This is a genomic window from Kocuria dechangensis (assembly GCF_014636775.1).
Taxonomy (GTDB): Bacteria; Actinomycetota; Actinomycetes; order Actinomycetales; family Micrococcaceae; genus Kocuria; species Kocuria dechangensis.
This window is the reverse complement of the sequence record NZ_BMEQ01000011.1, coordinates 1-49,511: the sequence shown is the minus strand read 5'-3', so window position 1 is coordinate 49,511 and position 49,511 is coordinate 1. Positions and strand designations below refer to the sequence as shown.

Genomic DNA, 49,511 nt, shown 5'->3' with positions numbered 1-49,511 from the left:
GGGGGGGGGCTCGTCCGGTGCCGGCCCGGTCCCTGCCGTCCCTGCGACCTGGCAGACTCGGGCCCATGGACCAAGCAGACCTGCCCGGGTGGCTGGAGATCATGCGGGCCGTCGGGCTGGCCTTCGGCCCCTTCCTGGTGTTCGGCTCCGCGGTCATCGCCGCGGTCATCGCCTGGCGGGCGTACCGCCAGCGCAAGGAGGCCGACGAGCGGGCGGAGTGGTGGCGCCGGACCCAGTGGGCGATCGACTACGCCGTGGACGAGGAGGAGGAGAAGGCGGAGATCGGGGTGGAGGCCCTGGACCTGCTCGGTGTCTCACCGCTGGCGTCGGCGGAGGACAGGGAACTGCTGGAGACCTTGTTCGCCCAGGTCGCTGCGACCAGAGCGGCGCGCTCGTACAATGGGGCCAGCACGTCCGACGCGGAAGGACCGCGCCCCCGGTGGAGATTCCCCTGGGCCCGGAGAGGGGAGTGACCCCATGACGCAGATCGCGCCCAGGCGCCGCGAGAGCCTCACCGACGCCGCCCGCCGGCTGCTGACGGAGAAGCCCGACGGCACCTACGACGTCCGCATCCCGTACGAGAACCGCACCGTCACGGTGACCAGCGGGAGCAACGCCTGGATCATCGCCAAGGCCGCCGCCGCCAAGATGCGCATCGCCGCCGAGTAGCTCCTCGGTGCGCCGCCCTCCGGGCTCGATCCGCCGGCGCGGCACCGCACGGAGGACCCGGCGACGCACTACCGGGACCCCGTGGCCGGCCCACCACCCCCGCCAGGCCCCGGCGGGCCCTCCTGCGGACCGGCGTCCGCGTCGGGACCGTCGTCCAGGCGGCGGAGCCGCTCGGTGAGCTCGGCCACCCGGAGCCGCAGCGCCGCCACCTCCGCAGGGTCCACGGGAGAGCCGGGCTCCGGGTTCCCCTGCGGCGACGGTCCCGGAGCGTCCGTCCCGGCCACGGCCGCACCCACCGGGCGCTCGCCGGTGACCGTCGTCCGCCGCGCCGTCACGGCCTCGACCAGCCACGACGCCAGCAGCGCGGTGACCAGCCCGAAGACCGCGACCCCGCCCAGCATGAGCACCCCGCCGACCACACGCCCCGGCGGCGTGACGGGGTAGAGGTCGCCGTAGCCCACGGTGCTCATCGTGCTCACCGCCCACCACGCCGCGTCGCCGAGGGTCCCGATGTTCGCGCCGGGGGCGCCGCGCTCGGCGTCGAGCACGGCCACGGAGCCCACCGCGCCCAGGAGGCCCGCACCGCCGACCAGGTACACAGCCACCCGCCCCCGCAGGTCCGCCGCCGCGCGCCGGTTGACCACGACCACCAGCGCCGCCAGCCGCACCAGCTCCAGCTGCCGGAACACCGGGAACGCGAGCGCCACCAGGTCCACCAGGTGTCCGGCCACGAACGCCCGCCGGTCCCGCGCCCGCACCAGCCGCGCCAGGTAGTCCACGACGAACAGCACCCACACCGCCACCAGCACCGCCCGGCACGCCAGCACCACCGCCGGCGCCAGACCCGGGTCCAGGACCGGCCACGCCCACGCACCCAGGAACAGGACCGCCGCGGCCGTCCGCGCCCGCCCCGACACCCGGTCCCAGTCCGTCCCGCCCCGCGCCCGCCGCCCCGGCCCGTGCCGCTCCATGCCCCCGATCATCGCCCCGTCCCGGCACCCGCGCCACCACGTGTCGGCCCACCATGAGAAACTGGGACCCGACCCACCCGCGCGGCCGTACGGCCGCTCCGACCCCAGGAGACGGCCATGACCCCCGCCCGGCGCCCCGCCCCCGCCGCCGGACCCAGCTGGCGCGACGTCGAGCCTGCCCCGCTGATCCTGCTCACCGGCCCGGAGGACTACCTCGCCGCCCGCGCCCGCGACCGGGTGCGCGCCGTCCTCAAGGAGCAGCGCGGACCCGTCGAGCTCAGCACCCTCGACGCCGCCTCATACGCCCCCGGCCAGCTCGCCGCGCTCGCGAGCCCCTCCCTGTTCGACGACGCCAAGCTCATCCACGTCCTCAACCTCGCCGCCATGAACGACGACTGCCTCGCCGACGCCCTGGCCTACGTGAAGTCCCCGGACCCGGACGTCGTCGTCCTCTGGGAGCACAGCGGCGGCAACCGCGGCAAGAAGCTGCTGGACGCCCTCAAGGCCGCCGGCGCCGCCGTGGTCGAGTGCAAGCCCCTCAAGAGCGACCGCGACAAGAGCGACTTCATCCAGACCGAGTTCCGCTCCCACCGCCGCCGCATCGACCCGGACGCCGCCCGCGCGCTGGCCGCGGCCGTGGGCAGCAGCACCGCCGAGCTCGCCGCCGCCTGCGCGCAGCTGCTCTCCGACGGGCCCGAGTCCATCACCTTCGACGACGTCGAGAAGTACTACGGCGGCCGCGTGGAGGCCACGGCCTTCAAGGTGGCGGACGCCGCCCTGGCCGGCCGCGTCGAGACCGCGCTCAAGCTCTGGCGCCAGGCCCTGGACACCGGTGTGGACCCCGTGCCCATGGTGGCGGCCCTGGCCGCGAAGATGCGCACGATCGCCCAGGTGCACGGCACCCGCGGCGGGGCGAACCAGCTCGCGCAGCGGATCGGGGCCGCCCCGTGGCAGGTGGAGCGCGCCCAGGAGGAGTCACGGCGGTTCTCCGAGGCGGACCTCGTGCGGGGGCTGCGCGCGCTGGCGGAGGCCGACGCCCAGGTGAAGGGCGAGGGCCGGGACCCGGCGTACGCCGTCGAGCGGGCCATCACCACGATCGCGCTCTCCGGCCGTCGCTGACCCGCTGCGGTTGTGCGTGTTCGACGTCGCCTGCGCGGTTGCACCTGCTGGTTCGCCGCCGGGTGGTCAGGAGCGTGGTCGTCCGGCGTGCCCGCATCCGTGGCACGACCCGCACCGTGGGACTCGCTCTCAGCGCGGGCAACGGTCGCTCGCGCTCCTGCTTCCGTCATGCGTCGCCGCCCTGGCACGGCAGCCGGACCATCGTCTGCTGGTGGATGCGGCGGCCGTGCTCTCGCAGGCCTGGGATGAGCGCAGGATCCCCGTGACGGACGAACCCGACGCTCTCGAAGAACGAGACCGCGCGCGTGTGCAGGAAGACCTCGCGGAGTTCGTTCAGGTCCTCCGGCTGGAAGGCGCGGACGGACACCGGGGAAGACGTCGGCGCCGCCCTCTCACACGGTCCTGAGCGAGGCGAAGAACGCCCGCAGCTCGGCGGTGAAAAGGTCGGGGACCTCGAGGGCCGCGAAGTGCCCGCCTTCGGGAAGATCGCTGAAGCGGTGGACGGTGACGAACCGCTCGGCCCACTCCCGGGGGAACCGGGCCTCCCTGGGGAACCGGGCGACCCCCGCCGGGATCGTGCTGCGACCAGCGGTGGGCGAGTCGCCGGCGAACGCTGCCCGGACGTCCTCCTGGTACATCTGCATCGAGGTCTTCGCCGTCTCTGTGACCCAGTACAGCGTGAGGTTGGTGAGCAGCGACTCCCGGCCGCCGAAGGCCTCCTCGACCCGGTGGGAGTCCGCGCCGGTGTTGATGAAGCTCAGCATCCAGGCGGCCAGGCCGGCGGGGGAGTCGTGGAGCGCCGGCGCCAGCGCGTTCGGCTTGGTCATGTGCAGCCCGGCGTAGGCGCCCTCGGTGAACCACCAGCCCTGGATGAACTCGGCGAAATCCTGCTCGGCCGGCGACAGGTCGGTCTCCTGGCCGGTCGGGTAACCGACGTCGGTCAGGTGGATTCCGGTCATCCGCTCGGGGTGGCGCAGCGCCAGAGCCATGGTCACGCCCTGGCCCACGTCGCCGCCGGCCGCGGCGAAGCGGTCGTAGCCGAGCTGTGTCATGAGCCGGGCCCACAGCCCGGCGACGGCGGTGCTCCCCATGGCCACGCGGTCGGAGAAGCCGAAGCCGGGGATGGAGGGAACGACGACGTCGAAGGCGTCTGCGGCGCTGCCGCCGAACCGCTCGGGGTCCGTCAGCATCGGGACGACTTTGTGGAAACGGTGGAAGGAGTCCGGCCAGCCGTGGGTGAGCAGGAGGGGCGTCGGGCGGGGACCCACGCCTCGCGCGTGCACGAAGTGGACGCGGACGCCGCCGACGTCGGCCCGGAACTGGGGCAGCTCGTTGAGTGCGGCCTGCTGGGCTCGCCAGTCGTAGTCGCGCTCCCAGTAGTCGCACAGCTCACGCAGACGGGGGAGGTCCACCCCCCGGCCCCAGTCGTCCCCCTCCGACGGGTGCGGCCATCGCGTACGGGCCAGACGGTGGCGCAGGTCCTCGATGACGTCGTCGGGAACGGCAATGGAAAACGGCTCGACGGTGGACATGACATTCTCCCCGCGATGTGGAACGGAATGCGCTGCTGCGGTCAGGCTAGCCGAACGGAATGCTGCGTTCCGCAGGCCACGCTGGACGCCGCCGGGCACATGAGCGCCGCCCAGCAGCGCGGGCGGCCCCGGACATGACGGAGGCCCCGTCCCTTCCAGGGACGGGGCCTCCGCGCGGTCCGCCGGTGCGGCGGTCAGACGCGTTCCGGGGAACGGGAAGTCAGATCTTGGCGACGCGCTTGGCCAGACCGGACTTCTTGTTCGCCGCGTTGTTCTTGTGCAGGACGCCCTTGCTGACGGCCTTGTCGAGCTTGCGGGAGACGATGCGCAGGGCGTCGGCAGCGGTCTCCTTGTCGGAGGAGGCGACGGCCTCGTCGACCTTGCGGACGAGGGTCTTCAGCTCGGACTTGTAAGCGTTGTTGCGAAGACGCGCCTTCTCGTTGGTGAGGATGCGCTTCTTCTGGGACTTGATGTTGGCCACGTAAAACTCCTTGGCGATGGGTGCGGAATTCGGTCAGTGAGGGCAAACAGGACGGACATGAGACGGAGCGGGAGTGGGGACACCCGAGTGGCGACCGCCCTGCAGTGCCCGACGACCAGCGCGGACACACAGCAGGACAGTCTAGCAGAAGATCGCCGCTGACCGCCGTGGTGCGACGCGCCGGACGGGCGGGCAGGAGGGGGTTCAGCCGCGGCGGCGGCGCAGCTCCTCCGCCACCGACCGGAACCGGTCCTCGGGCAGGACGGCGCCCTCCCTGCGGACGTCGGCGGGCAGCACCTGCAGCACCCGGTCGAGCTTCACCTCGGAGGGGCGGCCGCGGGAGTCCCACGGCCCGGCGCCCACGTCGACGTAGTCGGGGTCCCGGGCCACGTGGTTGGAGCGGTCCCGGGAGGTGAGCATGAGGCACAGCAGCCGGTCGCCGGCACGGTCGACGACCAGGACGGGGCGGTCCTTGCCGCGGCGGTGGTCCTCCTCGAACGGCACCCACGTCCACACGACCTCGCCGGGGTCCGGCTCCCCGTCGGACAGAGGCCGGTAGGACGGGTGCAGGGGACCGGTCCAGTCGCCGGGATAGGGCTCGCTGAGCCCCTCGCCGAGCCCCTCGGGGCGGGGCGCGGTCCGCGGCCCGGCGGGAGCCGGGGCGGGGGAGCGGCGCCTGCCGGTGCCCGCGCGGGTCCCCGGGCGGGCGGCCTCCGAGCGCTGGTAGACGTCCAGGGCGCGGGCGGCGAGCCGTCCCAGGGAGCGCAGGGTGAGCTTCATGCGCCCCACTCTAGCCACGGGTCCGGCCACGGGTTCCCCGCCCGCGGCCGGCCAAATGGCCCCCCACCGGCAAACGTGGGAAACTGGACAGCTGAATCCCCGGCACGGTCCCCGTTGCCGCCAGTCCCCAGGACATCCCCGGAAGCGGCACGCTCCCGGAGAAAGGACCGCCCGTGTCACCGCTGGCCGTCAACGCCCCGGTTCCCGCTTCGACGGACCCGTCCATCCTCCGCAACTTCTGCATCATCGCCCACATCGACCACGGCAAGTCCACGCTGGCGGACCGGATGCTGCAGGCCACCGGCGTGGTCACCACGCGGGAGATGAAGGAGCAGTACCTGGACCGGATGGACATCGAGCGCGAGCGCGGGATCACCATCAAGTCCCAGGCCGTGCGGATGCCGTGGAACCTCGCGGGCACCGACTACGCCCTGAACATGATCGACACCCCCGGCCACGTGGACTTCACCTACGAGGTCTCCCGGTCGCTGGCGGCGTGCGAGGGCGCGCTGCTGCTGGTGGACGCCGCGCAGGGGATCGAGGCGCAGACCCTGGCCAACCTGTACCTGGCCATGGAGAACGACCTCACGATCATCCCGGTTCTCAACAAGATCGACCTGCCGGCCGCCCAGCCGGAGAAGTACGCCGAGGAGCTCGGCAACCTCATCGGCGCGGATTCCGAGGACGTGCTGCGGGTCTCCGGCAAGACCGGCGAGGGCGTCGAGGCCCTGCTCGACCGGATCGTGGAGCTGGTCCCCGCCCCGCAGGGCGACGCGGACGCCCCGTCCCGGGCGATGATCTTCGACTCCGTCTACGACACGTACCGCGGGGTGGTCACCTACGTCCGCGTGATCGACGGGAAGCTGACCCCGCGCGAGCGGATCAAGATGATGTCCACGGGCGCCCAGCACGAGCTGCTCGAGATCGGCGTGATCTCGCCCGAGCCGAAGCCGACGGCGGGCCTGGGCGTGGGCGAGGTGGGCTACCTCATCACCGGCGTGAAGGACGTGCGCCAGTCCCGGGTGGGCGACACCGTCACCAACTACCAGAAGCCCGCCACCGAGTCCCTGGGCGGCTACGAGGACCCGAAGCCCATGGTCTTCTCGGGGCTGTTCCCGATCGACGGCTCGGACTACCCGGTGCTGCGCGACGCCCTCGACAAGCTCCAGCTCAACGACGCCGCGCTGGTCTACGAGCCCGAGTCCTCCGCGGCGCTGGGCTTCGGCTTCCGCTGCGGATTCCTGGGCCTGCTGCACCTGGAGATCGTCCGCGAGCGCCTCGAGCGCGAGTTCAACCTGGACCTGATCTCCACCGCGCCCTCCGTGAGCTACAACGTCACCCTCGAGGACGGCTCGGAGCGGGTGGTCACCAACCCGTCCGAGTTCCCCTCGGGCAAGATCGCCGAGATCCGCGAGCCCATGGTCGCAGCCACCGTGCTCGCCCCGTCCGAGTTCATCGGCGCGATCATGGAGCTGTGCCAGACCAAGCGCGGCCAGCTCAAGGGCATGGACTACCTCTCCGAGGACCGGGTGGAGCTGCGCTACCGCCTGCCGCTGGCCGAGATCGTCTTCGACTTCTTCGACCAGCTGAAGTCCCGCACCAAGGGCTACGCCTCCCTGGACTGGAAGGCCGAGGGCGAGGAGGCCGCCGACCTCGTGAAGGTCGACATCCTCCTGCAGGGCGAGCCGGTGGACGCGTTCAGCGCCATCACGCACCGGGACAAGGCGTACTCCTACGGCGTGATGATGACCGGGAAGCTCCGCGAGCTCATCCCGCGCCAGCAGTTCGAGGTCCCCATCCAGGCCGCCATCGGTTCCCGCGTCATCGCCCGCGAGAACATCCGGGCGATCCGCAAGGACGTGCTCTCCAAGTGCTACGGCGGCGACATCTCCCGCAAGCGCAAGCTGCTGGAGAAGCAGAAGGAGGGCAAGAAGCGCATGAAGATGGTCGGCCGCGTGGAGGTCCCCCAGGAGGCGTTCGTGGCGGCCCTGTCCTCCGACGAGGCCGGGGACAAGAAGGACAAGAAGAAGTAGTGGCCCCCGCCCAGCCCGAGGGCCTGCCCGCCCCGCTGGACGGGCGCCTGCCCCCCTCCGCGGCGGAGGGCTCCGCGGGGCGCGCGCTCAGCCTGTACGTGCACGTGCCGTTCTGCGCGGTGCGCTGCGGCTACTGCGACTTCAACACCTACACGGCCACGGAGCTCGGCCCGGACGTGTCCCAGGACGTGTACGCCGCCGACGCCGCCGCGGAGGTCCGCTGGGCCCGCCGGGTGCTGGAGGACTCCGGGGTGGCGGTGCGGCCCCTGCACAGCGTGTTCTTCGGCGGCGGCACCCCCACGCTGCTGCCCGCCGCCGACCTCGCCGGGATCCTCGCCGTCGCCCGGGAGACCTTCGGGCTCGACGACGGGGCGGAGGTCACCGTCGAGGCCAACCCCGACTCCGTGACCCCCGGGTCGCTGCGGGTCCTCGCCGAGGCCGGGGTCACCCGGGTGTCCTTCGGGATGCAGTCGGCGGTCCCGCACGTGCTCGCCGTCCTGGACCGCACGCACGACCCCGAGAACGTGCCCCGGGCCGTGGAGTGGGCGCGGGAGGCCGGACTGGGCGTGAGCGTGGACCTGATCTACGGGGCGCCGGGGGAGTCGCTCGCCGACTGGGAGCGCTCGGTGCGCACCGCGGTGGGGTACGCGCCCGACCACGTCTCGGCCTACTCCCTCATCGTGGAGGAGGGCACGAAGCTCGCGGCCCGGATGCGGCGCGGGGAGATCGCCCCCATCGACGAGGACGACCAGGCGGACAAGTACGAGCTCGCCGACCGGATCCTGGCCGGGGCCGGGTTCGAGTGGTACGAGGTGAGCAACTGGTCCCGCGGCACGGACACGGCCGAGGCGCGGGCCCGCCGCAGCCGGCACAACCTCGCGTACTGGCACAACCAGGACTGGTGGGGGATCGGCCCCGGCGCGCACTCGCACGTGGGCGGGACGCGCTGGTGGAACCTCAAGCACCCCGTGCCCTACACCCACCGGGTGCGGGCGGGGGAGTCACCGGCCGCGGGCCGGGAGATCCTGGACGCGCAGACCCGCCACCTGGAGCGCGTGATGCTCGAGGCGCGGATCCGAGACGGGCTGCCCGTGGCGGCGCTCGACGACGCCGGGCGCACCGCGGTGGCCGGCCTGATCGCCGACGAGCTGGTGGACCCGGCGGCGGCCCTGCGCGGGACGCTCGTCCTGACCCTCCGGGGCCGGCTGCTGGGGGACGCGGTGGTGCGGCGGCTGCTCGGCTGAGCGGGGCCGCCCGCCGCGCCCGGGCGGGTCAGCCGCGGCGCTGCTGCCACCGCTCGGCCAGCCGGTCGTAGAGCCGGGTGTTGAGGCGGTAGACGTGCGGCTCGCCGCGGTTGACGTGGATCCCGCCGTTGAGCGAGCCGATCGCCAGCAGCAGCCACGCGGCCGCGGCGGCGAGCGCGAAGACCCAGCCGACGAACGGCACGGGCGCGAGCAGCACGCCGATCAGCACCACGAGCGACGGCAGCAGCGTGAAGTTCATCGCCTCGTGCGACTCCTGCTCCGTGAACCGGCCGCGGCCGCGGAAGACCCGGTGGATGAGGAACGAGGGGAGGAAGCCCACCACGCCCCCGAAGTGCGCGAGCGTGGCCCACTGGTGGTCCTCGGCGACGGTCAGCGGCTGGGCGACCGGCGAGAGACCCTCGAACGGGGTCTCGGCGTGGTCATGGCTGGAGCGGGGGTCGGTCTGGACGGGCAACGGGTGTCCTCCGGGCTCTGACCGCGCGGGGGCGGGGTCGGTGGAATGGTGTGCGCCCATTCTACGGGTGCGGGCCCCGCGCGACCGGTGCCGGGGGCGGGGGCGGGCGGCAGTGTGACGTCATGCGCGGCAGCCGGTGCCCCTGCCGGCCCCCGGGGCGCTCAGGCGCCGGGGGCGGTGAGGAAGTCGATGAGCTCCTCGACGCGGCCCAGGAGGGCGGGCTCGAGGTCGGCGTAGCTGTCCACCCGGGAGAGGATGTGCTGCCAGGCGCGGCCGAGGTCGCCCGGGCTGCGGTGGGGCCAGCCGAGGGCGGACGCGATCCCCGTCTTCCAGTCGGTGCCGCGCGGGACCACGGGCCACGCGTCGATCCCCAGGGCGCGCGGCCTGACGGCCTGCCAGATGTCTACGTACGGGTGGCCCAGCACCAGGACGTTGCCCGCGGCGCCCGGCAGGCGCATGGTCTGCTCGGCGATCCGGGACTCCTTGGAGCCCGGCACCAGGTGGTCCACGAGGATCCCCAGCCGGCGCCCCGGGCCGGGACCGAACTCCTTCACCGCGCCCGGCAGGTCGTCCACGCCGTGCAGCGGCTCCACGACGATGCCCTCGACCGCGAGGTCGTGGCCCCACACCTTCGCCACGAGCTCGGCGTCGTGGTAGCCCTCCACCCAGACGCGGGAGGCCTTGGCGGTGGCGGCGCGCAGCCCCTCCACCGCCACGGACCCGGAGCGGGTGCGCGCGGCCTTCCGGGCCACCGGGGCCCGCCGCGGCTCGACGACGGTCACGGGCGCGCCCTCGAGGAGGAAGCCGGGGCCCAGCGGGAACGCCTTGACCCGTCCCCGGCGGTCCTCCAGGCCCATGACCCGCATCCCGCCGATGGTCTCCAGGGACACGACGGCGCCCACCCACCCGGTCGTGACGTCCTCCAGGAGCAGCCCCGGCGCGACCGGCACCTCCGCGGACGCCGGCCGGCGGCGGGCCAGGGCGTCGTCGTCGAGGCTGCGCGGCCCCCAGCCGTAGTCGCTCATGCTCGTGTCCTCCCGTGCGCGGTCCCGCACGGGCGGCGCGGACCAGCCGGAAGCGTACCAAACGCCCCCGGACGCACGACCGGCGGCACGGGGCTACACTGGACCGGTGCTAGCACTGTCCGTCCCCGAGTGCCAGACGCCCGGGGCAGCCACGACCCGAGGGGGAGGAGCGACGTGAACCATCCGAGACGACTGCAGATCCTGCAGGCCATCGTGGAGGACTACGTGCACTTCCAGGAGCCCGTGGGCTCCAAGGCCCTCGTGGAGCGGCACAGCCTCGGCGTCTCCCCGGCCACCGTCCGCAACGACATGGCCGTGCTCGAGGAGGAGGGGCTGATCACCGCCCCCCACACCAGCTCCGGGCGGATCCCCACCGACAAGGGCTACCGCACCTTCGTGGACCAGATCGCCGCCGTGAAGCCCCTGTCCGGGCCCGAGCGGCGCGCCATCCAGAGCCTGCTCGACGAGGCCGCCGACCTCGACGACGTCATGGAGCGCACCGTCCGGCTGCTGGCCCAGCTCACGCACCAGGTCGCGGTCGTGCAGTACCCCCAGGCCTCCGGGGTCACCGTCCGGCACGTGGAGGTCGTGGACCTCGGCGAGGGCCGCGTCCTCGTCGTGCTCATCCCCACCAACGGGCGGGTCGCCCAGCGGGTCGCCGTCCTGCGCGGACCCCTCGACGAGGCCGGGCTCATGGAGCTGCGCGCCCGCGTGCTCGCCGCCGTCGTGGGCCGCTCCCTGACCGACGTGCCCGACGCCCTGACCGTCATGGTCGCCGGCATGGCGCCGCCGTCGCGGCCCGCCGCCGCCGCCGTCGCCGAGACGGTCGCGGCCCTGGCCGCCGGCGGCACGGAGCACCGGATGGTCATGGCCGGCACCGCCAACCTCGCCCGGGCCACCGGGGACTTCCACCTCAGCATCGGACCCGTGCTCGAGGCCCTCGAGGAGCAGGTGGTCATGCTCCGGCTGCTCTCCGAGATGGAGCAGGACGCCCGCGGCGTCGCCGTCCGGATCGGCGCGGAGAACTCCGCCGGGCCCCTGTCCGAGGCGGCGGTCGTGGCCACCGGCTACGGCCCGGAGTCCCAGTCCAAGGTGGGCGTGGTGGGCCCCATGCGCATGGACTACCCCTCCACGATGGCCGCCGTGCGCGCGGTCGCCCGCTACCTCTCCCGTATCCTCGGGGGCTGACCCCCGGGGAGCCACGGTTCCCCCGCAACACCTCCCGCAGAACTCTCGACAGAACGGACCACGGTGAGCGATCACTACGAGACCCTGGGCGTGTCCCGGGACGCCAGCCAGGAAGAGATCAAGAAGGCCTACCGCAAGAAGGCCCGCAGGCTCCACCCGGACGTCAACCCCGACCCGGGCGCCGACGAGGAGTTCAAGCGCGTCTCCCACGCCCACGACGTCCTCTCCGACCCGGACAAGCGCCGCGTCTACGACGCCACCGGCAACGAGAACGGCACGGACACCGGCTTCGGCGGCGGCTTCCCCGGCACCGGCTTCGGCTTCGCCGACATCTTCGACACCTTCTTCCAGGGCGCCGGGGGCGCCGGCTCCGGCCGCCGCGGTCCCGCCTCGCGCACCCGCCAGGGCCAGGACGCGCTGATCAACGTGCGCGTCTCCCTGCAGGACGCCGTCTTCGGCACCGAGAAGAAGATCACCGTGGACACCGCCGTGGTCTGCCCCACCTGCAACGGGTCCTGCTGCCAGGAGGGCACCCAGCCCGAGACGTGCGACGTCTGCCACGGCTCCGGCCAGGTCCAGCGCCAGGTCCAGTCCATCCTCGGGACCGTCGTCACCGCGGCCCCGTGCGCCACCTGCCAGGGCTTCGGCACCGTCATCAAGCACCCGTGCCACGAGTGCTACGGCGAGGGCCGCGTCCGCGACCGCCGCCCCCTCACGGTGAAGATCCCCGCCGGCGTCTCCACGGGCAACCGCATCCGCCTCTCCGGGCAGGGCGAGGCCGGCACCGCGGGCGGCCCCAACGGCGACCTCTACGTCGAGCTCAAGGTCGACCCTGACCCCACGTTCGAGCGCCAGGGCGATGACCTGCACGCCCGCGTGCGCGTGCCCATGACCTCCGCCGCGCTGGGCACCACCGTGACCCTCGAGACCTTCGACGGCGAGCGCGAGGTCCCCGTGCCGCCCGGCACGCAGACCGGCCACACCGTGACCCTGCACGAGCTGGGCGCGACCCGCCTGCGGGGCGGCGGCCGCGGCGAGCTCTTCGTCCACCTCGAGGTGGAGACCCCCTCCGGGCTCGACGACGAGCAGCGCGAGCTGCTCGAGCAGCTGGCCCGGCTGCGCGGCGAGGAGCAGTCCACCGGCACCACCCTGAACTCCCCGGCCGGCTCCGGCGGGTTCTTCTCCCGGCTCCGGGACCGGTTCTCCGACCTGTGAGCCTCCCGGTCTTCAAGGTCGCCCCCGACCTCCTCGCCGGTCTCGCCCCGGGGGCCGAGACGACCGTGACCGGCCCCGAGGCCCGCCACGCCGTGACCGTGCGGCGGCTGGCCCCCGGCGAGCCGCTCGAGCTCGTCGACGGCGCCGGCACCCGCGCGACCGGCGAGCTGGTCGCGGGGGAGAAGGACACCATGACCGTGCGGGTGGGCGCCGTCCGCACCGAGCCGGAGCGCCGCCCGCTGCTCGTGCTCGTCCAGGCCCTCGCCAAGGGCGACCGGGACCTCCTGGCCGTCGAGACCGCGACCGAGCTGGGCGTCGACGAGGTCGTGCCCTGGCAGGCCGACCGCTCCATCGTGCGCTGGAAGAAGGAGCGCGCGGCCAAGAGCCACGAGAAGTGGGTGCACACCGTCGCGGCGGCCGCCAAGCAGTCCCGCCGGGCGGCCTGGCCCAGCGTCCGGGCCCTGTGCACCACCGACGGGCTGGCGGAGCTGCTGCGCGAGCCGGGCACCGCCGGCCTCGTCCTGCACGAGGACGCCGTCGAGCCCCTCGCCGGCCCGGCCGACCGGACCGCCCCCGTCCTCGACGCCCGGTGGGCGGACGCGGAGCGGATCGTCCTGGTCGTGGGGCCGGAGGGCGGCATCGCCCCGTCCGAGCTCGACCGGCTCGCCGCCGCCGGCGCGCGGGCCGTGCGGCTGGGGCCGGAGGTGCTGCGCAGCTCCACCGCCGGGCCCGCGGCCCTGGCGGTGCTCAGCGCGGGGCTCGGCCGCTGGTCGGCCCCGGAGCGCTGAGCCCGGAGCGCTGAGCCCGGCGGGCCGCCGGCCCCGGGGAGCCTCACGGGGCGCTGACGACCACGTCCTTGTCGTCGAGCACCTGCCGGCCCTCGGCGTCGCGGCCGATCACGGTCACCACGTACTCGCCGGGCTCCAGCACGACCTCGGCGCGGAACTCCCGGCCCGTGCCCTCGGTGTCCAGCTCCCCGGAGGAGATCTCGGCGTCGTCCCCGCCCGTCTCCGTCACGGTCCAGCGGCAGCCCCGGACCCCCTCGAGCACGCGCCCGGAGATCGTGACGGTGCCGGCGGTCAGGGCGCCCTGCTGCGGGTCGACCACCCAGATCGGCGCCTCGAGCTCCTCGGCCGGCCGGACCGGGTCGTCCAGCCGCATGGAGCCGAAGACCTCCCGGCCGGGCTCGCCGTCCACCAGGACCACGACCTCGGGCTCGGAGCGCTCCGGCAGGAGCCCGGCGAGCGTGGCGGCGGCCGTCACCGTGTGCACGAGCTGCTGCACGGCCAGGCGGGCGTCCTCGTCGGTGAGGTCCGCGCGGAAGGCGTGGGCGGGCATGTCGACGGTGATCGTCCCGTCGGGGGAGGTGGCGCTGCCGACCCGGTCGACGGGCGCCCACAGCGTCCGGTAGTCCGGGTCCTGCGGCGCCCCGGCCGTCATCAGCGCCGCGGCCGCCCCGATGGGGTCGGCGATCCCCGTGCCGCGCGGCGCGTCCCGGAACTCGCGGAACAGCCGCTGCCCCCCGTCGGCGGCGCCCACCCAGTAGACCGGCAGCTTCTCGGTGGTCACGGAGCCGCCGAACGTGCCCATTGCCGTAGCAGGGGCGGGCGCCGTGGCGGGTGCGGGCGCCGCGCCGGAGGCGGTGACGGCCCCGTCGAGCGCGGGCCCCCCGCCCGTCCCGCAGCAGGCGAGCAGCAGGGCGCACCCCCCGGCGAGTACGAGGCGGCGGCGGGCACGACGGGCCGGGGGAGCGGGCATGGGGGAGGGACACCTCGTCTTTCCGGGGCCGGGTGGCCGGCGCCAGGGGGTGGTCGGCGCGGCGGGTCGGGGGACCGCGGCACGGGCACCCGGAGGCCCGCGCCGGTCCTCCGGCCGGAGGACCCGACCATCACAGCACAGCCGTTCCGGGCGTACCCAACCAGAAGGGGGTGGGCGGAGGGACCGATACCGAATCGGAATGTGGGGCCCCCGCGCTCCGGCCCGCGCACCGCGCGGTACCCTGGAGGGACCACGATCCCCGAGCCGGACCACCACCCCGGTCGTCGTCCCGGTCGCCACGCCGACCGCCACGCCGACCGCCACATCGACCACCACCGAGAGAGCGAGGAAACGGCCGCCCCGGCCGCACCCATGACTGAGACGTTGCCCGGCACCACGCACCCCCTGACGGCGCGAGCCGTCATCACCTTTCCCGACCGCGAGACGATGGTCCGCTGCCTGGGCTCCGGCGACGACACCCTGCGTCAGGTCGAGACCGCCTTCCCGGGCCTCGCCACCAGTCCCCGCGGCCTCGAGCTGGGCATCGAGGGGCCGTCCGGGCCCGTGCAGATCGTGGCGACGCTCTTCGAGGAGCTGAAGGTGCTCGCGGGGCGGGAGACCTCGATCACGCCGCAGGTCATCGCCCAGCTGCTGGAGATCATCGGACGGGACCTCTCCGCCCGGCCCAGCGGCGCCCTCACGCAGAACATCCTCTCGAGCCGCGGCCGCAAGATCCGGCCCAAGACCGTCCACCAGAAGGAGTACGTCGACGCGATCGACGCCCACACGGTGGTCTTCGGCATCGGGCCCGCCGGCACGGGCAAGACCTACCTGGCCATGGCCAAGGCCGTCCAGGCGCTGCAGGCCAAGGAGGTCACCCGGATCATCCTCACCCGCCCGGCCGTCGAGGCGGGGGAGCGGCTCGGCTTCCTGCCCGGCACGCTCAGCGAGAAGATCGACCCCTACCTGCGGCCCCTCTACGACGCCCTGCACGACATGATGGACCCCGACTCCATCCCGCGGCTCATGGAGGCCGGCACCATCGAGGTCGCCCCGCTCGCCTACATGCGCGGGCGCACCCTCAACGACGCGTTCATCATCCTCGACGAGGCGCAGAACACCACCCCCGAGCAGATGAAGATGTTCCTCACGCGGCTGGGCTTCGGCTCGAAGATGGTGATCACCGGCGACGTCACCCAGGTCGACCTCCCTGGGGGCACCTCCTCCGGCCTGCGCCAGGTCCAGCACGTCCTGCACGGTGTGGAGGACGTGTCCTTCACCGAGATGACCGCCGAGGACGTCGTCCGCCACGAGCTCGTGAGCCGGATCGTCAGCGCCTACGACGCCTTCGACACGACCAACCGGCACCGCAACGAGCGCCGCCGGCGCAAGGAGACCGCCCGCACCGGGCGCGAGGCCGCCGACGGCGCGCCCGCCGCCGAGGGCGGGGAGGAGGCCTGATGGCCGTCGAGTTCGACGTCCAGCTCGGCCCGGACGAGGTCCCGCCCGCGGACCGCGAGGCCTGGGAGGCGGTCGACGTCGAGCTGCTCGGGCGGCTCGCCGCGTTCGTCCTCGGGAGGCTGCACGTCCACCCCGACGCGGAGCTGTCGATCGCCGTGGTCGACGAGGAGGAGATGACGCGCCTGCACGTGGAGTGGATGGACCTGCCCGGCCCCACCGACGTCCTCTCCTTCCCCATGGACGAGCTGCGCCCCGGGACGCCCGACGCGCCCGCCGAGGGCACGCTCGGGGACATCGTGCTGTGCCCGCCGGTGGCCCGCCGCCAGGCCGAGGCCGCCGGGCACCCGGTCGCCGACGAGCTGTGCCTGCTCACCACCCACGGCATCCTCCACCTGCTGGGCCACGACCACGTGGAGCCGGAGGAGCGGCAGGTCATGTTCGCCCTGCAGCGGGACCTGCTCACCGACTTCCTCGGCCGGCCCGCCCCGGTCGAGACGATGGAGTAGGGCAGGTCCATGACCACCGCCATCCTGGTCGTCGCGGCCATCCTCTTCCTCTGCACGGCGTTCGTGCTCAGCGCCGCCGAGACCGGCCTCACCTACCTCGCGCGCGCCGATGCCGAGGCCATCACCCGCGAGGCCCCCCGCTCGTCCGCTGCCAAGGTCCTCGCCACCCCCACCGCCCACCTCCAGGCCCTGCGCTTCTGGCGGGTCTGGTTCGAGACGGCCTCCGCCGTGGCCGTGGCGCTCGCGCTGTTCGACGGCCTCGAGGACGTGTGGCTGGCGGGCCTGGTGGCCACGGTGGTGATGGCCGCGGTCGGCTTCGTCCTCACGGGCGTCTCGCCCCGCCAGGTGGGCCGCGGCAACGCCGCGGGCACCGTGCGCCACACCGCCGGTCTCGTGCGCGTGCTGCGCACCGTGCTGGGCCCCGTGCCCGGGCTGCTCGTGCGCCTGGGCTCCTCCGTGTCGCGGGACCCCGGGCGCACCACCCCGGGCTTCCTCACCGAGGAGGAGCTGCTCGAGTTCGTCGACCGCTCCTCCGACCAGGAGCTCATCGAGGGCGACGAGGCCGAGCTGTTGCACTCCATCTTCGACCTCAACGACACCACCGTCCGCGCCGTCATGGTCCCGCGCACCGACATGGTGACCATCGACGACGACGACACGGTGGACAACGCCCTCAACCTGTTCTTCCGCTCCGGTTACTCCCGCATCCCCGTCATCGGCTTGAGCTCCGACGACGTCCTGGGGATCCTGTACCAGAAGGACGTCGCCGAGCGGGTCCACCGCGAGGGCCCCGGCCTGCGCCTGGACGGGCTGTCGCAGCTGGCCCGGGACGTGCGCTACGTGCCCGAGTCGAAGAAGGTCAACGAGCTGCTGCGCGAGATGCAGCTCGAGTCCATCCACGTGGCCGTCGTCGTCGACGAGTACGGCGGCACCGCGGGCCTGGTGACCCTCGAGGACCTCATCGAGGAGCTGCTCGGCGAGATCGTCGACGAGTACGACCGCGAGAAGCCCGAGGTCGCCGAGCTCGGCGAGGGCCGCTACCGCGTCTCCGCCCGGCTGGGCGTCGAGGACCTCGGCGACCTGTTCGGCGTGGACCTCGAGGACGACGAGGTGGACACCGCCGGCGGCCTGCTGGCCAAGAGCATCGGCCGGGTCCCCATCGTGGGCTCCTGCGCCACCGTCGAGGGCATCGTCCTCGAAGCCGTGACCCTCGAGGGTCGGCGCAACCGGGTGGGACAGCTCGAGGTCCACCGGGACCCCGACTGGGTCTCTCCCGGGTCCACCGCCGTGGACGCCGCCGCCCTGGACTCCGAGGAGGAGACCCACCACCATGTCTGAGACCGACCGCACCGCCCCCGCCGACGGGGCCGAGAGCCCCGGCACCCCGTTCCGCGCCGGCTTCGCCGTGCTCGTGGGCCGGCCCAACGCCGGCAAGTCCACGCTCACCAACGCCCTGGTCGGGCAGAAGGTGGCCATCACCTCCAACCGGCCCCAGACCACCCGCCACACCATCCGCGGCATCGTCCACCGCCCGGAGGGCCAGCTCGTGCTCGTCGACACCCCGGGGCTGCACCGCCCCCGGACGCTCCTCGGGCAACGGCTCAACGACCTCGTGGCCGACACCCTCGCCGAGGTGGACGTCATCGGCTTCTGCGTGCCCGCCAACGAGAAGATCGGCCCGGGCGACCGCTTCATCGCCCAGCAGCTCGCCGCGTCCGGGAACAAGCCGGTCGTCGCGATCGTCACGAAGACCGACACCGTCTCCCGGGCCGAGCTGACCGAGCAGCTGCTCGCCGTCACCGAGCTCGGCCGCTCCGTGATGGCCGAGGAGCGGGCGGCGCGGGCCGAGCGCGCCGAGAAGGCCGCCCGCAAGCCCCGCCACCGCGCGGCCGCGCACTCCCCCCGCCCCGAGACCGGGGAGCCGGGCTGGGCCGACGTCATCCCGGTCTCCGCCGTGGACGGGTTCCAGGTCGAGGCCCTCGCGAGGCTGCTCGTCGAGCGGATGCCCGAGTCCCCGCCGCTGTACCCCGACGGGGAGCTCACCGACGAGCCGGAGATGACGATGGTCGCCGAGCTCGTCCGCGAGGCGGCGCTCGAGGGCGTGCGGGACGAGCTGCCGCACTCGCTGGCCGTCGTCGTCGAGGAGATGGTGCCCCGCGAGGGCCGCCCCGCGGACCGGCCGCTGCTCGACGTGCGCGTCAACGTCTACGTCGAACGGCAGTCGCAGAAGGCCATCATCATCGGCAAGGGCGGCGCCAGGCTCCGCGAGATCGGCACCAGGTCCCGGACCGCCATCGAGGCCCTGCTCGGCACCAAGGTCTACCTCGACCTGCACGTGAAGGTCGCCAAGGAGTGGCAGCGCGACCCCAAGCAGCTCTCGCGGCTCGGCTTCTGAGCCGGACCCCGCCGAGCCCCCCCAGCCGCCCCATCCCCCCAGCCCCCCGACAGCCCCAGCACGCCGCTCCCGCCCGGGACCGGCCCAGGAGACGATGCACGTGCCCGCCACACCCACCGACGCGCCCTGGAGCACCCGAGGCCGCCCCCGGTGGACACGCAGGCGGGCCGCCGTGCTCGCCCTCGTCCTGGCGCTGGCCGCGGTGCTCGCCGTGGGCACCACGGCCGCGTGGCGGCTCCAGTCCAACCTCGACACGTCCCCCCTGGACCTCGGCGACGGGGCGGGGGCCGTCGAGGACGGGCCGCTGGACATCCTCGTCATGGGCACCGACACCCGCGAGGGGGAGGGCAACGACCAGTACGGCGACGACGAGGACAGCTCCGGGGCCGGCCTGACCGACGTCATGATGCTCGTCCACGTCGCGGAGGACCGCGGGGCCGTCACGGTCGTCTCCTTCCCCCGGGACCTCGTCGCGGACGTGCCCCGGTGCACCGACCCCGCCACGGACCGCCGGCACCCCGCCGAGCGGGACGCCATGCTCAACTCCGCGGTCGAGAACGGCGGGCCCGGCTGCACCGTCGCCACCATCAACCGGATGACCGGGCTGCAGATCGACCACTTCATGCTCGCGGACTTCAACGCCGTCAAGGAGCTCTCCTCGGCGGTCGGCGGCGTGGAGGTCTGCGTCAACGAGGCCGTCGACGACCCCAAGTCGGGGCTGGTGCTGCCCGCCGGGACGTCCTCCGTCGAGGGCGAGCAGGCCCTGGCCTTCCTGCGCAGCCGCGCCGCGTTCGGCGACGGCGGCGACGAGAGCCGGATCCGCTCCCAGCAGTCCTTCCTCGCCTCCCTCGCCCGCAAGATCACGGCCGAGGGCACGCTCGGCGATCTGCCCGCGCTCTACGGGATCGCGGAGGTCGCGTCCCGGAACCTGCACGTCGACGAGGACCTCGGATCGGTACCGACCATGGTGGGCCTGGCGGGCGCCGTCCGCGGCGTCGACCTCTCCGGGATCGCGTTCGTGACGGCCCCCACCGAGCCGTACGAGGCCGACCCGAACCGGCTCCAGCTGCAGGAGGAGGCCTCCGAGGCGCTCTTCGCGGCCCTGCGCGAGGACCGGTCCCTCACCTGGCCCACGGGGGAGGCGGACGACGGCGCCGCGCTGGACACCGGCGGCGCAACCGGCGGTCCGAGATCGACGGACACCGCGGCGGAGGACGCCGCCCCCGAGTCGTCCGAGGCCCAGGACCCGGCCGCCGCGACCGACCCGGACACCGGGACGGAGCCCGCCGGCGGGACGGTGGACCCGGCCGGGGTGCCGCTCGTGGTCGTCGACGCCTCCGGGTCGGAGGGCCGCGACCGGGAGGTCGCGGCCCTGCTCCGGGACGCCGGGTACACGCTCACCGAGGCGGGCCCGGAGAGCCCCGAGCTGCCCGGCACGCAGGTCTTCTTCGGCGTCGGCTGGTACGACGCCGCCGCGCAGGTCGCGGGCCGGCTGGGCGTCCCCTCCGCGCAGGTCGTGCCGAGCGCGGAGGACCACGGCGTGGTCGTGTCCGTCGGCGGGGACTTCCGGGACGGGGAGCGCCTCGACGTCGCCGCGGTGCTCCCCGAGGAGCTGCACGGGCAGACGGCGGAGCAGTTCACGTGCCAGCAGGCCTACGCCGAGTGGTGAGCCGGCCCCCGGGGAGGGCAAGGGCCCGCGTGATACGTTGGACCCATGCGGACAGGGACCCTCCTCCTCCTTATGTGCCGCAACGGGGCCTGACTCGTCACCGGATGGCCGGCCTCCCGTTGCGGAGTTCCTGATGCCCGGCCACCCGCAGAATTCTCGAGCAGAACAGGCCCACCCCATGCGCACCTTCCAGAAGCCCTCCGGCATGCCGATCCACAAGTACGTGCCGTACCAGCAGCAGTTCCCCTTCGACATGTCGGACCGCACCTGGCCCGACAAGGTCATCACCGAGGCGCCTCGCTGGTGCGCCGTGGACCTGCGGGACGGCAACCAGGCGCTGATCGACCCCATGAACTCGGACCGCAAGCTCAAGATGTTCGAGCTGCTGGTCCGGATGGGCTACAAGGAGATCGAGGTCGGCTTCCCCTCCGCCTCGCAGACCGACTTCGACTTCGTGCGCCGGCTCATCGAGGAGGACCGGATCCCCGACGACGTGTCGATCCAGGTCCTCACCCAGTCCCGCGAGCACCTCATCGAGCGCACGTACGAGGCCATCGACGGCGCGGACAGGGCGATCGTCCACCTCTACAACGCCACCTCGACCCTGCAGCGCCGCGTGGTCTTCGACCAGGACATGGACGGCATCGTCGACATCGCCCTCACCGGGGCGCGGCTGTGCATGAAGTACGAGGAGCAGCTGAAGAACACCGCCGTCACCTACGAGTACTCCCCGGAGTCCTACACGGGCACGGAGCTCGAGTTCGCCGCGCGGATCTCCAACGCCGTGGCCGAGACGTTCGAGATCGGCGGGGACCGGGAGATGATCCTGAACCTGCCCGCGACCGTGGAGATGGCCACCCCGAACGTGTACGCCGACTCCATCGAGTGGATGTGCCGCAACCTCTACAACCGCGAGGCGACCGTCGTGTCCCTGCACCCGCACAACGACCGCGGCACCGGCGTGGCCGCCGCGGAGCTCGGGTACCTGGCCGGCGCGGACCGCATCGAGGGCTGCCTGTTCGGCAACGGCGAGCGCACCGGCAACGTCGACCTGGTGACGCTGGGCCTGAACATGCTGACCCAGGGCGTGGACCCGCAGATCGACTTCTCCGACATCGACGACATCCGCCGCACCGTGGAGTACTGCAACCAGCTGCCCGTCCCCGAGCGCTCGCCCTACGGCGGCGACCTGGTGTTCACCGCCTTCTCCGGCTCCCACCAGGACGCCATCAAGAAGGGCTTCGAGCGGATGGAGTGCGACGCCGCCGAGCAGGGCAGGACCGTGGACGAGCTGGTCTGGGCCGTGCCCTACCTGCCGATCGACCCGAAGGACCTGGGCCGCACCTACGAGGCCGTGATCCGCGTGAACTCGCAGTCCGGCAAGGGCGGCGTGGCCTACCTGCTGAAGAACGAGCACGGCCTGGACCTGCCGCGCCGCGCGCAGATCGAGTTCTCCCGCGTGGTGCAGGCCCACACCGACACCACCGGCGGGGAGATCTCCGGCGGCGCGCTGTGGACCGTGTTCGCGGACGAGTACCTGCCCACCACGCAGGACGGCGGCCCCGACCGCTGGGGCCGCTACCGCATCACGAACCTCACCACGACCTCCGAGGAGGGCGGGGAGACGACCCTGGAGATCGGCCTCGACGTCGACGGCGTCCAGCACCACCGCTCCGCCCAGGGCAACGGGCCCATCGAGGCCCTGCTCGCGATCTTCGCGGCCGAGGGCGTCGACGTGCGGGTGCTCGACTACAGCGAGCACGCGATGTCTGCCGGCGGCGACGCGCAGGCGGCCAGCTACGTCGAGGCGGCCGTGGGCGACCGGGTCCTCTGGGGCATCGGGATCGACGCCAACACCACCCGCGCGTCCCTGAAGGCGGTCGTCTCCGCGGTGAACCGCGCCGTGCGCGACGCCCAGGACTGACCCGCACCCCGCGACCCCGCACCTCGCAGCCCTGCACGCCGACGGCGGGCCGCCACCTCGGACGAGGTGGCGGCCCGCCGTCGGCCGTCCCGGCCTCCCACCACGAGCTGCCGGTCGCTGCCACGCACCGTCACGTGGGGGGCGTCCCGGTGTCCGCCGGGCGTGGGAGAATGGCCTGATGGCCAGGACGACGTTCGCTTCGCGCAGCTACCGGGACGAGGCGGTGGTGCTGCGCACCTACAAGCTCGGCGAGGCGGACCGCATCGTCGTGCTGCTGACCCGCGACCACGGCCAGGTCCGGGCGGTGGCCAAGGGCGTGCGGCGCACCACGTCCCGCTTCGGCTCGCGGCTCGAGCCCTTCAACGTGGCGGACCTGCAGCTCGTGACCGGGCGCAACCTCGAGATCGTGTCCCAGGCCCTGGGCCGCCGCGGCTACGGCTCCGTGATCGCCGCCGACTACGCCAAGTACACCGCGGCCGCCGCCATGGCCGAGGCCGCCGAGAAGTTCACCGAGAACGACCACGAGTCCGCCGCCCAGCAGTACCGCCTGCTCGTCGGGGCGCTCTCCGCGCTGGCGCGCGGCCTGCACGAGCCCGGCGCCGTCCTCGACTCCTACCTCCTGCGCGCCGTGTCCACGGCCGGCTGGGCGCCGAGCTTCACCGACTGCGCTCGCTGCGGCGCCCCGGGACCGCACGAGGCGTTCTCCGCCCCCCTCGGCGGCGCCGTCTGCTCCGCGTGCCGCCCGCCCGGCTCCGCCGCACCGGACCCCGCGACCGTCGAGCACCTCTCCGCGCTGCTCACCGGCGACTGGGAGCGGATCGACGCCGCGGACCCGCGCACGGGGCGGGCGGCCGCCGGCCTCGTCGCGAGCTACGTACAGTGGCACCTGGAGAGGGCCGTCCGGTCCCTGAACCTCGTGGAACGGAGCTGACCATGCCCGGCTTTGCCGCCCCGCCCCCGCACCCCAGCGGCGCCGTCGCCCCGGCGATCCCACCCCGGTTCGTGCCCCGGCACGTCGCCGTGGTGATGGACGGCAACGGCCGCTGGGCCAACCAGCGGGGCCTGCCCCGCAACGAGGGCCACAAAGCGGGGGAGGCCGCCCTCATCGAGGTCATGGCGGGGGCCATCGAGATGGGCATCCCCTACGTCAGCGCCTACGCCTTCTCCACCGAGAACTGGAAGCGCTCCCTCGACGAGGTCACGTTCCTCATGAACTACACGGCCGACGTCATGGAGCGGCAGCTGCCGACCTTCCAGGAGTGGGGGATCCGGATCCGCTGGGCCGGGCGGAGGCCCCGCCTGTGGCGCTCCGTCATCCACCGCCTCGAGGAGGCGGAGCGGCAGACCGCCGGCAACGACGCCGTGACGCTCACCATGTGCGTGAACTACGGCGGGCGCGCCGAGATAGCGGACGCCGCCGCGGCCATGGCCGCCGACGCCTGCGCCGGCGTGCTCGACCCGAAGAAGATCACCGAGGACACCGTCCAGCGCTACCTCGACGAGCCGGACCTGCCGGACGTGGACCTGTTTCTCCGCTCGTCCGGGGAGCAGCGGATCTCCAACTTCATGCTCTGGCAGTCCGCCTACGCTGAACTCGTGTTCCTCGACGTCCTGTGGCCGGACGTGGACCGGCGCACTCTCTGGGACGCCGTGGAGGTCTACGCCCGGCGCGACCGGCGGTACGGGGGAGCGGTCGACCAGGTGGCCCGCCCCGGGGCCTAGCTCCACCCGGTCACCGTGCCGGTTCAGCATGGTAGTTGCCGGCGCCTGAGCGGCCGCTCGGCACCGATGTCATATGGTGACGAGTCGATCACGGCCGATTTCTCAAAGCAATTGTGGCAAGCCGCCTTATGGGGGACAGTGCGATTGCCAATCATGTTGACCATTGATTTCTGAATGAACATTTCCGTGAGGGCTCAATCATGAGCAGAAGCAACTGGACGTGTATTCGGCATTCGTGATGTACCGAACTGGAAGATCGTCTTCACGCAGTTGTTGTGACTTGTCGCATATGGGAAGAGGTTCATAGCCTGGGGACATCCGTACGGGCCGACAGCCTATTGGGGGGAACCCGAGCTGGGGTTGGGTGTCGGTGCGGAATGGTTCATCGGCTGGTGGACCACTATTGCTGGATTGCAATTACCCGTATTCCATGAAGGGTTATGTCATGCGCAAAATTCTGAGCACCGTCGCGCTGTCCGGACTTCTCCTGGGAGCCTCGGCCACCAGCGTCTTCGCGGCTCCGTTGCCCGACAACTGTGACAGGGATCAGGGCACAGTCACCTGTGAGACGTTCGATGGTCCGGGCAACAACCAGGCAGGGGTGGGGACCACCACCACCGAGGAGACCCAGGGCAACACGAAAAACAAGTCTCCTGAGGAGCAGCAGGACCTCGAAGACACCTGCACGTACAACCCGCCCAAGAGCAAGGGTGCGCCCAACAACTGCTGACGCCCCGGGCGCGCCGTGAAGGACCCCGCCGATGTTCACATGTTGGCGGGGATCTTCTGTGCTCCCGGGATCTATGTCTGCCGGCTGACCCCCGCAGTCCTGATGTATGCCGCCAAGTGCTCCCCGGTGAGGGTCGAGCGGGCCGCGACCAGGTCGGCGGGCGTCCCCTCGAAGACGACCCGCCCGCCGTCGCGGCCGGCGCCGGGGCCCAGGTCGACGATCCAGTCGGCGTGCGCCATGACCGCCTGGTGATGCTCGATGACGACGACCGACCTCCCGGAGTCGACGAGCCGGTCCAGCAGCCCCAGCAGCTGCTCCACGTCGGCGAGGTGCAGGCCGGCCGTCGGCTCGTCCAGGACGTAGACGTCGCCCTTCGCGGCCAGCTGGGCGGCCAGCTTGAGCCGCTGCCGCTCGCCGCCGGACAGCGTGGTCAGCGGCTGGCCGAGGCTGAGGTAGCCGAGCCCGACGTCGGCGAGCCGGTCGAGGATCCTGTGGGCGGCCGGCGTGCGCGCCTCGCCGGCGCGGAAGAACTCCTCCGCCTCGGCCACGGACATCGCGAGCACCTCGGCGATGTTCCGGCCGCCCAGCGTGTACTCCAGCACCGAGGCCTGGAACCGCCTCCCCTCGCACTCCTCGCAGGTGGACTCGACGGTGGCCATGACGCCCAGGTCGGTGTAGATGACGCCGGCGCCGTTGCAGACCGGGCAGGCGCCCTCGGAGTTGGAGCTGAAGAGGCCGGGCTTCACGCCGTTGGCCTTGGCGAAGGCCTTGCGGACCGGGTCCAGCAGTCCGGTGTAGGTCGCCGGGTTGCTCCGCCGGGACCCGCGGATCGCGGCCTGGTCGATCACCACCACGCCGTCCCGGCCGGCGACCGAGCTGTGGATCAGCGAGCTCTTGCCCGAGCCCGCCACCCCGGTGACCACGGTCATCACGCCGAGCGGGATGTCGACGTCGACGTCGCGCAGGTTGTGCGTGCCGGCGCCGCGGATCTCGAGCGCGCCGGTGGCCCGCCGCACCGTCGTCCTGAGGGCCGCGCGGTCGTCGAGGTGCCGGCCGGTGAGCGTGCCGCTGGCGCGCAGCCCCTCGACGGAGCCCTCGTAGACCACCTCCCCGCCGTCGCCGCCGGCCCCGGGACCGAGGTCGACGACGTGGTCCCCGATCACGATCGTCTCCGGCTTGTGCTCCACGACGAGCACGGTGTTGCCCTTGTCGCGGAGCTGCAGCAGCAGGCCGTTCATCCGCGTGATGTCGTGGGGGTGCAGGCCGATGGTGGGCTCGTCGAAGACGTAGGTGACGTCGGTGAGCGACGAGCCGAGGTGGCGGATCATCCGGGTGCGCTGCGCCTCTCCTCCGGACAGGGTGCCCGTGGGCCGGTCGAGCGAGAGATAGCCCAGCCCGATCTCGGTGAACGAGGCAAGCAGGTGCCGCAGCCCGGCGAGCAGCGGGGCCACCGATGGTTCGTCGAGCCCCCCGACCCAGTCGGCCAGGTCGGTGATCTGCATCGCGCAGGCGTCGGCGATGCTCTTCCCCGCGATCCTCGACGAGCGGGCCGCCGCGCTCAGCCGGGTGCCGCCGCACTCCGGGCAGGTCGCGAACGTCACGGCCCGCTCCACGAAGGCCCGGATGTGCGGCTGCAGCGCGTCGACCTCCTTGGACAGCATCGACTTCCGGATCCGGGGGATCAGACCCTCGTACGTCAGGTTGATCCCGTCGACCTTGATCTTCGTCGGAGCCTTGTGGAGCAGGTCGTGCAGCTCCTTCTTCGTGTACTCCCGGATCGGCTTGTCCGGGTCGAAGAAGCCGCTCCCGCGGAAGATCCGGCCGTACCAGCCGTCCATGCTGTAGCCGGGAACCGTGAGCGCGCCCTCGTTGAGGGACAGGGCGTCGTCGTACAGGGCCGACAGGTCGACGTCGGTGACCGAGCCCATGCCCTCGCAGCGCGGGCACATGCCGCCGAGGCGGTTGAACTCCGCCTTCTCGGTCGTCGTCCGGCCGGCGCCGCGCTCGACGGTGATCGCGCCGCTGGCCCGGACCGACGGGACGTTGAAGGAGAACGCGTTGGGGGAGCCGACGTGGGGCCGGCCGAGCCTGCTGAAGAGGATGCGCAGCAGCGCGTTGGCGTCGGTGGCGGTGCCGACCGTGGAGCGGGGGTTGGCGTCCATCCGCTCCTGGTCGACGATGATCGCCGTGGTCAGCCCGTCGAGGACGTCGACGTCGGGGCGGGCCAGCGTCGGCATGAAGCCCTGCACGAAGGCGCTGTAGGTCTCGTTGATCAGCCGCTGGGACTCCGCGGCGATGGTGCCGAACACCAGCGAGCTCTTGCCCGAGCCGGAGACCCCGGTGAACACCGTCAGCTGGCGCTTCGGGATCTCGACGTCGATGCCCTTGAGGTTGTTCTCCCGTGCTCCCTGCACGCGGATCAGGTCGTGGCTGTCGGCGGCGTGCCGGGCGGGCGACGGCGTGCCTGTTCTCGCGGTCGTGCTCATCGTGTCTCCATCGGTGGGGCGGGGTCGCCGTCGCGGCCTGCGGCGGCGTCGTTCGGCTCGACCTGCCCGGCTCCGGGCAGGCGACGGGTTCCCGGTCGCCGGGCGGTGGCGCCCGAGGACCCGGTCCAGGGGGCGGAGAGGTCCTCCAGCCAGGACACCAGGTCCTCCTGGGCGCTGCGCCGCACGGGACGCCGTGACAGGTGGACGTCGTGCACCGCGCCCTCGTAGGAGCGCACGGTGACGTCGTGGCCCAGGTCGTCCGCGTGCCGGCGGATCTGGCGGACGTCGAGGACGGAGTCCGCCGAGCGCATCTGCTCCGACCACCACGGGCGGATGCAGGACCGCGCCGAGACCTGAACCAGCACTGGAGATTGAATGTTGAGGCCGCCCGAAACCTCATGCTGAGCCTGAAGGACAGCGTTGAGCCAGCCCGGGGTGATGTCGAAGCTGCGCTCGGGCCGCCACCGCGGGTCGATCGTCCACTCGCCCTCGGCCCGGTCGCTGAGCACCCGCCAGTAGTGGCCCCGCGGGCGCACGCGCAGGGCCCGGTCCGGGGCCACCCCGGACGCCCTGGCGACCACCGGCCGCAGCGCGGTGCCCAGGGCGTCGGTGCCGTGGCAGCCGATCCAGGGGGCGACGAGGGCCAGGCCGGCGAGGCGCCCCGGGTGGCGGGCGGCCCACAGCGCCGCCGTGAGCCCGCCGGTGGAGTGGCCCATGAGCACGAGCCGCCCGCCCGGACCGGGGGCGCCGTCCTCCGTCATGATCCGCAGCGCCGCGGCGACGTCGTCGTCGTAGTCGGCGAGGTCGGTCGTGTGCCCGGGGCGGGCCGCCTCCTCGGCGAGCACCGCGTCGGTGAGGTTGCGCCCGTAGCCGTGCAGGTCCAGGGCGTAGAAGGCCCAGCCCGCGGCGGCGACGCTGCGGGCCAGCTCGGCGTTGAAGAAGTAGTCGGACCACCCGTGCAGGTACAGCACGGCGTCGCGCGGCGGGCGGTGGAAGGAGTCGCCGCCCGGCCGGTGCCGGACCACGGTCGCGGTCGAGTGGGGCTCCGAGCCGGTGCCGAGGTCCACGGTGCGCGCCTCGAAGCCCGGCCCGAGCACGTCCGGGACCCAGGGGTCCGGGGGAGTGCTCATGCTCTCACCTCGCGTGCTGCTCGTTCGTGGCGGCCCGTCCGCGCGGGGCCGGGCAGGAGCCCTGTGGGAGACTGGGCCCATGCGCTTCTACCCTACGTTCTTCAAGGCCGTCTTCACCCGGATGGACCCGGAGCGGGCCCACCGGGCCGGCTTCCTCGGCATCCGGGCCGTGCACGCGAGCCCCCTCGGCGCGGCCCTGCGCGTGTACACCCGTCCCGACCCCGGGCAGGAGGTCCGGGCCCTGGGGCTGCGCTTCCCGTCCCCGTTCGGGCTCGCCGCGGGCTTCGACAAGGGCGCGGAGGGCATCGGCGCGCTGGCCGACCTCGGCTTCGGCCACGTGGAGATCGGCACCGTGACCGCGCAGGCGCAGCCGGGCAACCCCCGGCCGCGGCTCTTCCGCCTCGTGCGCGACCGCGCGGTCGTGAACCGGATGGGCTTCAACAACGAGGGTGCCGAGGTCGTGGCCCCGCGCCTGGCCGCGGCCCGCCGGGAGCTCGAGGCCGCCCGCGGCGACCGCGCCCGCCCCGTGATCGGCGTGAACATCGGCAAGACAAAGGTCGTCCCCCTCGAGGACGCGGTGGACGACTACCTGCAGAGCGCCCGCACGCTCGCGCCGCTGGCGGACTACCTGGTGGTCAACGTCTCCTCGCCCAACACCCCCGGGCTGCGCCAGCTCCAGGAGATCGAGAGCCTGCGGCCGCTGCTGGCCGCCGTCGGCCGGGCCGCGGACGAGGCCGCCGACCGGCACGTGCCGCTGCTCGTGAAGATCGCCCCGGACCTCTCCGACGAGGACGTCCTGGCGGTCGCCGACCTCGCCCTGGACCTCGGCCTGGACGGGATCGTCGCCACGAACACGACCATCGCCCGGGAGGGCCTCGGCCTGGTCTCGGCCCGGGCCGAGATCGAGGCGTGCGGCGCCGGGGGGCTCTCCGGGGCGCCGCTTCGGCGGCGCTCGGTGGAGGTGCTCCGGCTGCTGCGCGAGCGCGTGGGGGACCGGCTGGTCCTCGTCTCCGTGGGCGGGGTGACCACGGCCGAGGACGTGCAGGAGCGGCTCGACGCCGGCGCGACGCTCGTCCAGGGCTACACGGCGTTCCTCTACGAGGGCCCGTTCTGGGCGCGGCGGATCAACCAGGGACTGGTCGAGGCCGCCCGGCGCGGCCGCTGAGACGGCTCCGCCCCCGTGCCGGGACGGCACGGGGGCGGAGGACTGGGCGGGGCAGTCGGGTCAGGACGGACGCTGGCCGCGCTTGACCTGCGGCTTCGGCAGGCGCAGGCGGCGCAGGGTGAAGGAGCGCATCGCCGCGTACCAGCGCACGCCCGGCTCCACGGTGCCGTACTTCGCCTGGACGGCCTTCTTCATGCGCCCGGACATCAGGAAGGCGTCGAGGACCGCCACGATCATGAGCGCCCAGATCACGTACACGCCGTAGAGGGCCACGTTCTGGTTGGGGAACAGGAGCACGGCGATCGCGAGCAGCGCCACGATCATGAGGTACTCGCCGACGCTGTAGCGGGAGTCCACCCAGTCGCGGGCGAACCGGCGCTGGGGGCCCCTGTCCCGCGGCCCGAGGAAGCGCTCGTCGCCGGCCGCCATGCCGGCCTGGGCGCGCAGGCGCTGCTCCCGGGAGGCCTCCCGGGACTGGGCCTTGGCGGCCTTGCGGTCCTCGGGGACCAGGGGGCGGCGCCGGGCGGCCTCCTGCTCCTTGCGGCTGGGGGTGGGCCGGCCCTTCGCCGGCGTCTGCCGGGCGCGGGGCGCCCCGGGCGCTCCCGTCTCCGGGGCGGGGGGCTCGGCGGTCACCGACGTGGAGCCCGAGCGGTCTGCGTCCTTCTTGCGTCCAAACACCCGTCAAGGATAGCCGACCGGCCCGGCCTTCCCCGCGGCGGCGCGGACCGGGCGGACTAGGGTGTGGTCCATGGACCAGCCGCACGCCCCCGCAGCCCCCCGCAGCCCTCTCGCCCCCGTCCTCGTCGAGGCCGTCCGCGACGCCGTCCGCGCCGGCATGCCGCGCACCGTCCGGGAGCTCACCGAGCTCGTGGCGATCCCCGGCATCGCGTGGGACTCCTTCGACGCGCAGCAGCTCGAGCGCAGCGCGGAGGCCGTCGCCGCGCTCCTGGCCGGAGCGGGCCTCGACGAGGTCGAGGTGCTGCGCGTGCCGCTCGGGGACGCGCCGGGCCACCCCGCCGTCGTCGCCCGGCGGCCGGCCGCCCCGGGCCGGCCCACCGTCCTGCTCTACGCCCACCACGACGTCCAGCCCCCGGGCCGGCGGGAGCTGTGGTCCTCCGACCCGTTCGTCGCCGAGGAGCGGGACGGCCGGCTCTACGGGCGGGGCGCCGCCGACGACAAGGCCGGGATCATGGCCCACGTGGGGGCCCTGCGCGCCGCGGTCGCCCAGCTCGGGGACGACTTCGGCCTGGGGGTCACCGTCTTCGTCGAGGGGGAGGAGGAGGCCGGCTCGCCGTCCTTCCGCGACTTCCTCGAGGCCTACCGGGACCGCCTCGCCGCGGACGTCATCGTCATCGCGGACTCCGCCAACTGGGAGGTCGGCGTGCCCGCGCTCACCACGAGCCTGCGCGGCATGGTCGGCGCCGTGGTGGAGGTCTCCGTCCTCGACCACGCCGTGCACTCGGGGATGTACGGGGGCCCCGTCCTCGACGCCCCCACGCTGCTGGCCCGCCTGATCGCCACCTTCCACGACGACGACGGCGCCGTCGCGGTCGAGGGGCTGCACGCCGAGGACAGCACCTGCCTGGTCTACGACGAGGAGCGGTTCCGGGCCGACGCCGCGGTCCTGGACGGCGTGCGGCTGGCCGGGCGCGGCTCCCTCGCGTCGCGGCTGTGGACGCAGCCGGCGCTGTCCGTGACCGGGATGGACGTCACCGCCGTGGACGTCGCCGCCAACACCATCGCGCCCTCCGCCCGGGCCAAGCTCAGCCTGCGCGTGGCCCCGGGCCAGGACCCGGGGGAGGCCGCCGAGGCGCTCCGCCGGCACGTCGAGGCCCACGCGCCCCTCGGCGCCAGGGTGCGCTTCGACCTGGAGGAGACCGGCCAGTCCTTCCGCACCGACATGGGCTCCGACGCCGCGCGGATCGCCCAGTGGGCGCTGGGGGAGGCGTGGGGCCGGCCCGCCGTCGAGACCGGCATCGGCGGGTCCATTCCGTTCACCGCCGACCTCACCGAGGTCTACCCCGACGCGCAGATCCTGATCACCGGCGTGGAGGACCCGGACACCCGCGCCCACAGCGCCGACGAGTCCCTGCACCTGGCCGAGTTCGAGCGGGCGGTGGTCGCGGAGACGCTGATGCTGCTGGCCCTCGACGCGTCCCGACGGGAGTGACGGGCGGGCGACACGGCCGGACGAGACGGCCGGACGACGCGGGGCACGGGGCGGGAATGAACCGGGCGGCCGCGTCGTTGTGCCCCACGGTAGTCCCGCCGCCGGTCTCGACCCCGCGCGGCACCCCTCCACAGAAAGTGAGCATCATGAGCGTCACGACCGACAACGGCGCCGCAGTGGACGGCCTCCCCACCCACGGCGTCGCCCTGACCGAGGTCGCGTCCCAGAAGGTGCGCGCCCTGCTCGAGCAGGAGGGCCGCACGGACCTCCGCCTCCGCGTGGCCGTGCAGCCGGGCGGCTGCTCCGGCCTGATCTACCAGCTCTACTTCGACGAGCGGATCCTGGACGGCGACGCCGTGCGGAACTTCGACGGCGTCGAGGTGATCGTGGACAAGATGAGCGTGCCCTACCTCGCAGGCTCCACCATCGACTTCGAGGACACCATCTCCAAGCAGGGGTTCTCCATCGACAACCCCAATGCGCAGGGCTCCTGCGCGTGCGGCGACTCCTTCCACTGAGCCGTCCCCGCGTCCTCCGCCGAGGCCCGCTGCCCCTCGGGGCAGCGGGCCTCGGCGCGTTCCGGAGGGGTCCCGCCGGCCCCGCGGCGGGGCCTCGGGGGACGCCCCGCCGAAGCTGACACAGTGTCACCAGATGTCAGCGACTGGGGGTAAGCTCGAAGGGAAACAACCACAAGACTGTGTCCAGGCTCTGGGATCCGGGGCCTTCGGCGCGCAGACGAGAGCACGACAAGAAGAGGAAGGGCCGTCTGTGAGTTCGCATACACGAACCGACAGCCGCCGGAGCCGCGTGGCAAAGGTGTCCGCGGTAGCAGTCCTGGCAGCCACAGCGCTGACGGGATGCTCGGAAGAGGCGAAGCTCGGGTGGATGCCCACCGAGCCGGGCACCACTGACAACGCTGACATGATCCTCGACCTCTGGGTCGGGTCCTGGATCGCGGCACTGGGCGTGGGCCTGGTCACCTGGGGCCTCATGCTCTGGTGCATGATCGCCTACCGCCGCCGCAAGTACGAGACCGGCTACCCCCGGCAGATCGCGTACCACGCGCCGCTCGAGGTGTTCTACACCGTCGTGCCGATCGCCATGATCGTGTCCCTGTTCTTCTTCACGGAGCGCACCCAGTCCGAGATCACGGACCGGCACGACGACCCGGACGTCACCGTCCAGGTCTACGGCAAGCAGTGGTCCTGGGACTTCAACTACCTGGACGAGGACGTCTGGGAGAACGGGTCCCAGGCCCACCTGGACGGCCAGGAGGGCGCCCCCGAGCGGGTGCCGACCCTGTACCTGCCCGTCGACAGCGAGGTCGAGCTGGTGCTCAACTCGCGCGACGTCCAGCACTCCTTCTGGGTGCCTGCCTTCCTGGAGAAGATGGACCTGTACCCGGGCCGGACGAACTACCTCAGCTTCACCACGGGGCGCGAGGGCGAGTTCTACGGCAAGTGCGCGGAGCTCTGCGGTGAGTACCACTCCGAGATGCTCTTCAACGTCGCAGTCGTCAGCCAGGCCGAGTACGACGCACAGATGCAGGCCCTGCGCGACGCGGGCCAGACGGGCCAGCTCGGCGAGGAGTACAACCGCGACTCCTCCCCGGGTGGGGTCCGGCAGCAAGAAGACCCTGAGAACAACTAAGGAGTACCGGTGTCTACACTCGAGTATTCACGCGACGAGGCAGCCACTGTCGCTCCACGCGTGGTGCCCCGGTCCAAGGGACGGATCCTCGTCAACTGGATCACGTCCACGGACCACAAGACGATCGGGTACATGTACCTGATCTCCTCCTTCGCCTTCTTCTGCATCGCCGGCGTCATGGCGCTGCTGATCCGCGCGGAGCTGTGGGCTCCGGGGATGCAGATCCTGGAGACCAAGGAGCAGTACAACCAGCTGTTCACCATGCACGGCACCCTGATGCTGCTGATGTTCGGCACCCCGCTGTTCGTGGGCTTCGCCAACGTCATCGTGCCGCTGCAGATCGGCGCCCCGGACGTGGCGTTCCCGCGGCTGAACGCCCTGGCGTTCTGGTTCTTCCTCTTCGGCTCCCTGGTGGCCCTGGCGGGGTTCATCACCCCGCAGGGCGCGGCGTCCTTCGGCTGGTTCGCCTACACCCCGCTGTCCAACTCCTCGTTCTCACCCGGTGTGGGCGGTGACCTGTGGGTCTTCGGGCTGGCCCTGCAGGGCTTCGGCACGATCATGGGCGGGGTCAACTTCATCACCACGATCATCTGCATGCGCGCCCCGGGCATGACCGTGTGGCGGATGGGCCTGTTCACCTGGAACACGCTGATCACCTCGCTGCTCGTGGTGATGGTCTTCCCGCCGCTGGCGGCTGCGCTCTTCGCCCTGGGCATGGACCGCACCCTGGGCGGGCACATCTTCGACCCCGCCAACGGCGGGGCGATCCTGTGGCAGCACCTGTTCTGGTTCTTCGGCCACCCCGAGGTCTACGTGCTCGCGCTGCCGTTCTTCGGCATCGTCTCGGAGATCATCCCGGTCTTCTCCCGCAAGCCGCTGTTCGGGTACAAGGGTCTCGTGTTCGCGACCATCGCCATCGCGGCGCTGTCGGTGACCGTGTGGGCCCACCACATGTACGTCACCGGGGCGGTGATGCTGAGCTTCTTCGCGTTCATGACGATGATGATCGCGGTGCCCACCGGTGTGAAGTTCTTCAACTGGATCGGCACGATGTGGCAGGGCTCGATCACCTTCGAGACGCCGATGCTGTGGGTGCTGGGCTTCATGTTCACGTTCCTGTTCGGCGGTCTGACCGGGGTGATCCTGGCGACCCCGCCGCTGGACTTCCACGTCTCGGACACCTACTTCGTGGTCGCCCACTTCCACTACGTGATCTTCGGCACCGTGGTCTTCGGGATGTTCGCCGGGTTCTACTTCTGGTGGCCGAAGTTCACCGGCAAGATGCTCAACGAGCGGATCGGCAAGATCCACTTCTGGCTGCTGTTCCTGGGCTTCCACATGACCTTCCTGATCCAGCACTGGCTGGGCGTGGACGGCATGCCCCGCCGCTACGCCGACTACATGCCCGAGGACGGGTTCACCTGGATGAACCAGGTCTCCACCGTCGGTTCGATGCTGCTGGGCGTGTCCATGATCCCGTGGTTCTGGAACGTCTACACCACCTGGCGCAACGGCAAGAAGGTCGAGGTCGACGACCCCTGGGGCTTCGGCGGTTCCCTGGAGTGGGCCACGTCCTGCCCGCCCCCGCGGCACAACTTTACCTCGCTGCCGCGGATCCGGTCCGAGCGCCCGGCGCTGGACCTCCACCACCCGGAGCTGGCCGCGGAGTCCCCGCAGCAGTCCCCGGTCGACGACGCCGCCATGGCGACGCGGAAGGGCTGAGCATGAAACTCGCTATCAAACTGTTCATCCTGATCGGCGTCTTCGCCCTCCTGACCGGTGCGGTCTACGGCTTCCTGTCCGACTTCACGGACCTGGCCGGCTTCCCCGCGCTGCTCGCTGTGGGCCTGATGGCCCTGATGCTGGCCGTGTACCTGTGGCTCGTGGACCGGAACACCGGTGGTGTCCTGCCGGAGGACAAGCTCGACGGCGAGATCGTCGAGTCCGCGGGCGAGTACGGCCACTTCTCCCCGTGGAGCTGGTGGCCCCTGCTGCTGGGCATCGGCTGCACGCTGGCCGTCCTGGCGCTGGCCATCGACTGGTGGATCCTCATGCTGGGTCTGCCCGTCGTGGTGATCGGCCTCGTGGGGCTCATCTTTGAGTACTCCCGAGGCGACCACGCCCACTGATCGGACCGGCTGACCGCCGTTCCCGGACAGGCCCCGGACACCCATGGTGTCCGGGGCCTGTCCCGTTCCCGGGCCTCCGCGAGGAGCCCTGCGGTTCCCGCCGCCGGGCGGGGGCGGGGGTCCGGCTCCCGCCCGGGTGGACCCTGCTTCTCCGTCCGGCGGGCCGGGCGTCCGTAGACTGGTGCCCATGGACCCTCTCGACGTGGGCCGGGTCGTCGTGGGTATGGTGCTGCTCATCCTGGGGGGCGAGGTGCTGGTCCGGGGCGCCGCGGTCCTGGCCGTGCGCGTCGGGATCTCGCCGCTGGTCGTCGGCCTGACCGTGGTCGCGGCCGCCACCTCGTCACCGGAGCTGGCGATCGCCCTCGGCGCCGCCCTGGACGGCGAGTCCGCCCTGTCCCTCGGCAACGTGGTGGGCGCGAACGTCCTCAACGTGCTGTTCATCGTCGGCGTCTGCGCTCTTGTGACCCCTCTGGCGGTCACGCGGCAGCTCATGCGCTTCGACCTGCCGGTGATGGTGGCGCTGTCGGCAGGCCTGCTGCTCGTATCGCTCGACGGCCGGATCAGCGCCCTGGACGGAGCGGTGCTGTTCTGCGCGGTGCTCGTGCACACGGTGCTGACCGTGCTTCTCAGCCGGCGCGGTCAGGGTGCCCCGGCTCCCGGACCGGGTCTCACCGGCCAGGGCGGTCCGGAGGAGAGGGAGGTGCGGACTCGTCCGACCTCGACCGGGACGTCGCTGGTCCTCGTGCTGGGCGGTGTCGGGCTGCTGGTGGCGGGCGCCGCGTCGGTCGTCGACGGAGCCGTCAGCGTCGCCACGAACCTGGGCGTCAGTAGCCTCGTGGTGGGGCTGACCGTCGTGGCTGTCGGGACGACCCTCCCCGAGCTGGCGGCGTCGATCGTCTCGGTCCTCCACGGCGAGCGGGACCTGGCGGTGGGCGTGGTGGTCGGCAGCTGCATCCTCAACATCGGCGTGGTGATCAGCGTTCCCGCGCTGCTGTTCACGGGCGGTGTCCCGGTGCCACCGGCCGCGACGACCTACGACCTCCCGGTGATGGTGGCCACCGCGGTGGCGCTGCTGGCCGCCGCGTTCACGGACTCGGCCGTGGCCCGATGGGAGGGCGGGCTCTTCATGGTCCTGTATCTGGCCTACACCGGCTACGTCGTCCTGGCCGCCGCCGAGCACGACGCCCTGGACGGGCTCACGGCGGTCCTGGTGTGGTTCGTCCTGCCGGTGACCGCGGCCACGCTGCTCCTTTTCACCGCCCGGGAGGTCAGGGTGCGGGCGGGCCGGTCCGGCACAGCGCGGTCCGCGAACCCTCCGTAGGCGGACCGGGCCTGGCACGCCGACGGCACCTGCGGGACAATGTCCGGTGAGGCGTGTCGCCTGGTGAGGCGGTTGTTCGACATGATCCGACCAGTGACGTTCCGCCTTCGGCGCCCGGGCACCGCCCCCTCGGCCCCCGGCCGTACCCGTTCGGGTGAGCACGGGATGCGCCCGTGCTGGCACGCGTGCCCGGCCGCCGAGGTCGTGCGGCTCCTCGAGGTGGATCCGGCCGTCGGGCTGTCCGCCGAGCAGGTCGCCGTCCGGGCGGAGCGCCACGGCCGCAATGTCCTCGCGGAGGCCGCCCGGGTCCCGGGCTGGCGCAGGGTGCTCGCGCTGCTCTCGGACCGGATGACGCTCGTGCTCCTGATCGCCGCGGTGGTCTCGGCCGCCGTCTCCCGGGAGTGGAAGACCCCGGTGGTCATCATGGTCGTCGTCGCCTTCAACACGGTGCTCAACCACATCCAGGAGACCCGCGCCGAGAACTCCCTGGCGGCCTTGCAGCGACTGTCCGTCAGCACCTCCCGGGTGCGCCGGGACGGGCAGGTCACGGAGATCGACCGCGCGGAGCTGGTGCCCGGCGACGTCGTGGTCCTGGAGGCCGGTGACTCGGTGCCGGCCGACGGGCGCGTGCTGGAGGCGGCCCAGCTGCGGGCCGCGGAGGCGGCCCTGACCGGGGAGTCCCAGCCGGTGGACAAGGGGCCCGGCCCGGTCCCCGAGGAGGACGCGCCCCTGGGCGATCGCACCAGCATGGTCTTCGCGGGCACCGAGATCACGCAGGGGCGCGGCCTCGCGGCGGTCACGGAGACCGGGATGTCCACGGAGATGGGCGCGATCGCCGGGTTGCTGGGGAGCGCGGGTAAGCACCGCACCCCGCTCCAGCGCCGGATCGACCGCCTCGCCCGCCTGCTGACGACGATCGCGCTGGTGGTGGTGGCGATCGTCTTCGGGCTCGGGCTGGCGCGCGGCCAGCCGTGGTCCGAGCTGCTGCTGACCGCCGTGTCGCTGGCCGTGGCCACGATCCCCGAGGGCCTCCCCGCCGTGGTGACCTTCACCCTGGCGATGGGCGCCGGCCGTCTGGCCGGGCGCGGGGCGATCATCAAGCAGCTCGCGGCGGTGGAGACCCTGGGCTCGACCACCCACATCGCCACGGACAAGACCGGGACCCTGACACTGAACGAGATGACGGTGCGGCGGCTCGTGGTGGACGGCACCGCCTACCGCGTCACGGGGGAGGGGTACGCCGTCCAGGGCCGGATCCTCGGTCCCGACGACGCCGCGTGCGAGGCCTGCTCGGACGCCTTCCTGGCGATGTCGCTGTGCAACGACGCCACGGTCCGCGACGGGCAGCTCCTCGGGGATCCCACCGACGGCGCGCTGCTCGTGCTGGCCCAGAAGGGCGGGCTCGACGTGGAGGGCGCCCGGCGGGCGCACCCGCGCCTGGCGGAGGTGCCGTTCGACTCCGCCCATAAGTTCCAGGCCACGTTCCACGAGCAGGGCACCGGGTCCGGCGACGCCGCGGTCGGCTGCTACCGGGCCTTCGCCAAGGGTGCTCCTGACGTCCTGCTGAGCAGGTCCGCCCGGCTCCTCACCGCGTCCGGGGCCAAGCCCCTGACGGAGGACGACCGGGTCCGCATCCACGCCCACGTGGACGCCCTGGCCGGAGAGGGCCTGCGGACCCTCCTGATCGCCGGGCGTCGGCTCGACGCCGGCGACCTGGGCACGTCGTCGCTGTCCGACAACGGCCCCGAGCTGCGCGAACTGGTGACGGACCTGACCCTCTACTGCGTGGTGGGCATTCTCGACCCGCCCCGCACGGAGGCCGCCGAGGCCATCGCCGCAGCCCGCACGGCCGGTCTCTCCGTGCACATGATCACCGGGGACCACCTGCGCACCGCCGCAGCCGTCGCCGGCTCCCTCGGGATCCCGGGGGAGGTCGCCTCGGGGGCGGCGCTCGACGGGATGGACGACGCCGAGCTCGCCGAGCGGGCGCCCGGCTACGGGGTGCTCGCGAGAGTCGCTCCGGACCACAAGCTTCGCTTCGTGCAGGCGCTGCAGACGCGCGGGCACGTCGTCGCGATGACCGGCGACGGCGTCAACGACGCCCCGGCGCTGAAGCAGGCCGACATCGGCGTCGCCATGGGCATCACCGGCACCGACGTGTCCAAGGGCGCGGCCCGCATGATCCTCACGGACGACAACTTCGCCACGATCGTGGCCGCCGTCCGGGAGGGGCGCGGCATCTACGACAACATCCTCAAGTTCGTGCGCTTCCAGCTGTCCACGTCCTGGGGGTTCGTCCTGCTCTTCCTGACCTGTGGGGTGCTGGGCATCGCCGGCGGCGCCCCGTTCACGGCACTGCAGATCCTGTGGGTCAACATCATCATGGACGGGCCTCCCGCCCTCGCCCTCGGCGTGGACCCCAGCGACCCCGACGTCATGCGGCGCGCCCCGCGCCCCGCCGGGGAACCGCTGCTGACCCGGGGCCGGGTGGCGCGCATCGTGCTCGCGGCGGTGGTGATGACAGTCGGCACTCTGGCTGTCCTGGTCTCGGCGGGCACCTGGTTCCCCGGCATCTCCGCGGCCGAGACCATGACCCTGGGCTTCACCACGTTCGTGCTCTTCCAGGTCTTCAACCTGCTCAACGTCCGCTCCGAGACCCGTTCGGTGTTCTCCGCGCGCACCTTCACGAACCGCTCCGTCTGGGTGGCGCTGATCGCCGTCGTGGTGCTGCAGGTCGCCGTGGTCCACACCCCGGTCCTCCGCGGTCTCTTTGACACCGCGCCGCTGAGCTCGCACCAGTGGCTCGTGGCCGTGGCCGTCGGCTCCGTCGTCCTGTGGGTCGAGGAGCTGCGCAAGCTGGCGGGGCGGGCGCGCCGCCCGGCGCGCCGCTGATCTGTGGTCCAGGCGCAACGGGGGCCCGGAGCAGCGGGTCCGGCTCGCGGTGGGTGGGCGCGAGCGGCACCGGCCGGCCACGGTCGTGGTCAGCCGCGCAGCGTGCGCCTGGGATTCTCGCCGTAGGTCCGGCGGTGGCGGCGGGCGAAGTCCCCAGCGTGGGCGAACCCCCAGCGCAGCGCGATCATGCCCACAGTGTCGCCGGCGGAGGGGTCCCCCCGCACCAGGTCCTGGTGGGCGGCGGCCAGCCGCAGGCCGCGCAGGTAGGCGGCCGGGGTCGTACCGGTGTGCGACCGGAACGCCCGGGTGAGCTCCAGGGCGCTCAGGCCCACGTGGCGGGCGACGTCCTCGACGGTGATCGGCAGCGACAGCGAGGCGTGCATGAAGCCCACGGCGCGCCGGTGGGCGTCCTGCCTGGCGGCGGCGGAGATCCGGCGGGGCCGCGGGTCCCCGGCCAGGGGGAAGGTCTCCAGCGTGGCGAGCGACATCCGACGCAGCAGGTCGGCCCGCAGCAGCGGCACACCGACCACGGCGGGGTCCGTCAGGGCCTGCTGGACGAAGGCGCAGGTGTCCGTCCAGAACTGCTCCCGTGCCCGGGAGACCGGGCGGGGGGCGTCGAAGACGATCTCCAGCTTCTCGTCGCCGTAGACGGTGCGGGCGGTCTCCCGCAGCGCCGAGACGCTGAGATTCACCGAGTCGACCTCCAGCAGCTCGAGCACCGCCCGGTAGTCCTGGAGCGGCTGGATCAGCATCAGACCCGTGCCGTGGTGGCCGCCGACCTCCCAGTGGTGGACGCCGCTCCGCCCTCGGACCACCGTGAAGGTGTCCTCGAGCACGAGGCTCACGCGTCCGTGGCCCCCGAAGTGAAACCGGCCCAGCGCGAGGTCGTGGTCGCCGTCCACCTCCTGGCGGTACACGAACGCGGGACTGTCCCGGGGCGTGCGCATCTCCGCCCCCGCGTAGGTCTGGCGGAGCCTGTGGCCCGCCTCCTCGGGGTCGGTGGTCGCGACGCGCAGGCGGACCGGCTCCGCTCCTGTCACGGCCGGCTCCTGGCGGAACCGGCCGACTCCACGCCCGGCTGGTGCGGAGCACCGGCGGCACGAACGTCCGCGCCGCCCCGGGCCGTCGAACAGGAGAGCGACACCGCATCGGCAAGCATGCCGTTCAGGGTACCCGCACACGGGTCACCGGCCCAGAGCCGGGGTCGGGGCGCACCGCCGGGGTCCCGGGGGCCGGAACGGTCCGGCCGGGCGGCTCAGCCGTGCAGGGTGCTCGAGGGCGCGTGTCCGAAGCGCTCCCGGTAGGCGGCGGCGAACCGTCCCCGGTGGGCGAAGCCCCAGCGCGCGGCGACGGCCTCCACGGTCGCCCCGGTGGTCGGGTCGGCGGCCAGCAGGTCCCGGTGGGCGGCCTCGAGGCGGGCCTCCCGCAGGTAGGCCGTCGGGGTCGTGCCCAGCTCGCGGCGGAAGGCGGCCTGCAGCCCGCGCGGGCTCATCCGCGCGGCGCCGGCGATCTGCGCGAGGCCGATGCTCTCGTCGAAATGGGCGTCGACGAACGCCACGGCCCGCCGGATCGCCGCGGGGGCGGCACCGGAGGCCTCGGGCACAGCCGGGCCGGTCAGGAAGGTGTTCGGGAAGGTGTGCAGCAGCGCGGTGATCAGGGACCGGACCATCTCCGACCGGATCAGCGGGCTGCTCATCACCTGGCGGTTGGGCAGCAGGTCCCGGTGGAGGTGGGCGAGCGTGTCGAGCCAGTACCGGGCCATGACCGGGCTCACCGGGCGGGTGCCGGTGAACTGCAGGTGGAACGACTCCGCGCCCAGGAGCTGCCGGGCCTGCTCCGCCACCGCGGCGCCGTCCACGGACACCGTCAGGAGGTCCAGGTCGTGCCAGGAGCTGGTGGACGGGTGCTGGGGGAACAGGAACGGCGACCTGCGGGGGAGCCGGTCCCGGTCGCCGGCGTCGCTCAGGGCGCCCTCCAGCACGTGACCCACCCGCACCGTCCCGGTGTCCTCCGCCGATCCGACGACCGAGGAGCCGCCCAGCCGCAGCCGTCCGTAGGTGACCGGTCCCGTGCCGGCCGAGGTGAGGGCCATGTAGAACTCCCCGTCCGAGGCCCTGCGCGCCTCCCGCAGCGCGTAGACCTCCACAAGCTTCGCCAGGCCTTCGGACGAATCCCGGGTGGTGAAGACCGACCGCTGCACCTCGTGCTCCATGTCCTGCACGCTACGCCCCGCCGGGCATCCCGTCGATACCTTCTCGTCGCGATCGTCCGTCTGCTCGGAGCGGTGCGGGGGAGCGGATATGACAGGGCCCCGGGAGGAAAGTCCTCCCGGGGCCCTGTCGGGTGAGCGTCCGGTCAGCGGACGAGCTCCCGGTCCTGGGGACCGGCCGTGACGGCCTCCGCCTCGTGGTGGTGGTGCGCCGCCTCGAGCTCGGCCGGGGTGACCGGGGCGACGCGGTCCTCGAAGAACCAGCGGCTCAGGCGGCCGCGCAGCTTCTCGGTGCCCGTGATCCTGCCCTTGCCGTTCGGCTGCGGCGGCTGGACCTGGTAGTCGGGGAAGTCGACCAGGCGGTACCGCTTGTACTCGTCGAGGGGCTCGTGCACCTCGATGAACTCGCCGTGCGGCAGCTGCTGCACCCGTCCCGTCTCGCGGCCGTGCAGGACGATCTCGCGGTCCTTGCGCTGCAGGGACAGGCAGATCCGGCGCGTGATGATGAACGCCAGGATCGGTGCGAGGAAGTACGCCGCGCGCAGCCAGTAGATGACGTCGTTCAGGGACACGTGGAAGTGCGTCGCGATCAGGTCACCGGAGGCGGCGACGAGCATGACGGTGTAGAAGGTCACGCCGGCGGCACCCATGGCGGTGCGGAAGGGCGCGTTGCGCGGGCGGTCCAGGATGTGGTGCTCGCGGTTGTCCTTCGTGACCCAGCGCTCGAGCCACGGCCAGGCGGCCATGAGGGCGAACAGGACCATGATCGGGACCATGGGCAGGAGGACGTTCATCGGGATCGACATGCCCCAGAAGGTCCACTCCCAGTTCCACGGCCAGGTGCCGGGCATGAGTCGCACGGCGCCGTCGGTGAAGCCCATGTACCAGTCGGGCTGCGAACCGGCCTGCACGGGGGAGGGGTCGTACGGCCCGTAGTTCCAGATCGCGTTGATGGTCGTGGTGCCCGCCATGAGCGCCATGATGCCGAACACGATGAAGAAGAAGCCGCCCGCCTTGGCCGCGTACACCGGGCCGACGGGGAAGCCGACGACGTTGTTCTCGGTGCGGCCCGGGCCGGGGAACTGCGTGTGCTTGTGCACGACGACCATGAACAGGTGCACGACGATCAGCATCAGGATGACGGCCGGGATGAGCAGCACGTGGATGATGTACAGGCGCGGGATGATGTCGTGGCCGGGGAACTCTCCGCCGAAGAGGAACATCGACAGGTAGGCGCCGACGATCGGGATCGCCTTCAGGATGGCGTCGGCGATGCGCAGGCCGTTGCCGGACAGGACGTCGTCCGGCAGGGAGTAGCCGGTGAAGCCGGCGACGATGGCCAGGAGGAACAGGCCCACGCCGACGAGCCAGTTGAGCTCGCGGGGGCGGCGGAACGCGCCGGTGAAGAACACGCGGAGCATGTGCACCGACACGGCCGCGGCGAACACGAGCGCGGACCAGTGGTGGAGCTGGCGCAGGAACAGCCCGCCCCGGATGTCGAAGGAGATGTCGAGGGTCGAGGCGTAGGCCGCCGACATCTCGACGCCCTGCATCGGCACGTAGGAGCCCTCGTACTCGAGAGCAGCCATCGACGGGTCGAACCACAGCGCGAGGAACGTGCCCGAGAGCAGCAGGATGACGAAGGTGTACAGCGCCACCTCACCGAACATGAAGGACCAGTGGTCCGGGAAGATCTTGCGCCCGAACTCCTTCACGATCGGCGACATCCCCACACGGGTGTCGACGAAGTTCGCGATCCGGCCGGTGCCGGTCTGCGCCTTGTACTCGTAGTCAGTGGACGTGGACATCAGTTTGCCTCACCCTGCATCTCTTCGACATGGGTACCTCGCTGCGAGTAGGTCGGACCGACCGGCTCCTGGAAGTCGCTGCGGGCCACGAGGTAGCCGTCGGCGTCGACCGTGATGGGCAGCTGCGGGAGGGGACGGGCGGCGGGCCCGAAGATGACCTCGCACTCGTTGACGAGGTCGAACGTGGACTGGTGGCACGGGCACAGCAGGTGGTGGGTCTGCTGCTCGTAGAGGGCCACCGGGCAGCCGACGTGGGTGCAGACCTTCGAGTACGCGAAGATGCCGTCGACGTTCCAGTCCTCGCGCTCCGGCGAGACGTTGACCGTGTCCGGGTCCAGCCGCATGAGCAGGACCACGGACTTGGCCTTCTCGTCCAGGTAGCCCTCGTTGTGGCCGATGGAGGCCAGGTTCTCGGGGACCACGTGATAGGTGGAGCCGAGGGTGACGTCGGCGGCCCGGATCGGGGTGCCGGAGGGGTCGCGCACGAGGCGGACGCCCTCGTCCCAGAGGGTCTGCCGCAGGACGGCGAGGTTGGTGGGACCGAGGTCCTTGAGCAGGCCGACGAAGGGCAGGGGAGCGAGGACCGCCGCGCCGATCAGGGTGTTGCGCAGGAGCGGGCGGCGCTTGATGCCGGACTCGTCGTAGATCGTGGTCAGGATGCTCTGCGCCTCGGCGCGCTGCTCCTCGGTGCGGACCTCGTGGCGCTCCTCGACGAGCTCGTGGTCCGGCATGAGGGTCCGGGCCCAGTGCACGATGCCGATGCCGATGCCGAACATGCCGAGGGCGATGCCGAGGCCGAGCAGGAGGTTCTGCAGCCACAGGGCGGTCGTGGCGGAGGTGTCCGTCACGTCGTAGATCGGCCCGTCGACCCGGACACCGAAGTACCCGATGAAGAACAGGATCGATCCGAGGATGGAGATCAGGAACAGCAGCACGACCTGCCGTTCGGCGCGCTTGGCCGCCTTGGAGTCGACGTCCGTCAGACGCGGGCGGTGCGGGGGCAGTCCGGGGTCGGGGAAACGCTCCATCGCCGTGGTGCCCGTAGTGGCAACGGTTCCCGACTGGGGGGTGCCGTCACTGTGGCTTCCCATGTGGTCCCTCATTCTTCTCTTGGTGCAGTTGATCGTAGCTTGGGGGTCCGACATCTGGTGCCGGCGATGAGCGTCAGGCGGAACGCGAGGTGAGCCAGACGGTGAACCCGATGATGACGGCCAGACCGATGGACCAGACGAACAGGCCCTCGGAGACCGGGCCGAGCGAGCCCAGGGCGAATCCGCCGGGGCTCGGAGCGGTCTCGAGCGTCTTCAGGTAGGTGATGACGTCGCGCTTCTCCTCGGGAGTGATGTTCGCGTCGTTGAACACCGGCATGTTCTGCGGGCCGGTCTGCATGGCCTCGTAGATGTGCTTCTCCTCGACCTCCATGAGGGAGGGGGCGTACTTGCCGCGGGTCAGCGCGCCGCCGGCGCCGGCGGCGTTGTGGCACATCGCGCAGTTGGCCAGGAACACCTTCGCGCCGTTGGCGGCGTTGCCCTCGGCGACGTCGAGGTACTCCTGCTCCGGCACGTTCGGGCCGGCGCCCAGGGTGGCCACGTAGCCCGCCAGCTGCTGGACCTGCTCGTCGTCGAACTGGACCGGCTTCTTCTCGGCCTGGGGGCCGTTCATCTGCATGGGCATGCGGCCGGTGCCGACCTGGAAGTCGACGGCTGCGGCACCGACGCCCACGAGCGACGGCCCGGACGGCGTGCCGGCGCCGTCCATGCCGTGGCAGGTGGAGCAGTTGGCGAGGAACAGCTTCTGGCCCTCCTCCACGTCCTGCGCAGTGTAGGTCTGTGTCTGGGCCTTGGCCTCGTTGGTGGTTGTGGCAACTGCGTAGAGCCCACCGGTGAGGAGCAGGGCCAGGACCATCAGTACGAGGACTGCGAGAGGGTGGCGCCGCTGTTGCGAAAGTGCCTTCACGTCAAACGTTCCTTTAACTCGGTTTTGGTTTGCTGGGGACGTCCCCGGGACGACGTGGACTACCGGAGGAAGTAGACCACGAGGAAGAGGACGATCCAGACGACGTCCACGAAGTGCCAGTAGTAGGACACCACGATGGCCGAGGTGGCCTCGAAGTGGCCGAACCGCTTGGCGATGAACGCCCGGCCCATGATGAACAGGAACGCGACGAGACCGCCGGTCACGTGCAGGGCGTGGAAGCCGGTGGTGATGTAGAAGGCCGAGCCGTAGGCGTGCGCCGGGATGCTGATGCCGTGGGCGACGAGCTCGGCGTACTCGAAGGCCTGAACGGCCACGAAGATCGCGCCCATGATGAAGGTCAGGGCGAACCACTCGATCATGCCCCACTTGGTGATCTGGAGCACGCCGCCCGTGCGGCGGGGCTGGAGGCGCTCGGCGGCGAAGACGCCGAACTGGCAGGTCACGGAGCTGGAGACCAGGATGATGGTGTTCACGAGCGCGAGCGGAATGTTCAGCTTGGCGGACTCCTCGGCCCAGAGCTCCGGAGAGGTCGAGCGGAGGGTGAAGTACATCGCGAACAGGGCGGCAAAGAACATCAGCTCGGAGGCGAGCCACACGATGGTGCCCACTGAGGTCAGATTGGGCCGATTGATCGACCCGCCTACCGGCTTGGCTGGGGTTTGGGTTGCAGTCGTCACAGAGACATTATGTCGCCAAAACTCCCAGCGGACCAACCACGGGTTCGATCGGTGCGTTGGCGTGTCATGAGGCCCGGGATCGCCCCGACCAGGCCCTCCGGCGGCACGGCGCGGCCGGGGGTGCGCACGGGAGGTCTGGGTGTGACGACGGGCACCTCCGCGGTGGGCGATACGATCGGACGCGTGAACATGACGACCTCCACGACCTCAGCGACCTTCGAGTGGCCGGATCTGATCACCGCGCTGATCTCCGGCACCGACCTCACCCGTGACCAGGCCTACTGGGCCATGGACACGATCATGTCGGGAGAGGTTCCCGACGCCGTGATCGCGGGCTTCCTGGTGGCGCTGCGGGCGAAGGGCGAGACGGTCGAGGAGCTGACCGGCCTCGCGGACGCGATGGTCGAGAACGCCCGGCCGGTGGACATCCCCGGGCCGGCGCTGGACATCGTCGGCACCGGCGGCGACCGGCTGTCCAGCGTCAACATCTCCACCATGTCTGCGCTGGTCTGCGCCGGCGCCGGCGCCAAGGTTGTCAAGCACGGCAACCGGGCCTCGTCCTCGAAGTCGGGCTCCGCGGACGTGCTGGAGGCCCTCGGGGTCCGCCTGGACATGCCCGTGGAGATGGTTGAGTCCGCGGCGCAGGCCGTGGGCATCACGTTCCTGTTCGCGCAGACGTTCCACCCGTCGATGCGCTTCGCCGCCGCGGCCCGCAAGCAGCTGCGCGTGGCCACCGCCTTCAACTTCCTGGGGCCCATCACCAACCCCGCCCGGGTTGAGGCCTCCGCGATCGGCGTGGCCGATCGCGCTCTGGCACCGCTGATCGCCGGCGTCTTCGCGGCGCGCGGGGACCGCGCCCTCGTCTTCCGCGGTGGCGACGGCCTCGACGAACTCACCGTCACCGGGCCCTCCGAGGTGTGGGAGGTGCGCGACGGCGCCATCGAGCACCACGACCTCGAGCCGCTCGACTTCGGCATGCCGCGGGCCACCATCGAGGACCTGCGGGGCCAGGACGCCCAGTACAACGCGCGGGTGGTCGAGCGGGTGCTGGCGGGGGAGAAGGGGCACGTGCGCAACGCCGTCCTGCTGAACTCCGCCGCCGGGCTCGTCGCCTACGACCCCCACATGGTGGGCACCTTCCACGACCGGATGGCCGCGGCCGTGCGCCGGGCCGAGGAGTCCATCGACACCGGCGCGGCGCGCGCCGTGCTGGACCGCTGGATCGCGCACACCACGCGTTGAGCGCGGACACGCAACCCCTCGGGACGACGGCGGAGGCCGGTGAGCTGCTCGCTCACCGGCCTCCGCCGTCGTCGGTGCCGGATGCGGCGCGGCGCTCCTGGCGTCAGTCGATGCCGAGGGAGAACGCGGCGTCGAGGTCGTGCTTGCTGTAGGTGCGGAACGCGATGTTGGTGTTGGTGCCCACCACGCCGTCGACCTTGGACAGCCGGTCGGCGATGACGTCGGCCAGGTCCTCGTGCTGGTGCACCCGCACGATGGCGATCAGGTCCCAGTCGCCGGTGACCGAGTACACCTCGCTGATGCCGGGGATGTCGGAGATCTGCTCGGCGACCTCGGGGATGCGGTCGGCGGTGGTCTTGATCAGGACGATGGCGGTGAGCATGGGGCGCCTTTCGGGGACGGGGCCGGACGGGGCCGGCGGAACGGGGCGGTCTTCAGCCGGAGCGGCGGGAACGGAGCCCGCGCACCAACTGCACCAGGACGCGGGGGCCGAGCAGGAAGACGGCGAGCACCCCCAGTGTGACCAGGACGAAGCTCAGGGCGGTGCCCTCGCCGACGAGAACGCGCAGGACCATTCCGGCGGCCACGGTGGTCAGCCACAGTGCGACGCCGCCGGGCCACACGGAGAAGGGCGCGCGGCGCACCCGCCACACGGTCCAGCCCACCAGCAGTCCGGCGAGGAACGGCCAGGCGGTCTCGAGCACTCCGGCCGGATCGAGGGCGTGGGCGCTGCGGCCGAGGCTCGCGAAGAGGAGGATCAGCGCCACGTCCACCGTGAGGGCGATCGGCCAGGACACGGACCGTCCGGGCCGTGCGTCGGGCGGAGTGGTGGCGGGGGCCGGGGTGTGCATGCTCGCAGTCTAGTCGGGGGCTGGCGGGTGGGGGTGCGGGTCGGTGGGTCCTGCCCGGCCCCTCGGCCCCTCGGCCCCGTGGCCCGGAGTTCCGTATGGCCGGTGATGGAGCAGGCCCCGTCCGGAGTGCTTCCCTGTGGGGTCCCTCGGTCCTGGTCATGGGCTGAACGCTCCGGTGGAGGCTGAACGTTGACCCTCGCTGCCCTTCGCCCAGTGTCTCAACCAGCACTGGATGGTTGGGGGTTGCTGGGTGGGTCACTGGGTGGTGTTGCTGGGGGTCGGGGGGTTCGTCGGTTCGGCCTGCGCGGGGGTGATCCCTGTCGCGCCCCTGCCGGGTGGTCTCCTGGGCAGGGGTGGTGCGTGGGGGGTGCTGGTGTGGCCGGGTGGGGTGGGGTCGGGGGCCCGGTTTCGGGACCGTGCCTGTGGACCGTGCCGGGGGGCTGTGGCCGGGTGGTGCGAGGGCCTCGCACGGTGGGGGTGCGGGGCCCTCGGGTGGTTGCGGGGGCAAGATTTGAACTTGCGACCTCTGGGTTATGAGCCCAGCGAGCTACCGAACTGCTCCACCCCGCGGCGACGGTCCGACTATACGCCCCTGCCCGGCCGGAGGGCACATCTGGCCGGCCCGCGGGCCCCCCGGGGGTGGGCCCGGCACCCGCGGCGCCGGTGGGCCCGGCACCGACGGGACCGGTCCGCGTCCCTGATCGGCCGTGCCCCCGGTTGGGCCGTGCCCCCGGGGTGTGCCGCACCGCGACGGACGATCCCGGCCCGTGCCGGTGCCGTGCGGGTGCGGGCGGGCTCGGGGAGAGGACGGGGTGCCGTGGTGTCACCGTGGTACCGGTGCGGGCCCTGTCCCGGGGGGTGGGTGGGGGTCTGGGAGACTGGGTGGGTGGCAGGGAAGGGACAGGGA

The 49,511-nt window shown here is 72.3% G+C and carries 45 protein-coding genes and 1 tRNA gene; 26 read left to right on the top strand and 20 right to left on the bottom strand.

All coding sequences use genetic code 11. The features are described from left to right. Positions 1-65: 65 nt before the first annotated feature. Both IEW07_RS11290 and IEW07_RS11285 read left to right on the top strand, forming a co-directional pair. Positions 66-473 carry a hypothetical protein gene (locus tag IEW07_RS11290; RefSeq protein WP_188537279.1) on the top strand — a complete coding sequence of 136 codons (408 nt, stop codon included), beginning with the start codon at positions 66-68 and terminating at the stop codon, positions 471-473. Between the two features lie 4 nt (positions 474-477). Then, positions 478-669: a hypothetical protein gene (locus tag IEW07_RS11285; RefSeq protein WP_188537277.1), complete on the top strand. Its 192-nt coding sequence runs from the start codon at positions 478-480 to the stop codon at positions 667-669. Between the two features lie 68 nt (positions 670-737). Here the strand turns inward: IEW07_RS11285 and IEW07_RS21630 are convergent, their stop codons facing one another. Further along, positions 738-1,640, bottom strand: a complete 903-nt coding sequence (locus IEW07_RS21630) for a potassium channel family protein (RefSeq protein ID WP_308738228.1) — start codon at positions 1,638-1,640, stop codon at positions 738-740. 117 nt (positions 1,641-1,757) lie between these two features. Between IEW07_RS21630 and holA the strand changes: the two genes are divergently transcribed. Then, entirely contained in the window at positions 1,758-2,759 is a 1,002-nt protein-coding gene (holA, locus tag IEW07_RS11275) for a DNA polymerase III subunit delta (RefSeq protein ID WP_188537275.1), read from the top strand. Positions 2,760-2,925: 166 nt separating this feature from the next. Here the strand turns inward: holA and IEW07_RS11270 are convergent, their stop codons facing one another. From IEW07_RS11270 to IEW07_RS11255, 4 genes are all read right to left on the bottom strand, one after another. Next, positions 2,926-3,126, bottom strand: a complete 201-nt coding sequence (locus IEW07_RS11270; protein ID WP_188537273.1) for a hypothetical protein — start codon at positions 3,124-3,126, stop codon at positions 2,926-2,928. A gap of 25 nt (positions 3,127-3,151) precedes the next feature. Continuing rightward, complete coding sequence (locus IEW07_RS11265) at positions 3,152-4,291, bottom strand: epoxide hydrolase family protein (RefSeq protein WP_188537271.1); 1,140 nt, start codon at positions 4,289-4,291, stop codon at positions 3,152-3,154. Between the two features lie 220 nt (positions 4,292-4,511). Beyond that, positions 4,512-4,772, bottom strand: a complete 261-nt coding sequence (rpsT, locus tag IEW07_RS11260; RefSeq protein WP_188537269.1) for a 30S ribosomal protein S20 — start codon at positions 4,770-4,772, stop codon at positions 4,512-4,514. Between the two features lie 204 nt (positions 4,773-4,976). Continuing rightward, the gene (locus IEW07_RS11255) at positions 4,977-5,552 is read right to left on the bottom strand and encodes a type II toxin-antitoxin system PemK/MazF family toxin (RefSeq protein ID WP_188537267.1); all 576 of its coding nucleotides are present in this window, start codon (positions 5,550-5,552) and stop codon (positions 4,977-4,979) included. Positions 5,553-5,725: 173 nt separating this feature from the next. Between IEW07_RS11255 and lepA the strand changes: the two genes are divergently transcribed. Beyond that, entirely contained in the window at positions 5,726-7,585 is a 1,860-nt protein-coding gene (gene lepA, locus IEW07_RS11250) for a translation elongation factor 4 (protein WP_188537265.1), read from the top strand. After that, entirely contained in the window at positions 7,585-8,829 is a 1,245-nt protein-coding gene (hemW, locus tag IEW07_RS11245) for a radical SAM family heme chaperone HemW (protein WP_188537263.1), read from the top strand. The genes lepA and hemW overlap by 1 nt, the downstream gene beginning before the upstream one ends. 28 nt (positions 8,830-8,857) lie before the next feature. Here the strand turns inward: hemW and IEW07_RS11240 are convergent, their stop codons facing one another. Together IEW07_RS11240 and IEW07_RS11235 are read right to left on the bottom strand one after the other, a co-directional pair. Then, positions 8,858-9,304 (bottom strand): DUF4870 domain-containing protein, encoded by a 447-nt coding sequence (locus IEW07_RS11240; RefSeq protein WP_188537260.1) that lies wholly within the window; start codon positions 9,302-9,304, stop codon positions 8,858-8,860. Positions 9,305-9,465: 161 nt separating this feature from the next. Further along, a complete protein-coding gene (locus IEW07_RS11235) occupies positions 9,466-10,329 on the bottom strand; it encodes a DUF3097 domain-containing protein (protein ID WP_188537258.1) in 864 nt (287 codons plus the stop codon). 174 nt (positions 10,330-10,503) lie between these two features. Here IEW07_RS11235 and hrcA point away from each other — a divergent pair, with 174 nt between their 5' ends. The 3 genes from hrcA to IEW07_RS11220 all read left to right on the top strand — a co-directional run bounded on the left by hrcA (position 10,504) and on the right by IEW07_RS11220 (position 13,520). Continuing rightward, a complete protein-coding gene (hrcA, locus tag IEW07_RS11230) occupies positions 10,504-11,517 on the top strand; it encodes a heat-inducible transcriptional repressor HrcA (RefSeq protein ID WP_188537256.1) in 1,014 nt (337 codons plus the stop codon). Positions 11,518-11,580: 63 nt separating this feature from the next. After that, positions 11,581-12,732 (top strand): molecular chaperone DnaJ, encoded by a 1,152-nt coding sequence (gene dnaJ, locus IEW07_RS11225; RefSeq protein ID WP_188537254.1) that lies wholly within the window; start codon positions 11,581-11,583, stop codon positions 12,730-12,732. Then, on the top strand, positions 12,729-13,520 hold the full coding sequence (locus IEW07_RS11220) for a 16S rRNA (uracil(1498)-N(3))-methyltransferase (protein ID WP_188537252.1): 792 nt from the start codon (positions 12,729-12,731) through the stop codon (positions 13,518-13,520). Before dnaJ ends, IEW07_RS11220 begins: the two co-directional genes overlap by 4 nt. A gap of 43 nt (positions 13,521-13,563) precedes the next feature. Here IEW07_RS11220 and IEW07_RS21440 read toward each other — a convergent pair whose 3' ends face one another. Then, positions 13,564-14,490 (bottom strand): GerMN domain-containing protein, encoded by a 927-nt coding sequence (locus IEW07_RS21440; RefSeq protein WP_188537250.1) that lies wholly within the window; start codon positions 14,488-14,490, stop codon positions 13,564-13,566. A 372-nt stretch (positions 14,491-14,862) separates the two neighbouring features. On the opposite strand from IEW07_RS21440, the gene IEW07_RS11210 reads away from it, so the two are divergent. The 9 genes from IEW07_RS11210 to IEW07_RS11170 all read left to right on the top strand — a co-directional run bounded on the left by IEW07_RS11210 (position 14,863) and on the right by IEW07_RS11170 (position 24,897). Continuing rightward, the gene (locus IEW07_RS11210) at positions 14,863-15,951 is read left to right on the top strand and encodes a PhoH family protein (RefSeq protein ID WP_188537248.1); all 1,089 of its coding nucleotides are present in this window, start codon (positions 14,863-14,865) and stop codon (positions 15,949-15,951) included. Beyond that, the gene (gene ybeY, locus IEW07_RS11205) at positions 15,951-16,457 is read left to right on the top strand and encodes an rRNA maturation RNase YbeY (RefSeq protein WP_188537247.1); all 507 of its coding nucleotides are present in this window, start codon (positions 15,951-15,953) and stop codon (positions 16,455-16,457) included. The genes IEW07_RS11210 and ybeY overlap by 1 nt, the downstream gene beginning before the upstream one ends. A 9-nt stretch (positions 16,458-16,466) precedes the next feature. Then, positions 16,467-17,795, top strand: a complete 1,329-nt coding sequence (locus IEW07_RS11200; protein ID WP_188537245.1) for a hemolysin family protein — start codon at positions 16,467-16,469, stop codon at positions 17,793-17,795. After that, complete coding sequence (locus IEW07_RS11195; RefSeq protein WP_188537243.1) at positions 17,788-18,852, top strand: GTPase Era; 1,065 nt, start codon at positions 17,788-17,790, stop codon at positions 18,850-18,852. The genes IEW07_RS11200 and IEW07_RS11195 overlap by 8 nt, the downstream gene beginning before the upstream one ends. A gap of 94 nt (positions 18,853-18,946) precedes the next feature. Then, positions 18,947-20,521, top strand: coding sequence for an LCP family protein (locus tag IEW07_RS11190; protein WP_188537241.1), 1,575 nt, complete (start codon positions 18,947-18,949; stop codon positions 20,519-20,521). A 178-nt stretch (positions 20,522-20,699) separates the two neighbouring features. Further along, positions 20,700-22,445, top strand: a complete 1,746-nt coding sequence (gene leuA / locus IEW07_RS11185; RefSeq protein ID WP_188537239.1) for a 2-isopropylmalate synthase — start codon at positions 20,700-20,702, stop codon at positions 22,443-22,445. Between the two features lie 178 nt (positions 22,446-22,623). Then, a complete protein-coding gene (recO, locus tag IEW07_RS11180; protein WP_188537237.1) occupies positions 22,624-23,376 on the top strand; it encodes a DNA repair protein RecO in 753 nt (250 codons plus the stop codon). Positions 23,377-23,378: 2 nt separating this feature from the next. Further along, positions 23,379-24,167 (top strand): isoprenyl transferase, encoded by a 789-nt coding sequence (locus IEW07_RS11175; RefSeq protein WP_188537235.1) that lies wholly within the window; start codon positions 23,379-23,381, stop codon positions 24,165-24,167. Between the two features lie 445 nt (positions 24,168-24,612). Beyond that, positions 24,613-24,897 carry a hypothetical protein gene (locus tag IEW07_RS11170; protein ID WP_188537233.1) on the top strand — a complete coding sequence of 95 codons (285 nt, stop codon included), beginning with the start codon at positions 24,613-24,615 and terminating at the stop codon, positions 24,895-24,897. 71 nt (positions 24,898-24,968) lie between these two features. Here the strand turns inward: IEW07_RS11170 and IEW07_RS11165 are convergent, their stop codons facing one another. Both IEW07_RS11165 and IEW07_RS11160 read right to left on the bottom strand, forming a co-directional pair. Then, complete coding sequence (locus IEW07_RS11165; protein WP_188537231.1) at positions 24,969-27,383, bottom strand: ATP-binding cassette domain-containing protein; 2,415 nt, start codon at positions 27,381-27,383, stop codon at positions 24,969-24,971. Continuing rightward, complete coding sequence (locus IEW07_RS11160; RefSeq protein ID WP_188537229.1) at positions 27,380-28,513, bottom strand: alpha/beta hydrolase; 1,134 nt, start codon at positions 28,511-28,513, stop codon at positions 27,380-27,382. Before IEW07_RS11160 ends, IEW07_RS11165 begins: the two co-directional genes overlap by 4 nt. Positions 28,514-28,592: 79 nt before the next feature. Between IEW07_RS11160 and IEW07_RS11155 the strand changes: the two genes are divergently transcribed. Then, on the top strand, positions 28,593-29,678 hold the full coding sequence (locus tag IEW07_RS11155) for a quinone-dependent dihydroorotate dehydrogenase (protein WP_188537227.1): 1,086 nt from the start codon (positions 28,593-28,595) through the stop codon (positions 29,676-29,678). Between the two features lie 60 nt (positions 29,679-29,738). Here IEW07_RS11155 and IEW07_RS11150 read toward each other — a convergent pair whose 3' ends face one another. After that, a complete protein-coding gene (locus IEW07_RS11150; RefSeq protein WP_188537225.1) occupies positions 29,739-30,356 on the bottom strand; it encodes a DUF3043 domain-containing protein in 618 nt (205 codons plus the stop codon). 70 nt (positions 30,357-30,426) lie between these two features. On the opposite strand from IEW07_RS11150, the gene IEW07_RS11145 reads away from it, so the two are divergent. From IEW07_RS11145 to IEW07_RS11115, 7 genes are all read left to right on the top strand, one after another. Continuing rightward, positions 30,427-31,848: a dipeptidase gene (locus IEW07_RS11145; RefSeq protein ID WP_188537223.1), complete on the top strand. Its 1,422-nt coding sequence runs from the start codon at positions 30,427-30,429 to the stop codon at positions 31,846-31,848. Positions 31,849-31,994: 146 nt separating this feature from the next. After that, positions 31,995-32,366, top strand: a complete 372-nt coding sequence (locus IEW07_RS11140) for a HesB/IscA family protein (RefSeq protein WP_188537221.1) — start codon at positions 31,995-31,997, stop codon at positions 32,364-32,366. A gap of 250 nt (positions 32,367-32,616) precedes the next feature. Further along, positions 32,617-33,498: an aa3-type cytochrome oxidase subunit II gene (ctaC, locus tag IEW07_RS11135; protein ID WP_229741784.1), complete on the top strand. Its 882-nt coding sequence runs from the start codon at positions 32,617-32,619 to the stop codon at positions 33,496-33,498. 9 nt (positions 33,499-33,507) lie between these two features. Beyond that, a complete protein-coding gene (gene ctaD, locus IEW07_RS11130; protein WP_188537217.1) occupies positions 33,508-35,220 on the top strand; it encodes an aa3-type cytochrome oxidase subunit I in 1,713 nt (570 codons plus the stop codon). Positions 35,221-35,222: 2 nt separating this feature from the next. Beyond that, complete coding sequence (locus tag IEW07_RS11125; protein WP_188537215.1) at positions 35,223-35,627, top strand: cytochrome c oxidase subunit 4; 405 nt, start codon at positions 35,223-35,225, stop codon at positions 35,625-35,627. A 187-nt stretch (positions 35,628-35,814) separates the two neighbouring features. Further along, positions 35,815-36,948 (top strand): calcium/sodium antiporter, encoded by a 1,134-nt coding sequence (locus IEW07_RS11120; protein WP_188537213.1) that lies wholly within the window; start codon positions 35,815-35,817, stop codon positions 36,946-36,948. 165 nt (positions 36,949-37,113) lie between these two features. After that, complete coding sequence (locus tag IEW07_RS11115) at positions 37,114-39,840, top strand: cation-translocating P-type ATPase (protein ID WP_188537211.1); 2,727 nt, start codon at positions 37,114-37,116, stop codon at positions 39,838-39,840. Between the two features lie 89 nt (positions 39,841-39,929). On the opposite strand, the gene IEW07_RS11110 is transcribed toward IEW07_RS11115, so the two are convergent. The 6 genes from IEW07_RS11110 to ctaE form a co-directional block, all read right to left on the bottom strand. Beyond that, entirely contained in the window at positions 39,930-40,880 is a 951-nt protein-coding gene (locus tag IEW07_RS11110; RefSeq protein WP_188537209.1) for a helix-turn-helix transcriptional regulator, read from the bottom strand. A 215-nt stretch (positions 40,881-41,095) separates the two neighbouring features. Next, complete coding sequence (locus IEW07_RS11105) at positions 41,096-42,052, bottom strand: helix-turn-helix transcriptional regulator (RefSeq protein WP_188537207.1); 957 nt, start codon at positions 42,050-42,052, stop codon at positions 41,096-41,098. 143 nt (positions 42,053-42,195) lie between these two features. After that, positions 42,196-43,857, bottom strand: a complete 1,662-nt coding sequence (qcrB, locus tag IEW07_RS11100; RefSeq protein ID WP_188537205.1) for a cytochrome bc1 complex cytochrome b subunit — start codon at positions 43,855-43,857, stop codon at positions 42,196-42,198. Then, positions 43,857-44,948: a cytochrome bc1 complex Rieske iron-sulfur subunit gene (gene qcrA / locus IEW07_RS11095; RefSeq protein ID WP_188537203.1), complete on the bottom strand. Its 1,092-nt coding sequence runs from the start codon at positions 44,946-44,948 to the stop codon at positions 43,857-43,859. The genes qcrB and qcrA overlap by 1 nt, the downstream gene beginning before the upstream one ends. A gap of 73 nt (positions 44,949-45,021) precedes the next feature. Beyond that, positions 45,022-45,813 carry a cytochrome bc1 complex diheme cytochrome c subunit gene (gene qcrC / locus IEW07_RS11090; protein WP_188537201.1) on the bottom strand — a complete coding sequence of 264 codons (792 nt, stop codon included), beginning with the start codon at positions 45,811-45,813 and terminating at the stop codon, positions 45,022-45,024. Between the two features lie 59 nt (positions 45,814-45,872). Further along, positions 45,873-46,511, bottom strand: a complete 639-nt coding sequence (gene ctaE, locus IEW07_RS11085) for an aa3-type cytochrome oxidase subunit III (RefSeq protein ID WP_188537199.1) — start codon at positions 46,509-46,511, stop codon at positions 45,873-45,875. A gap of 189 nt (positions 46,512-46,700) precedes the next feature. Here ctaE and trpD point away from each other — a divergent pair, with 189 nt between their 5' ends. Next, positions 46,701-47,753 carry an anthranilate phosphoribosyltransferase gene (gene trpD / locus IEW07_RS11080; RefSeq protein ID WP_188537390.1) on the top strand — a complete coding sequence of 351 codons (1,053 nt, stop codon included), beginning with the start codon at positions 46,701-46,703 and terminating at the stop codon, positions 47,751-47,753. A gap of 103 nt (positions 47,754-47,856) precedes the next feature. Here trpD and IEW07_RS11075 read toward each other — a convergent pair whose 3' ends face one another. The 3 genes from IEW07_RS11075 to IEW07_RS11065 form a co-directional block, all read right to left on the bottom strand. Continuing rightward, positions 47,857-48,135 (bottom strand): Lrp/AsnC family transcriptional regulator, encoded by a 279-nt coding sequence (locus IEW07_RS11075; RefSeq protein ID WP_188537197.1) that lies wholly within the window; start codon positions 48,133-48,135, stop codon positions 47,857-47,859. 52 nt (positions 48,136-48,187) lie between these two features. Next, on the bottom strand, positions 48,188-48,604 hold the full coding sequence (locus IEW07_RS11070; RefSeq protein ID WP_188537195.1) for a DUF3054 domain-containing protein: 417 nt from the start codon (positions 48,602-48,604) through the stop codon (positions 48,188-48,190). A gap of 493 nt (positions 48,605-49,097) precedes the next feature. Continuing rightward, a tRNA-Met gene (locus IEW07_RS11065) sits at positions 49,098-49,174 on the bottom strand. Positions 49,175-49,511: the final 337 nt, after the last annotated feature.

Bases quoted from the DNA above. Each gene is read 5' to 3' on its own strand.
- IEW07_RS11290 (WP_188537279.1), top strand. From the start codon at position 66: ATGGACCAAGCAGACCTGCCCGGGTGGCTGGAGATCATGCGGGCCGTC.
- IEW07_RS11285 (WP_188537277.1), top strand. From the start codon at position 478: ATGACGCAGATCGCGCCCAGGCGCCGCGAGAGCCTCACCGACGCCGCC.
- IEW07_RS21630 (WP_308738228.1), bottom strand. From the start codon at position 1,640: ATGGAGCGGCACGGGCCGGGGCGGCGGGCGCGGGGCGGGACGGACTGG.
- holA (WP_188537275.1), top strand. From the start codon at position 1,758: ATGACCCCCGCCCGGCGCCCCGCCCCCGCCGCCGGACCCAGCTGGCGC.
- IEW07_RS11265 (WP_188537271.1), bottom strand. From the start codon at position 4,291: ATGTCCACCGTCGAGCCGTTTTCCATTGCCGTTCCCGACGACGTCATC.
- IEW07_RS11255 (WP_188537267.1), bottom strand. From the start codon at position 5,552: ATGAAGCTCACCCTGCGCTCCCTGGGACGGCTCGCCGCCCGCGCCCTG.
- IEW07_RS11235 (WP_188537258.1), bottom strand. From the start codon at position 10,329: ATGAGCGACTACGGCTGGGGGCCGCGCAGCCTCGACGACGACGCCCTG.
- IEW07_RS21440 (WP_188537250.1), bottom strand. From the start codon at position 14,490: ATGCCCGCTCCCCCGGCCCGTCGTGCCCGCCGCCGCCTCGTACTCGCC.
- IEW07_RS11210 (WP_188537248.1), top strand. From the start codon at position 14,863: ATGACTGAGACGTTGCCCGGCACCACGCACCCCCTGACGGCGCGAGCC.
- ybeY (WP_188537247.1), top strand. From the start codon at position 15,951: ATGGCCGTCGAGTTCGACGTCCAGCTCGGCCCGGACGAGGTCCCGCCC.
- IEW07_RS11200 (WP_188537245.1), top strand. From the start codon at position 16,467: ATGACCACCGCCATCCTGGTCGTCGCGGCCATCCTCTTCCTCTGCACG.
- IEW07_RS11195 (WP_188537243.1), top strand. From the start codon at position 17,788: ATGTCTGAGACCGACCGCACCGCCCCCGCCGACGGGGCCGAGAGCCCC.
- IEW07_RS11190 (WP_188537241.1), top strand. From the start codon at position 18,947: ATGCACGTGCCCGCCACACCCACCGACGCGCCCTGGAGCACCCGAGGC.
- leuA (WP_188537239.1), top strand. From the start codon at position 20,700: ATGCGCACCTTCCAGAAGCCCTCCGGCATGCCGATCCACAAGTACGTG.
- recO (WP_188537237.1), top strand. From the start codon at position 22,624: ATGGCCAGGACGACGTTCGCTTCGCGCAGCTACCGGGACGAGGCGGTG.
- IEW07_RS11175 (WP_188537235.1), top strand. From the start codon at position 23,379: ATGCCCGGCTTTGCCGCCCCGCCCCCGCACCCCAGCGGCGCCGTCGCC.
- IEW07_RS11170 (WP_188537233.1), top strand. From the start codon at position 24,613: ATGCGCAAAATTCTGAGCACCGTCGCGCTGTCCGGACTTCTCCTGGGA.
- IEW07_RS11165 (WP_188537231.1), bottom strand. From the start codon at position 27,383: ATGAGCACGACCGCGAGAACAGGCACGCCGTCGCCCGCCCGGCACGCC.
- IEW07_RS11160 (WP_188537229.1), bottom strand. From the start codon at position 28,513: ATGAGCACTCCCCCGGACCCCTGGGTCCCGGACGTGCTCGGGCCGGGC.
- IEW07_RS11155 (WP_188537227.1), top strand. From the start codon at position 28,593: ATGCGCTTCTACCCTACGTTCTTCAAGGCCGTCTTCACCCGGATGGAC.
- IEW07_RS11145 (WP_188537223.1), top strand. From the start codon at position 30,427: ATGGACCAGCCGCACGCCCCCGCAGCCCCCCGCAGCCCTCTCGCCCCC.
- IEW07_RS11140 (WP_188537221.1), top strand. From the start codon at position 31,995: ATGAGCGTCACGACCGACAACGGCGCCGCAGTGGACGGCCTCCCCACC.
- IEW07_RS11125 (WP_188537215.1), top strand. From the start codon at position 35,223: ATGAAACTCGCTATCAAACTGTTCATCCTGATCGGCGTCTTCGCCCTC.
- IEW07_RS11120 (WP_188537213.1), top strand. From the start codon at position 35,815: ATGGACCCTCTCGACGTGGGCCGGGTCGTCGTGGGTATGGTGCTGCTC.
- IEW07_RS11115 (WP_188537211.1), top strand. From the start codon at position 37,114: ATGCGCCCGTGCTGGCACGCGTGCCCGGCCGCCGAGGTCGTGCGGCTC.
- IEW07_RS11105 (WP_188537207.1), bottom strand. From the start codon at position 42,052: ATGGAGCACGAGGTGCAGCGGTCGGTCTTCACCACCCGGGATTCGTCC.
- qcrB (WP_188537205.1), bottom strand. From the start codon at position 43,857: ATGTCCACGTCCACTGACTACGAGTACAAGGCGCAGACCGGCACCGGC.
- qcrA (WP_188537203.1), bottom strand. From the start codon at position 44,948: ATGGGAAGCCACAGTGACGGCACCCCCCAGTCGGGAACCGTTGCCACT.
- trpD (WP_188537390.1), top strand. From the start codon at position 46,701: ATGACGACCTCCACGACCTCAGCGACCTTCGAGTGGCCGGATCTGATC.
- IEW07_RS11075 (WP_188537197.1), bottom strand. From the start codon at position 48,135: ATGCTCACCGCCATCGTCCTGATCAAGACCACCGCCGACCGCATCCCC.
- IEW07_RS11070 (WP_188537195.1), bottom strand. From the start codon at position 48,604: ATGCACACCCCGGCCCCCGCCACCACTCCGCCCGACGCACGGCCCGGA.